The sequence below is a fragment of the Ruegeria sp. BHSA123 genome, from assembly GCF_059613425.1.
The window spans coordinates 113,347-160,367 of sequence record NZ_JBXWSL010000006.1; the positions used below are offsets into that span (position 1 = coordinate 113,347).

Genomic DNA, 47,021 nt, shown 5'->3' on the forward strand with positions numbered 1-47,021 from the left:
ATGCCCAGATGCGCGGCCTGTTCCGGGGCCAGCGAAGTGGGTGTCATGCCCGGCTGGGTGTTGGTTTCCAGCAGAAACAGCCCATCAGCACCCGCGCTGTCATCCCAGCGAAAATCGGTGCGGCTGACACCTTTGCAGCCCAAAGCATCATGCGCGCGCAGGGCATAATCCATGCAGCGATCAAAGATGTCCTGAGGGATATCGGCGGGGACCACGTGCCATGATCCACCGGGTTTGTACTTGGCGTCATAGTCATACCAGCCGCCATCGGTCATGATCTCGGTCACGGTCAGGGCGCGGTCGCCCATCACGGTCACGGTCAGCTCGCGCCCGGCCACGTATTTCTCGACCATGATCTGGTCGGGCATGTCTTCGGACAACTGAGGCGGGCCATTGGCGTTTTCGTGGACGATGTAGATACCGACGCTGGACCCTTCGTTATTGGGTTTGGCCACATAGGGCGGTTCCATCACATGGGTGCGGGTCACTTCGGCTCGCGGGACGATCACACTGGGGACAACGGGCAGACCTTCGGACCGGAACACCTCTTTGCTGCGCTGCTTATCCATGGCAAGGGCCGAGGCCAGAACGCCCGAATGCGTATAGGGAATCCGCATCCATTCCAGCATCCCCTGCACGCAGCCATCCTCGCCCCAGCGGCCATGCAGGGCGTTGAAAACCACATCCGGCTGAATATCCAACAGGCGCGCATAGAGGTCGGGACCTGCGTCCAGTTCGACCACTTCAATACCTTCTCCCACAAGGGCGGCCGCGCATTCGCGCCCAGAGCTGAGAGACACCTCGCGTTCCGCCGAGGGGCCGCCCATCAATACCGCCACTTTGGGGTTTGTCCTGCTCGACATACCCAATGTGCGCCTCAATGTCCCCGGACCTTATGTGGTGGTCCGTACTGCGTTTATGCCTTTGATCCGTCGCCTGAATTTGCCTGTTTTGGTCTGACGGTCGGGGCTTTATTCTTTTAGCGGATCACCGACCCGCATGATTTCCCACTCTAGCGTGATGCCGCTTGTTTCGTAAACCTTTTTTCGCACCTCTTCGCCCAGACCTTCGAGGTCGTCAGCGGTGGCGGTGCCGGTATTGATCAGGAAGTTCGAGTGTTTCGGGCTCATCTGCGCCCCGCCGCGAGTCGCACCGCGCATTCCCGCATCGTCGATCACTTTCCACGCCTTGAGGTCATGCACGTCATCAGCCTGCCCGGTCGAAGAAAACCCGGCCGGGTTGCGGAAGGTCGATCCGGCGCTGCGGTCCTTGGTGGGCTGGGTTTCGTCACGCTTTTTCAGTTGCGCTTCCATTCGGGCGTGAAGGTCATCGGGATCGCCGGACGGGCCTTCGAACGTGGCCGAAATCAGAACGGCGCCTTCGGGCAGGTCGGACTGGCGATAGCGAAAGTTCAGATCCTCGGGCGTCAGGTCCCGCAGGTCGCCCTGCCGGGTGACAATGGTGGCCTTGCGCAGCACGTCCGCCGTGTAGCTGCCATAACAGCCCGCATTCATCCGCACCGCGCCCCCGATCGAGCCGGGGATGGTGCGCAGAAAGGTCAGGTCCACGCCCGCATCCGCGGCCTTGCGCGCAACATGCGCGTCCAGTGCGGCAGCGCCCGCGATGACCGTATTGCCCTCAACCGAGATGTCGTTGAACCCGCGCCCCAGCCGGATCACAACGGCCCGCATGCCGCCATCGCGCACGATGAGGTTCGAGCCGACCCCCATCGGGAAGACCGGCACACCATCCGGCAGATCGCGCAGGAAGGCCTGCAAGTCTTCGATATCGGCAGGCTGGAACAGGTAATCCGCCGGTCCACCGACGCGGAGCCATGTGAGGTCTGACAGGTTACGCGCTTTGGACAGGCGGCCCCGGACGTCAGAAAGGACAGGGGGAAGCCGTGTCATGAAGTCGCGCGCACCGCCAGGCTGCGCCCACCGACCCCGCCCATGATTGCGGCGAAAAGGAAGGGGAGAACGCCGGCAGTCAACCAGACCAGCGGGCCGAACGCCTTGTCTTCTTCACCCGTTCCGACACCAGCCAGCACGACGATCAGCCCCAGACCAACCGCGGATGTCAGCCCGATCAGCCACAGAAGGCTGCGCAGGCCAAGCCAGCGGCCCGCCGTAAACCCGGCAGCGGCACCCAGAACGAAGGAAACGAGCGGTAGATAGGCAAATGTGGCGATTGTCGCCATGACAGATCTCCTGAAGTTGGCCGGTTATTCTTTGGCCGCCTTCATGCCCTGCATTTTCGCCTTTGTCCAACGGGTCAGATAAATCACCGGCCAGCGCAGCACGGACATGCCCATTGCCAGCACCAGCAAACCGATCCAGGGGCCGTTTTCATAGGTGACATAGCCGACGATGGGAATGCCCACGATGATCAGGATATAGGCGCGCGTCCAGTGGTTGTCGGTACTGGGGATCAGCGCAAGGATGTTGGCGGCAAAGCCCCACAGGGCCGCCAGAGCGATAGACCATGTCATTCCGCGACCTCGTGCCCTGTCCATTTGCGCCAGTAATACCGGATGGGGTTGCGGAACATCGACACGAACCCTGCAAATGCCGCGACCGACCAGAACCAGCCGTGGACATACCCAAGCCACACGATAAGCATTGGTGCGCAGACCAACAGGACAAACCCCGGCGGGAATTGCAGCCGCATCGGCAACATTGCCACGATGGTGGCGCAGATCACCCAAAGCGCTGCAAAGATCATCGAATAGTCCATTCGCCCCTCCGAGGACACGCGACTGCTGCGGTCAGAGTATCACACTTTTAAGTTGTGCGACAAAACAAATGACGCGTCAAACAGCTTGTTTTCTTTGCAATCTCTCGGGCAGGCCATTGGCCCAGGCGCTGATCGTACCAGCCCCGAGGCAGACGACCATATCGCCCGGACGGGCCTGTTCGCGGACGAGGCGTTCAAGGTCGTCTTCATCCAGCAGCGCGCGGGCGTGGCGGTGGCCGTGACGGATCAGGCCCTGCACCAGATCGTCGCGCGAGGCGCCTTCGATCGGGTCTTCACCAGCGGCAAAAACCTCGGCAATGGCCACGACATCGGCGTCATTGAAACAGGTGCAGAAATCGTCAAACAGGTTGGACAGGCGCGAATAGCGGTGCGGCTGATGCACAGCAATCACGCGGCCTTCGGTCGCCTGACGGGCGGCCTTGAGAACGGCGGCTATTTCGACCGGGTGGTGGCCGTAATCGTCGATGATGGTGACACCGTCGATTTCCCCGACCTTTGTAAAGCGACGGTTGACGCCGCCGAAATTGGCCAGCGCGTCGCGGATTTCCGCAGCTTTCATGCCCAGATGACGGGCGACGGCAGCGGCGGACAGCGCGTTTGAGACGTTGTGATCGCCGGGCATCGGCAGGGTACAGCCTTCGATCATCTTGTCTTCGTATTGCAGATGGATGTCGAAATGCGCCACGCCGCCCTTGTAGGTCAAGTTCACCGCCCGCACATCCGCCTGCGCGTTGAACCCATAGGTTCGCACACGGCGGTCGGTGATGCGCCCGACAAGGGCCTGAACCTCGGCATGATCGGTGCAGCAGACGGCCAGACCGTAGAATGGCAGGTTCGAGACAAATTCGTAAAAGCCGTCGCGCAGCCTGTCGAAATCACCCCAATGTTCCATATGCTCGGGGTCGATATTGGTGACAATGGCGATGGTTGCGGGCAGACGGTTAAAGGAACCGTCGCTTTCGTCGGCTTCGACCACCATCCATTCGCCCTGCCCCATCCGCGCGTTCGATCCATAGGCGTGGATGATGCCGCCATTGATCACGGTCGGATCGAAATCGCCTGCCACCATCAGTTCGGCCATCATGGTCGTCGTGGTGGTCTTGCCGTGTGTTCCGGCAATGGCAATGTTCGAGCGCAGGCGCATCAGTTCAGCCAGCATGTCGGCGCGGCGGACAACCGGCAGCCCTCGGGCGCGGGCTTGGTCCAGTTCCGGGTTGCCCGGTTTGATCGCGGTCGAGACAACCACAACGGCGGCGTTTTCAAGGTTTTCGGCGCGCTGGCCGACGAAAATCTCGGCCCCCAAACTGGCCAGCCGGTCTGTGATCTTCGAGGCTTTCAGATCGGAGCCCTGCACCTGATACCCCAGGTTCAGCAGTACCTCGGCGATGCCCGACATGCCGATCCCGCCGATGCCCACGAAGTGAATCGGCCCTACGTCCTGCGGCAGTTTGGTTGCTGGGTTCATGTGGTCTCCTTCTGCGCCAGCTGCTCGACCAGAGCGACCAGACGCTGGGTGGCATCGGGCGCCCCGACCGACAGGGCACCATGGGCCATTTTCTGTGCGGCTTCGGGGTTCGTGAGAACCGTGGTGATTTGCTGTGTCAGCGTGGGAACGTCAAGCGCATTTTCCGGGATCATGATAGCCCCGCCGGCCTGGACCAGCCCGCGCGCGTTGGCGGTCTGATGATCCCCGGCGGCAGCAGCAAACGGGATCAGGATCGAAGGGCGACCGATGACCGAGATATCGGCCACGCTGGACGCGCCCGAGCGCGAGATCACAAGCTGCGCATCCGACATGCGGCGGGGAATGTCATCGAAGAAGGGCTGAACGTCGGCGCGGATACCATGGTCTTGATAGAATGCGCTGACCCGTTCTCCATCTTCATCCCGCGCCTGATGCGAGACACGGATATGCGCGCGAAGGTCTTGGGGCAGCGCGGCAATCGCTCCGGGCACTATATCGCTGAGGATGCGCGCGCCTTGCGAGCCGCCCATCACCAGAACCGACATCGGGTAATCACCCGGCGGGATATACCCGGCGGCGGCGCGGTCCAGAACCGCGGCACGCACCGGGTTGCCGGTGTGGATGCCATGCGTGCCTTCGGGCAGATCCGTCGGCCAGACGCCGCATGCCACCTGTGCAACGCGGGTTGCAAACAGCTGATTCACGCGGCCCAGTACCCCGTTCTGTTCATGGATCATCCGCGGAACTTTCAGCAGGGTCGCTGCGCCCAGCGCCGGGATCGAGGGATAACCGCCAAAGCCTACGACAACATCGGGTTTGTCGCGCATCATCTGGAAGACCATGCTGGTGACACCACCAGCGATAATCGGGCCAACCATCGCCTTGGCCGCCAGACCGCCACGGGCGAAGGTGGCCGAGGACGCCTCGACAATTTCAGTCGAATGGGGAAAGCCGCCGGTATAGCGCGCACCGCGCGGGTCGGTGGACAGGCGCACGCGCCAGCCCTTGTGCAGCATCGCCTCGGCCAGCGCCTGAGCGGGGAACATATGGCCCCCGGTGCCGCCAGCCGCAATCAACAGGTAAGGGTTCCCCATTATCCTCGTCCGCGCAGAATATCGCCTAGTTCGCCCTGTGGGCGGTTTCGGGTGAAGGCCAGCAGCATGCCGACGGCAATACCGCCTGCAATCAGCGACGAGCCGCCATAGCTGACGAACGGCAAAGTCATGCCTTTGGCGGGCAACAGACGTACCGCAACACCCATGTTGATCATCGCCTGAACGCCAAACATGCAGGCCAGACCGGTACCGGCCAGACGAATGAACATGTCGCGTTCGCGCATCAGCCGCAGCAGCGAGCGCACGACGATCAGCGCATACAGCGCAATGATGATCATGACGAGGATCAGGCCGTATTCCTCGGCCGCGACGGCGATGATGAAATCGGTATGGGCATCGGGCAGCGACCATTTCACCTGCCCCTCCCCTACGCCGACGCCGAACAAGCCACCTTCGCGGATGGCGTTGGTGGCATAGCCAAGCTGGGTGGTCGGATCGACCTCTTGATTCAGAAAGCCGTCGATGCGGCGGGCAAAGTGTTCGGAATTCGAATAGGCCAACATCCCGCCCAGAACGACAACACCGGCCATGCCCAGCAACAGCAGCATCGGGGCCCCGGCCACGAAATACATGACGCCCCAGCCGAACAGGATCAGGCAGGCCTGACCGAAATCGGGTTGCATCACCAGCATGGCCACGATGGCCATGCAGAGCGCAAAGGACCACAACCGCCCCGGAGGGCCGTTGATTTCCTGCGAGGCGGCCAGCAGCCATGCAGCCACGACGACAAAGCCGGGTTTCAGAAACTCGGACGGTTGCAGCGAGGCAAAGCCCAGTGAATACCAGCGCACCGCGCCTTTGCCGAAATCCGTTCCAAACACCGGCAGGAAGACCAGAGCGACGAAGGCCCCCAGAAAACCCAGAACGGCCAGACGCCGCACCAAGGTTGGAGACATCATTGAGGTCAGCAGCATCGCGATCAGCGCCAATCCGCCAAAGAAGGCCTGGCGCTCGACATAATGGAAGGGATCGAACCCGTTACGACCGGCCAGCGGCGGCGAAGAGGCCAGCCCCAGCAACAGTCCGATGGTAAACAGGATCAGAACGCAGGACATCGTCCAGCGATCGATAGTACGCCACCATTTCGGTAGAATCGGTTCTCCGCGCTGGTCCTGGACCGCGCCATACACCATCTCAGTCATGAGACACCGCCACTCTCTGCCTCGTTAACGCCCCGTTTTCGGGATCTGGCTGAAAGTCTACATGCAATTTGGCGATCAGGCCAGCCTGTTCGCGGGCAAATCGGGATTTCCCGCCCAAGACCCGTGCCGCACACCCGGACCGCCGGTCAGCCGTGTTGCGACGGCCACCGGGCGGAAGGCGGCGGGCTGTCAGACTTTGGTCAGCAGCAGCGGCACATCCAGCAACCCCGCCACACCGAACAGTTCGGCCCTGGGGGGTGGCGTGTAACCGTTGATCGCGTCAACTTGCAGGGTTCCTGCGGCAGAAGACCAATACCAGTGGGTGTTGTCGAAACGCGTTGCAGATGTTTCGAGGTTCTTGAAGATGGCTTTGATCTGCACACCATTGAGAACATTGGGCGACTTTCGCTGCATCATCGCGATTGCCCCTGCAACGAGGGCCGAGGCCCCCGAAGTCCCGCCAAATTCTGTATAAAGCCCGGCAGGATCATCCACCGCCTTTTTTCGGGTTTCGACAGCCGCAGCAAGGCTGCCTTCAACATAGCCCCTCGGGCCCGGCACATCCAACGTCACCAAACGTTGAGGTGCGAAATCGACAATCGGGATCGCGTCGCCGCTGCCGTCGCGTTTCAGGTGATGTTTCGGGTTTTCCAGATGGAAGTCAGTGGCCGAGGCTGCATCACGGTCCAGACGAATTTGATAGCGGTTGTATATCTCACCGTCATCCGAAGGGGCGGATACGGTCAGATCTGCAGAGTAGTTCGAATACCCGGACCGGGTGCCATTATAGTTGACGGCCCCCACCGAGATGATCCCGTTGGTTGGATCACCAGACAGGCTGGCAGGATAAATCAACTCGCTTCGACCGTCATTGCCAGCGGCACAGACCACCGGGATTTTCGTGCTGACCCATTTGATGATCTTGTCCAGCGCCGACCATGCCATCGAGATGTCGCGCGCGTCGCCGTCGGGTTCGTCGCGCCTCGTCTCGTGCAGGCGGGTCTTTTCGTGCGAGTCCAGACCCGGATAGAACGGCTCGGTGCCAGTGGCAGGGCGAAATCTATATCCCGGCCAATGAGCAGGGTTCGCGGCATCGCGCGGAAACAGGATGACATGCGCGCCTTTGTGGAGGGCATAAAGAAACGCCGCAATCAATTCTTCCGGGCTGGGCGAGATCGACGTCGTGATCGGAATAATCCTGCTTTTGGGATCGACCCCGTAATACGCCGCGATATTGCCGGTATTGCCGAATTGATCGGCTGCAAAGCTGGTTCCGCAGGCCAGCCCGGCACAGCTGGTGCCGTGCCCGGCATAGCGATCGTCATAGGCATCGATGTAACGTTTGACGCCAAAACCCGACCTCAGCCCGGCAATCACCCGCCGTTCCTGAGAGGTCAGGCCCGGAATGCCCAAGGGGTCCTGAATGCCCGACAGATGTTGCACCTGTTCTTCGATATGCTCGGCCCCTGCCGCAACAGTCGACCGGTCGATGTATTTGACGCCGAACGGGTGGCTGGCCAGATCAAGGGCGTCGTCCCGAATGACCCTGTCCGCCGGAACCGGTCCGGTGTCCGGCGATTTCAGGTTCGGGTGATGCGGGGCCACGCCCATGTCGATCAGGGCGATTTTCGCCTCGGCCAGAGCGGGACCTGTGAAATCCCAGGTCGCGGTATCGATTTCCGGGCAGGTCTCTCCGTCGGCTGGTAGGGGCGCCTTGACGGTCAAGGCTTTGATCGCGACCAGATGCCAGAGATAGTAATAGCGTGCGTAGTCTTCGTTTCCTGCGGTCATTTCGTCACCTCGCGTTGATCCTTAGCCCAGCCATTCGTCTTGTGCTTCGTCCATCAGTTCGTCCAGAACCTCGGTCAGGTAAGCCACGGTTTTTCTGGCCAGACTTCGCCCGGCGGCTGTGTCGCTTGGATAATGCAAACCGGCCCATTCGCGGTTTTCAGCAATCCGCTGGGCGCGGTGGAACAAAGCGACAGTGCCCGGATGTTCGGGGATCAGACGCGAGAACAGTTCGGCAATCGCGAAGGATTGGTAGGAGTGGTTCGAGGGGTAAGCCGCATGATAAGGCACCGGAAGAAAGGGCCGGATCAGCGGCTGGATAATATTGGGTCTGGGCCGGCTGAAGCGGTTCTTGTAGGTCAGGCCGATTTCATTCGTCAGTTCCAGCAGGATCGTCATCAGCGCGCGGGTCGCATCAAAGCCGCCCTTCTCGTCAATGCCCAGCGGACTGAGATATTCATCGATGCCAAAGCCTGCCTGCGCCACCATTTCCTCGCGCCGTGTTGCCTGATTTGACCACTTGAGCCGCCCTTGCAGGATCAGCAGGTATTCAGTTTCCTTCATGCTTTCGTCAGGCCCCGGTGGCGGCAGAAGATCGATATTTTCCCAGACCTTGCCCAGCAATCCGGATGCGGGCAGCATACCGATCCGGCACAGATCGCGCATCTCGCGCCAGCCGAAGGAGGCATCGCTGCCGCCGACGTCAAAATCGCTGCGGTTTCTGTTACGATTGCGATTTCTGTTTCGGTTCCGGTTTCTGTTCCGATTGCGGTTTCTATTGCGGTTTCGGTTCAGTGCGAATGCCGAAGATGCGCTCATCGCGACAGACGCCGCGCCGAGGGCAGAGCGTTTCCCGATCTCTTCGTCTTTCGCACCTTTTACACGGCTGTCAGACCTGAAGGGGTCGATGAATTCTTCGTTCTGCATGAACTCGGTAAGCTCGCGCAGTTTTTCAATATCCAGCAACTCGGGATCCAGATCATGAATGGCATTGAGGTAATCGATGAAGCTTTCCCTCTGCGCGTCGTAAATGAAATTGTCCAACGCCTTTCGATTGTCCCCCGGTGAGGCACCGAGACCACCGGTTCCGGCAAGGTTCATCAGTTTCACCACTTTGCACGAGATCAGCTCACCACGTCGGACCATCATTCCGAAACCGTTGAGCGTGGACACGTAAGACATAAGTAAACCCCCTACTTTTACCCCTACTTCAAGCGTGTTGCGGCAACCCGATCCTGGACAGGCCGCTTTCCATCAGTTGCGCGCTGAACCGTGTTGGCACCGGGAACCGGTCCTGCTGGATGCAGGCCAGCGACATGTCCGGTTCCAGGCTGGTCAACCGCTGCAAGGCGAACTCGCCTCGCTGCCGGTCACCTGCGTGCCCGTAAGCCGCAGCCAGATAGCGCATGACGGTTTTGAACTGCGGCTGAACCTCCATCACGGATTCTCCGAACCTGATGGATTTCTCGAACTCGCCATTGACCAGCGCGGCGACGCAACCGGCCCCGTCGAACAGGTGCCGGTATGGGCTGTGCCGCCCGATAAGCCGCGCCTTCTGCGCGGCTTCAACCGCCAGCGCCGGACGATCCGTGTAGCAATAGAGCATGGCGGCTGAATCCCAGCTCATCGCCCGATAAGGGCTGAGCTCGAGCGCGCGGTCGACCAGATCCTGCGCCACCGAAAACTCTCGGAACACGTAGGAGTGCACGTGGGCGACAAGGCCCAGAACGGTGCCGTTATCCGGGTCAGCCTCGACCGCGCGGCGGGCCAGATCGCGCGCCTGTGCTTCCAGCGCGGCATCCCAGGTACCGTACCGTTCGCCGACCTTGAAGGTCGTGACATAGGCCAGCCACGCCAGATAGACCGGCTTGGGATCAAGCTCGTAAGCCGCCAGAATATCGGCCTCGAGCTGGTCCAGCCCCGGCCCGGTCATGGTCAGCAGGTGATGCACGGCGGCAACGGCGGTTTTCGCCGCGTGATGGGCGGCCGGGTCGCGCATGTGACGCCCGTTCAGCAAGGCCGTCAGCAAGGCGTCGGTGGCATAACTGATGAACGACGTCAGCCCAGAGCAGTTTTGACCCAGAAAGTCACCTTGATCGGCCACTACATTCTGGCTCCAGATCACTTTCCTGTCTTCCGACCGCATTGCTGTGGCGGACACTTGCAACATGCTGCCACAGGTCGAGGCGCGGCATTGCAGGAACAGGTCAGGCCCTGCCGACAAAGGTTCCTGCGGGAACGCAATCTGCGGCACCCGGTAATCCTGAACCTCAAGCGCTTCGGTTTCGGTAAGGGATTTGGACAGCTGTTCCGCAACGATGTTGGACACGAATGCCGCGGTTTCGGAACCACCCCCTACATCCGGAGACAACAGACCGATCACGAAATTCGGGCGCGGTAAGGTGAACGACAGCTGTTCTGACCGGAAAGCCGTTGGGTTGGCGGGAACAGGAACCGGCTGTTCTTTTCCGTCCTTCTCATAGGGGACGTCGATTGTCGCGCGTGCAACTTTAAACAGCTCGAGCGAGGCACCGATATTCTTGAGATTGGGCCGCCCGATCGAGTTGAACAGGAAATCCTGCCGCCCGCGCAGCGCATTGCGCACAACGCTTGAGACCAGAACCTCGCCGGATGACCCGACGCTTTCGATGCGCGCTGCCGTGTTCACGGCGTCACCGATGATCTGCTGGTCAACCTCGAACGTGTCGCCCAGATGTATCCCAATTCGATACCCTTTGGCGTACCGGTCGGGGGCATGGGTCAGGACATCCTGCACCCCCAGCGCAGTTTCGACGGCGGCACGCGCACTTGGAAAGACGGCGCATAGCCCGTCACCGGTCAGGCCGGTCACCCGGCCCCGAAAGCTGTTAACCAGATCGCTGACGCAGTTCAGATCGCGGCGGATTCTGGCCAGCGTTTCAAGCTCGGCCTCGCGGACGGCGGCAGAGTAATCACATGCATCAAGGAACAGGATCGCCCTGAGCCGCGCCTTGGGAAGGTCGCTTGGATTGTTCAAATTCAGATTAATACCCATGATCGTGTCTCGGAACTCTTTAACTTGTTGAAATGTGCCACCGCGAAAACAGGCAGGCTGGCACGCATCAAAGGCGTGTTGCGATTGCAAATGCAGCCGACGGGTGTGAATGGCGCTGCATTGCGCGGGACGGGCCACGGGCCTGAATGGAAATCACGAGGCATTAATCGGCCCGCTGATGAGATTTGGTTTCTAAAATGCGTTAAGTTCAAAATAATAAGGGTTATTGTATTGTTTTAGTGAACTTCCGTCGACATATTTTTATTTTTGCACATATTTTTCGGTGTAATTTGGCCAATTTACCCGGCATCTGTGGCGCTTGGTGCTTGGCGGGCAAGACGGGATGATGCGGCAAGACTTCCCGTTAGGAGTGCGCGAGGGCTGACCCCGGTCAAGTCCTTGGCATTGGACCTTCCTGTTGCCGCTGAACCGGGCGGACAGTACGACGCAACAGCGGCTGACAGGTACCGGAAATCGATTCTCCAAAAAGTATCCGAACGTTGCCCGGCCCTCACCGTTTCTGCCGGTCAAGCCAGTCACCACCCTGTTTGGTGGCCCCACATGTGGCGGGATCAGATGCCTTGCACAACCTGAACGGTGCCCCAATTTGATCGGACCCGAACGTAGTTTTCTGCGATCTGCACCCTTCCAGCCCAGCCCCGAAACACCCGCGCAAAATCCCGACAACCAGCCCAAACCGGCCCCCGTGCAAGGGTGTCACCGCCCGCAGGCCCCGATTTTCCGGGAATCATTCACCTGACAACTAAATCCTTTGCCTCAGGCCCGATGCGCCGGGTTTCACCCTTGTCATCGCCGAAAATCCACGCCAAGGGCGGTGCATGAGGTTCGATACGATCATATTGGGCGCCGGAGCGGCAGGCATGATGTGCGCGGCCCGTTGCGGTGGGCGGGTGCTGGTGATCGACCACGCCAAGGCGCCGGGCGAGAAAATCCGCATCTCGGGCGGAGGTCGGTGCAATTTCACCAATATGTATGCAGGCCCGGACAACTTCCTGTCGCAAAACCCGCATTTCTGCAAGTCCGCGCTGGCCCGGTTTACGCAGTGGGATTTTGTCGATCTGGTGAACCGGCACGGCATCGGATGGCATGAGAAAACGCTGGGGCAGTTGTTCTGTGATGGCTCTTCAAAGCAGATCATCCAGATGTTGCTGGACGAGATGAGCCGCGCCGGTGCCGAGCTGTGGGTGCAGACCGCGCTGCGTGATCTGCGCAAGGATGGCACCGGATTCGCGCTGGAGGTCGAGCGTGAGGGGCAGCGCCTGCATCTGACCTGTGCCAATCTGGTATTGGCCACGGGGGGCAAATCCATCCCCAAGATGGGCGCGACCGGGCTGGCCTATGACATTGCCCGGCAGTTTGGCCTGCGGGTGACCGACACCCGCGCGGCGCTGGTGCCATTCACCTTTTCGGATGGCCGGTTCAAGGACCTGTCCGGTGTTTCCCTGCCCGTGCGGCTTTCCAACAAACGCACAAGTTTTGACGAAGCGCTGTTGTTCACCCATCGCGGCCTCAGCGGGCCGTCCGTTTTGCAGCTGTCCTCTTTTTGGCGCGAAGGTGAGGAGATCGGCGTGAACCTGATCCCCGAACTGCCCCTGTTCGATCTGCTGCGTGCGCAACGGCAAAACGCCGGGCGCAAGGCGCTGACAACGGAACTGGCGCGGCATCTGCCGTCCCGGCTGGTCGAGTATCTGAGCCAAGTCATTCCGATGTCCGGCAATCTGGCCGATCAGTCGGACGCGAAGCTGTCTGAACTGGTCGCGGCCCTGTCTGACTGGCGGTTGGTACCGTCGGGAACCGAAGGGTATCGCACTGCCGAGGTCACACTGGGCGGAATAGATACCGATGATCTGTCGTCGAAAACGATGGAGGCCAAGGATGTCCCTGGCCTCTATGCGATTGGCGAAGCGGTGGATGTCACCGGGTGGCTTGGCGGCTACAACTTTCAATGGGCGTGGTCATCAGGCCATGCCGCAGGTGTTGCCATTGCCGCCAGGCATTAACCTACACTTCCGTTTGCGCGGCATTAACCTACGACGTTGTAGCCGCGACCGCGCATGCAGTTGCGCACGATCACTTCCTGGTTCTGGGTGTTGCTGATCGCACTGGCACCCACACCGACCAGAGCACCGGCCGCCGCCGCACGGCCAAGATCGCTGGCGCTGTTGTCGATAATTGCCGTGGTTGCCGCAGCACCGGCCGCGCCGATGGCGGCAGCGCCCGCGGTGTTGCTGTCCAGCGTCGGACGGGACCGCGCCAGCGCCTGACAATTGGCCAGATCGGACTGGTAGTTCGGCCCCACAGGCCCGTCGATGATAGGAACATAATTCGCCCCGCTATTGGCACAGGCCCCGGCCAGCGCAACGACGGGAAGGATGGAGAGAATTTTGCGTGCAGACATTTCCGCTTCCTCTTTATTGAACTTAAGGTGACGCAACCTCAATTCCAACAAAGTGTCAATCTGACTGAAAAATGTCCACACGTACCGGCAGGCTGTTGCAGGTGCGGTGTTAGCCCAGCCGTTTTTGCACCTGCGCTGTGAAATCGTCGCCACGCTGTTCGAAATTGTCATATTGATCGAAACTTGCTGCTGCCGGGGCCAGCAGAACGGTCTCGCCCGCCTGTGCATCCGCCATGGCCTGCGCCACTGCCGCCTCCATCGTGGTACAAACCTGTGCGTCGGACGTCAGTTGCATCGCAAAGCCCGCCGCCTCACGACCGATAACATAGGCTTTGATCACCTGATCCGCTGCTGCGTTCAGGGCTGCGACACCGCCTTCCTTTTCAAGGCCGCCACAGATCCATCGGATCTTTTTGAACGCCATAAGCGCTTTCAGGGCGCTGTCGACATTGGTCGCCTTGGAGTCGTTGACATAGGTAACCCCGTCGGCCTCGGCGATGATCTGGCTGCGGTGGGGCAGGCCCGGGAACGAGTGCAGCGCGTCTTCGATCACGCGTGGCGCAAGGCCCAGCGACCGGCAGGCCGCATACGCCGCGCAGGCGTTCTGGTGGTTATGGGCACCGGGAAGGCCCTTGATCGCGCGCAGGTCGATGGACCCGGCCTGCCGCCCCTTGCGGTATTCCGACAAAAACCCCTTGCGCGCAAAGACCTGCCATCCCGGCCCCGTCAGCTTTCGCGTTACCGAGATACGAATTACGCGGTCATCCGCTGGCCCTTCGGCCAGTTGGCCAGCAAGAAAGGCGCCTTCGGTTTCATCGATGCCGACGATCGCGCGGTCCGGGCCGCCTTCGGCAAAGAGGCGCCGTTTGGCCGCGAAATATCCCCCCATGCCGCCGTGGCGGTCCAGATGATCTGGCGAAAGGTTGGTGAACACCGCCACATCCGGGGTCAGCGCACGGGCCAGTTCCGTCTGATAGCTGGAAAGTTCCAGCACCACGACCGAACCATCGCCACCCGGATCGATATCCAGAACACCGCGCCCGATATTTCCGGCCAGCTGCGCCTCGCGCCCGGCCTCGGTCAGGATGTGATGGATCAGAGCAGCAGTGGTTGATTTCCCGTTCGAGCCGGTGACCGCGATGACCCGTGGTGGAGTGTCATAGTTGCTCCATTCCGGCCCCGCAAAAGAGCGGAAGAACAGCCCGATATCATTGTCCACAGGCACGCCTGCGTCCAAGGCTGCGGCAACCACGGGGTTGGGTTCGGGATAAAGATGCGGAATGCCCGGCGAAACGATGAGCGTGGCAATGGTGTCAAACGCCCCCTGTTTGCGCAGGTCGGCACAGGAGAATCCTTCGCCCTCGGCTATGGCGCGAGCTGTCGGGTTGTCATCCCAGCAGACCGGCTCCGCCCCGCCTGCGCGCAAGGCGCGTGCGGTTGCCAGGCCGGACCGGCCCAATCCCAGAACCGCAACTTTCTGCCCTGAAAAGCCTTTGACCGGGATCATTCTACCCACCTTCTTTGATTTGGATTTGGAGGCCACACTGCACTGAAGAAAATCACAATGACAAGGGGCGTGTCAGGCTCGCGCTGCGGCGCGAGCCGGGCCCAACAGGTGGCAGGAGGGCCGCAGGCCCTTCGAACCTGGCGGGAGCGTTACCGGACCTTCAGCGTTGCCAGACCGATCATCGCCAGGATCAGCGAGATGATCCAGAAGCGGATGACGATGGTAGGCTCGGCCCAGCCCTTTTTCTCATAATGATGATGGATCGGGGCCATCAGGAAAACCCGCTTGCCGGTGCGTTTGAAGTAGAGAACCTGAATGATCACGCTCAGCGCCTCGACCACGAACAGGCCGCCGACGACGGCCAGAACCAGCTCGTGCTTGGTGGCCACGGCAATAGCGCCCAGCGCGCCGCCCAGTGCCAGCGATCCGGTATCCCCCATGAACACCGCCGCCGGGGGGGCGTTGTACCACAGAAATCCCAGACCCGCACCAAAGAGCGCAGAGGTGAAGATAAAGATCTCACCCGTGCCCGGCACGTAATGCACGTCGAGATATTCGGTAAAGTCGACGCGGCCCACGGCATAGGCGATCACACCCAGTGTCGAGGCGGCGATCATCGCTGGCATGATGGCCAGACCGTCCAGACCGTCGGTCAGGTTAACCGCGTTGGCGGCCCCTACGATCACGACAATCGAGAACGGGATATAGAAGATACCCAGATTGACCAGCGTGTCCTTGAACACCGGCACGGCCAGTTGATTCTGCAACGCTTCGGGGTGGTGCAACGTCGCCCAGAGCGCGGCCAGCACCGCGATGATCACGCCCAAGGCAAGGCGCATCCGCCCCGGAACGCCCTTGGTGTTCTGTTTCGACACCTTGGCATAGTCATCCGCGAATCCGATGGCCGCATAAGACAGGGTCACGAAAAGCACCATCCAGACGTAAGGGTTGTCCAGACGTGCCCAGACGAGGGTCGAGGTCACAAGAGCACCGACAATCAGCAACCCGCCCATTGTTGGCGTGCCTGCCTTGGAAAAATGCCCCTCGGGGCCATCATTGCGGATCGGCTGGCCCTTGCCCTGCTTTCTGCGCAGCACGTTGATCAGGGGCTTTCCGAAGATGAACCCAAAGATCAGTGCCGTCATGAAGGCACCGCCTGCGCGGAAGGTGATATACCGGAAGAGGTTCCAGAAATCCCCGCCATCCGACAGGGCGGTCAACCAGTACAGCATGACAATACCTTTCTCACACGAGGCGCATGGGCGTGATCACCCGTCAAGCGCGCCCCCTTGCCCCATTTTGCGCAGACCGTCAACAATCGAGGCCAATCCCATGCTGAGAGAGCCCTTGGCCAGAACAGTATCGCCGTCCCTGACCAGCGACGGCAACCGTCCGGCCATCTCGGCGCTGGTTTCGGACCAGAGACCGCGTTTGGCAGGGGGCAGCGCGTGGTGCAGTGCCCGCATCAACGGGCCGATACAATGCACCTGATCGACATGTGCCATCGCTTCGGCATCGGCCATGGCGGCGTGCATCGCCACTTCCTGTGTGCCCAGCTCTTTCATGTCGCCCAGAATGGCGATGCGGCGTTTGCCTTGTGAGGCAGCGAGTACATCCAGCGCGGCCTCCATCGAGGTCGGGTTGGCGTTATAGCTGTCATCCAGCAGTTCGATCTGCCCGCCGCCGGGCAGAGGAATGCTTTCCCGTACGCCGCGCCCTTTGACCGGGGACCATGCGCGCAGACCTGCGACGGCGTCATCGAGATCAACACCCAATTCAACGCAGGCTGCCAAGGCCCCCAGCGCGTTCATGGCGAAATGCGTACCGGCAGAGTTCACCTCAAATCGGATTACCTGTTCACCAACGGCTGCCTCGGCTTTCACGGTGTTCGCCGCCTGCTGAACGTCGGTCAGCCGGTAATCCGTTGCGCCTTGGCCGAAATCCACGATTCCGGCCCCCTGCCCAAGCGCCGTTTGGCGCAGGATGTCTGCGTGGTCGATATCTGCATTGACGATTGCCGCGCCACCGGGTTCGAGCCCTTCAAAGATCGCTGCTTTTTCATGGGCGATACCAGCGACGGACTCGAAGGCTTCCAGATGCACCGCCGCTACGGTTGTAACCAGCGCCACATGCGGGCGGGCCTGCCGGGCCAGCGGGGCAATCTCGCCCGGATGGTTCATTCCGATCTCGATCACTGCGAATTCAGTGTTACACGGCATCCGTGCAAGGGTCAGCGGAACGCCCCAGTGGTTGTTGTAACTGGCCACGCTGGCATGGGTTTTGCCTTGTGTTTCGAGGATCACGGCCAGCATTTCCTTGGTCGATGTCTTGCCGACACTGCCGGTCACCCCCACCACACGCGCATTCGTTCTGGCGCGTGCCGCCTGCCCCAAAGCCTCGAGCCCCGCCTGAACATCATCGACGATCAGCAGTGGTGCGTCTGGCGATACGTTGTCGGGAATATGCGAGACCAAAGCCGCGCCCGCGCCTTTCTCAAGCGCTTGGGCCACGAATTCATGCCCGTCCCGCGCCGCTTTCAGCGCAACAAACAGATCACCGGGTTGAAGGGTTCGCGTGTCGATGGAGACACCGTCAGCGGTCCAATCGGTCGTGACCCGCCCGCCCGTTGCCTGAGCGGCCTCGGATGCTGTCCAGAGCGTCATGCGACCCTCCCGTCCAGCGCGGCGACGGAAATGCTGGCCTGTTCCACATCATCAAAGGGCAGTACCTGATCGCCGACGACCTGCCCGGTTTCGTGGCCCTTGCCCGCAATCAGCAGTGCGTCGCCGGGTTGCAGGGCATTGATGCCGCGCAGAATGGCTTCGGCGCGGTCGCCGACCTCGGTCACGCTGACGTCGCCCGCTGCCTCGAGTGCACCTGCCATGACGGCGGCGCGGATGGCGGCGGGGTCTTCGCTGCGCGGGTTGTCATCGGTGACGAAAACCATATCCGCATAGTTCGAGGCCGCCCTGCCCATCAGCGGGCGTTTCGTGGCATCGCGGTCGCCGCCCGCGCCGACAATGGCAATCAGGCGGCCCATCACATGCGGACGCAGCGCCTTGAGGGCGGTGGCCACGGCGTCGGGGGTGTGTGCGTAATCCACAAAAACTGTCGCGCCGTTGTCGCGGGTTGCGGCCAGCTGCATACGCCCGCGCACGGTGGTCAGATGCGGCAGTGTTTCAAAAACCCGTTCGGGGCTGTCGCCCGCAGCAATCACCAGACCGCAAGCCAGCAGGATGTTTTCGGCCTGGAACCCTCCGATCAGGTTCAGGCGGGTCTGGAAGGTCCGGCCCTGCCACGCAAATCGCAGGTCCTGCCCGGTGGCATCGAACCGCTGGTTGATCAGGCACAGATCGGCGTCGCCCAACCCGACGGTCAGCACCGATTGACCGCGCGCCTCGGCGATCCGGCGGACCCGAGACCCCTTGGGATCGCTCAGATTGATAACCGCGGTGCCATCCTGTGGCAGAACCCGGTCGAACAACCCGGCCTTTGCTGCGAAATACGCTTCAAAAGTCTCGTGGTAATCCAGATGGTCCTGCGTGAAGTTCGAAAACCCGGCAGCGGTCAGGTGCACGCCATCCAGGCGGCGCTGTTCGAGGCCGTGGGACGAGGCCTCCATCGCGGCATGGGTCACGCCGTTTTCGGCGGCTTCCGCCAGACAGCGATGCAGGGTGATCGGCTCGGGCGTAGTATGGGCCAGCGGTGCTGTCCATGCCCCTTCGACACCGGTTGTCCCAAGGTTGACGGCGGCATGGCCCAGTTCGGTCCAGATCTGGCGCACAAAGGTGGCAACCGAGGTTTTTCCGTTTGTTCCGGTGACCGCGACAATGGTCTGCGGCATCGCGCCGAACCACAGGGCGGCGGCCCCGGCCAGCGCCTGACGCGGGTCTTCGACAACCACCAGCGCCGCATCCGACACCGCAAGTTCAGCTGCTGCGATTCTCGCCCCTTCGGCATCGGTCAGGATGGCGGCGGCCCCCATGCGCAGGGCGTATTGGATGAACGAACCACCATGAACCCGCGTGCCGGGAAGGGCTGCAAACAGGAAACCGTCTTTCACCTCGCGGCTGTCAACGGCCAGCCCGGTGATCTCGGGGTTTACCCCGCCTCGCGCGGTCAGGGCCAGTTGGCTGAGTTTCTTTGACCTTGTGCCCATGACCCACCTCTTGCCGGACAGCCTAGTTTGAGGTCAGCGTTATAGCAGCGCCCGCCTCAGGCTCAAGCCGGGGACGCAAGCCCAGCAGAGGTGCCACGCGACCAATAAGTTCGGCAGCTACAGGCACTGCTGTCCAGCCTGCAGTTCGGCGTTTTTCGCCGTATGCCACGATCGAGGGTTCATCCAGCGTGACGATCAGAACATATTTCGGATCGTAGGCCGGGAAGATCGTTGCGAAAGTGGCGATGACCTTGTCTTCGTAGTACCCGCCGCGTGGCTTGGGCTTGTCTGCCGTGCCGGTCTTGCCAGCCACGTCATACCCTTGCACTTCGCCAAAGCTGGCAGTGCCATCCGTCACCACCTTGCGCAGCATTTTCTGCGCCTGACGCGCGGTTCCCTGCGACATCACGCGGGGGCCGTATTGCGGGCCGTTCTGGCGCAGGATGGTCGGGCTGACATAGTGCCCGCCATTGGCAATCGCCGCATATCCCGCCGCCAGATGCATCGGGCTGGTTGACAGGCCATGGCCGTAGGAGATGGTCACGGTGCTCAGCTCGCCCCATTTCTTCGGCATCAGCGGCACACCACCCTTGGCTTCGACAATCTCGAACGGAGTCGGTTCGAACATGCCGAGCGCATTCAGAAAGTCCTGCTGCCGCTGCGCACCGATCTGCAACGCCAGACGCCCGGTGCCACGGTTCGAGCTGTGGACGATCACATCCGCCACGCTGATCTTGCCGTAATTCTTGCCGTTAAATTCACCAATCGGGAAGCGCCCGATCTTCATCGGGCCGGATGTATCGATGATGGTGTTCGAGTTTACCAGCCCAAGCTCGACCGCCTGCGCGGCGGTGAAAATCTTGAAGACCGACCCCAGTTCGTACACGCCTTGCACATAGCGGTTGAACAGCGGGCTGTCTGAGGGATCAAACCCCGAGGTCGGCGGGCGCGGACGATCATTGGGATCGAATGAGGGCAGCGAGGCGGCGGATACAACCTCGCCCGTATGCGCATTCATCAGAACCGCCGACGCGCCCTTGGCATTCATGATCTTCATACCGCCATAGAGCACTTGTTCGACCGCGGCCTGAATGGTCAGGTCCAGCGACAGTTGCAGCGGCTTGTTGCCGTTGGCGGGATCGCGCAGATAGTCGTCAAACTGCTTTTCCACCCCGGCCACACCGATCACCTCGGCGGCGCTGACGCCCTCGCGGCCAAAGCCGGAGCCGCCAAGGATGTGCGCGGCCAGCTTGCCATTGGGATAGAGGCGCATTTCGCGCGGGCCAAACAGGATGCCGGGATCACCGATGTCGTGCACGGCCTGTTTCTGTTCGGGCGAGATGCGTTTCTTGATCCACAGGAACTTGCGGTTGCCGGTGAAGTCCTTGACCAGACGCTCTTTATCCAGATCGGGGAAGATCGCGACCAGCTGATCTGCTGCCGCAATCGGGTCGATCATCAGCGGTGGCTGCGCGTAGACGGAATAAGTGTCCAGATTGGTTGCCAGAATGCGCCCTTCGCGGTCGACGATATTGGCGCGCTGCATGGCAATCGCAGCCCCCGGCGCATTGGCCAGCGGCTCCTGCGCCTCGGACGTTGCCAACATACCCATGCGGACGCCAACCACCGTGAAAGCGCAAAAGAAGAACAACCCCAGCACCAGCAGACGCCCTTCGGCGCGGGCGCGGGCGCGGTCTTTCATGTCTTCGTGGCGCTTGCGGATGTTTTCACGCTCGATCGCCTTTGGGTTTTCGCCCCGAGCGCGGGCGTCAAGGATACGGGCCAGTGGGCGAAGGGGCGTGCGTGTCATGGGATCTGCACCTCGCCCAAGGCCTGAACGTCGGTGATGGCCTGCAATTCAATCGGGTCAACGATGGGCAGGTCAGGATCCTCGGCAAAGGCAATCTGATCGGCGCGCCCGAACTGTTCGGCCCGCAGAGGCAGCAGACCAAGACGTTCAAAATTCAGGTCTGCCAGCTCTCGCAGCCGGTCGGGGCGGTTCAAATAGGCCCATTCGGCGTTCAGGACCGCCAGCCGCACCTGCGCCATGCCGATCTCGCGTTGCAGGGATTGCGTTTCCTTCACCACCTGTTGGGTGCGATAATTCTCCTGATAGGCCCAAAGCGCCAATCCGAACACGGACAGGGCAGTCAACACATACAAAACACTCTTCATCTTGCCCTTCCCCCAAGTTGAGGCGTTCCAATGGCGCGGGCCTCAATTTCCCCCGCCGGAGCATCGGTACGGATCGCAACACGCAGCTTGGCCGAGCGCGCGCGCGGGTTTTCCTGCAATTCCTGTTCGTCGGGCCCCACCGCCTTGCGGGTCTTCAGCGTGAATTGCGGCTGGTCCTGTTCCATCTCGGGCGCATAGCGGTTCGCACGCCCTGTCTTGCCCGCGCGCGACTGAAAGAACCGTTTGACCATCCGGTCCTCGATGGAATGGAAGGTGACAACGGCCAGCTGCCCACCAGGTTTCAGCGCACGTTCGGCAGCCATAAGGCCCTGAAACAGCTCTTCATATTCGGCATTCACCGCGATCCGCAGGCCCTGAAAACTGCGCGTTGCGGGATGCGATTGCCCCGGTTTCGGACGCGGCAGACAGGATTCGACAATCTCGGCCAGTCGCAGGGTTGTTGTGATCGGCGCCTCGGTTCGTGCCCTGACAATCGCCTTGGCAATCCGGCGGCTGGCGCGTTCTTCGCCATAGTGGAACAGGATATCGGCCAGTTGCGCCTCGGTCGCGGTGTTTACCAGATCGGCGGCGCTTTCGCCTTGCTGGCTCATCCGCATATCCAGCGGACCGTCCTTCATGAAGGAAAACCCGCGCTCGGCCTGATCCAGCTGCATCGAGGACACGCCAAGATCCAGTACAACGCCGTCCAGGTCCTGCGCGTATTCGTCCATGCGCGAGAATACGCCGGGCTGCATCACCAGCCGGTCGCCGTAATCCTGCGCCCAATCTGCCGCCATTTCAAAGGCCAGCGGATCTCGGTCTACACCGATAACCTTGTCCGCCCCGGCCTCCAACAGCCCGCGCGTGTAGCCGCCCGCGCCAAACGTGCCGTCCAGCCAGATGCCAGTGACCGGCGCAACCGCAGCCAGCAAGGGGCGCAGCAGAACGGGAATATGTGGTTTTTCTGATGAGGACGCAGCGCCGGCCATGCCGTTACGCATCCCCGGTGCCATCTAGGAACTGCATCGGATCAAAATCGTCAGGCAGATCATCCATCCATTCTTCGGTCTTGGCCAGTTCCTCGACCTCGTAGGTCTCGGGTTTCCATATCTGAAAGGTGTCACCTGCGGCAATAAAGAACGCCTCGCCTTCCAGACCGATCTTGCTGCGCAGCTTGGCGGGCAGCACAAGACGTCCGGTTTCGTCCACGTTGGTCGGGAAGGACTGACCGTGGAACATGCGCTGCAACATCCGCCGCTGCATCGAGCCACGCGGCAGGGCATCGATCTTGGCATCAACCTCGTCAATCGCCTGCATGGTATAACATTCAAGGAACTTGCGGCGGTGGTCACCATAGACAATCACCAGTTCAGGGTTGTCACCGGGCTGCCAGTTGGGATCGGACGATTCAAGCACACGGCGAAACGAGGCCGGGATCGACACCCTGCCCTTCGTATCCACCTTGTGGTGGCTCTCACCTCTAAACCTGCGCGCCAAGACGACTGTCCCTTTCGCTTGCGCCCCACCTTGAATTCACGGCCCCCCCGGATGAAAAACGGCGGGTTGATCTGCTGCCACTGATCAACCCGCCGCATTGACCCGCTAAGCGGGATGTCCAGCTGCGCGCGCCACCTGGGGGGATGTCTGCTCGCCCGCGCGCCGGATCTCTTGGTTGATGAAAGCGAGATGCCTGTATGAAACCTGAATATTTTTGGTCGGGGTCGTTTGGTGCCCCTGCTGCCTCGTCCTCATCGGATGTATTAGGGATGACATGGGAATTCATGGAAATCAATAGGAAACTTGCGCAGCGTGTCATGAGGAACACGGCCAGAGCGGAATATCATTGAAGGATTCGAGTCCCAGGACACCAGTTTTAGCGTGTGATGAAAAACACACCCCTATATATAGAAAATTCTGCGGCCGAATTTTTTCCCGCGATTTCCCAAGAATTTTGCCTGCTTTTCTTTTGGACTGGAAATATTAGCCCCAAATGCACAATCAGCCCTTCGAATCGTTCAGAATTTCGGATCGCTTTCCGGCAATCTCCCCCACGCGACCACATCGCCCCATGATTTCCCACGAGCGATTTACCCATGCCTTGTCAACATCAGAACGGATATGTTTTGCCCATTTTCCCGCCGAGCGCGCTCAATTCAAAGGCAGGCCGCCGTGAAGAGCCAGATGTCGTCGCAAAAGCTGACCTAGGGTCGACCCCATATTTTCAAGGCGCATCGCGGCAGGAAGAAAAAACTGAGCCAATCTATGCATTTGCTGCATAGCAGCATTGATGTCGTGACCTATTGTGCAATTGCAGCATTTGCCTATCTTCAGTCTCAAGCAAGGGCCGGACGATACCGGCAAGACAAAAAGATACGGATGAAGAGCATGGCAGTCGCAAGCACGCATACAGCAGTAAAGAACGCACCGGCGTTTGGTTTTGGCGCAGTTTTGGAAAACGCAAAAACCCGGTTCGTGCGCTATCGCCTGTACCGCCAGACCGTCAATGAACTGTCCGCTCTGTCGAACCGCGAGCTGGCCGATCTTGGCCTGCACCGCTCGATGATCCGCCGCGTTGCCATGCAGGCAGCGAACGAACAATCCGCGCGATAAGCGCAACACGCATACTGAGATCAGGCCCTTCCTCCTCCCTTAGGGTCTGTAATCAGCGGCAGCGTCTTCCTCCTCCCTGACGTTGCCGCACCTTATACCGGCCTCAACCTGCCGGACACGGATACATCGGGGCTTCCTCCTCCCTGCTCTGATGTTGAAAGCGCGCGGCGATGTCTTCCTCCTCCCTGACATCGCCGCGTCTTCCTCATACCGGGTTCAAACCCGGGTTCGCATACATCAGGGCTCTCCTCCTCCCTGCTCTGATGTTGACAAGACGGCGGTTCCCTCTCCTCCTCCCTGGGAACCGCCGTTTTTTGTTTTTCAGACACTGGTGTAGGATTGCATCCTGACTTCTGATGCGGAGGACGCCATGGCCGCCTATTTCATTGCGCAGATCAACATTCACGACCCCGACGGGTACCAGGGCTATCTGGCAGGTTTCATGCCGATCTTCGACCGCCACGGCGGTCGCCTGCTGACGGTCTCATCCAAACCGGTCGAACGGATCGAAGGCGATTGGCCAGAAGGCGGGATTGTGTTGATGGAGTTTCCGGATCTTGCAGCGGCGAACGCCTGGAAGGACGACCCGGATTACATCGAACTGGCGAAGATCCGAAAGGCCACCGCAACCACCAATCTGGTTCTGGTCGACGGGATATGACGCCTCAGAACGGGACGTCATCCTTGTTGGTCAGAAAACGCGAGACCACTTTCTTGATGCCCGCCTTGTCGAAATCGACCTCGACCTTGTCACCTTCGATCCCGATCACCGCGCCGTAGCCGAATTTCTGGTGAAACACCCGTTCGCCCAGCGTGAAACTGGCCAGTGCGGTGGCGTCGATCACCGTGTTGCGGCTTTCGCGGGGTTGCGACATGCCATATTGGCCCTGCCGCGCCTGCAACCGTCTCCAACCCGGTGAGTTATAGACATTGGCTTCGGCCGCGCGGGTTTCTATGCCCGCCGTCTGATGCCCACCGCCATAAAGGCCCGGAGGTGTCAGCACCTCGACATGGTCTTCGGGCAACTCGTCAATGAAGCGCGAGGGCATCGAGTTCTGCCATTGCCCGAATACCCGCCGGTTGGCGGCGAAGGAAATCGTACAAACCTCTTCGGCACGGGTGATGCCGACATAGGCCAGACGGCGTTCTTCCTCGAGCCCTTTGAGGCCGGTTTCGTCCATCGACCGCTGCGAGGGGAACAGCCCGTCTTCCCAGCCCGGCAGGAAGACGACGGGAAACTCCAGCCCCTTGGCCGCGTGCAGGGTCATGATCGAGACTTTAGCGCCGTCACCATCCTGCTCATTGTCCATGACCAGGCTGACATGTTCCAGAAACCCTTGCAGGTTTTCGAAATTGTCCAGTTGGTTGACCAGTTCCTTGAGGTTTTCCAGACGCCCCGGCGCTTCGGGGGTCTTGTCGTTCTGCCAATGGGCCGTATAGCCGGATTCGTCGAGAATGATCTGGGCCAGTTCGATATGGGTATGCTCGGGCGCGCCATATCGGATAGGCGAAACCCCATCATCGATAACAGTGTCATCATCGACCTCAATCAGGGGACCGCGTGTCATCGCATTCCACCGGGCTAACCCGTCGATCAATTCGCGCAGCGCTTTGCCGCCCTTGCCCTTGATCAGCCCATTGTCGACTGCGATCCGGGCACCTTCGACCAGAGACACGCCGTTCTCACGCGCCACAATCTGAATGGTCTGCTGCGCCTTGTCGCCCAATCCGCGTTTCGGCGTATTCACGATCCGCTCGAACGCCAGATCATCCTCGGGGCTGGTCACCAGTCGGAAATAAGCCATGGCATCGCGGATCTCCATCCGCTCGTAGAAACGCGGGCCGCCGATCACCTTATAGGGCAGACCGATGGTCAGGAACCGGTCCTCGAAGGCGCGCATCTGGTGCGAGGCACGGACGAGAATCGCCATCTCATCAAGGTTCATCGGACGGATACCGCGCGTCCCGCCCTGCATCGCGTCGATTTCCTCACCGATCCAGCGGGCCTCTTCCTCGCCATCCCAATGGCCGATCAGGTTGACCTTGTGGCCGTCTTTGGCATCGGTCCACAGCTCTTTACCCAAACGGCTTTCGTTGCCCCGAATGACGTTGGAAGCCGCCGCCAGAATATGTGGGGTCGAGCGATAGTTTTGTTCCAGCCGCACTACGTAGGCACCGGGAAAGTCCTTTTCAAACCGCAGGATGTTACCCACCTCGGCCCCGCGCCAGCCATAGATCGACTGGTCGTCATCGCCCACGCAGCAGATGTTCTTGTGCCCCCCGGCCAGCAGGCGCAACCACAGGTACTGGGCAACGTTGGTATCCTGATACTCATCCACAAGGATGTAGCGGAACCAGCGCTGGTATTGTTCCAGAACATCTGGATGGGTCTGAAAAATCGTGACCATGTGCAACAGCAGGTCGCCGAAATCCACCGCATTCAGCTCGCGCAGGCGGGTCTGGTATTGAGCATAGAGCTCAATGCCCTTGTTGTTATAGGCCCCGGCATCCGCCACAGGCACCTTGTCGGGCGTCAGCGCACGGTTTTTCCAGTCGTCGATGATCCCCGCCAGCATCCGCGCCGGCCAGCGTTTGTCATCGATATTGGCGGCCCGAACCAATTGCTTGAGCAGGCGCAGCTGGTCGTCGCTGTCCAGAATGGTGAAGTTCGATTTCAGATCGACCAGCTCCGCGTGGCGGCGGAGCAGTTTGACGCATATGGAATGGAAGGTGCCCAGCCATGGCAATCCTTCAGCTGGCTGGCCCAGCAAGCGGCCTACTCGTTCTTTCATCTCGCGCGCGGCCTTGTTGGTGAAGGTCACCGACAGAATCTCGTTCGGGCGCGCGCGCGCCGTGTTGAGCAGATGCGCAATCCGGGCCGTCAGCGCCTTGGTCTTGCCAGTCCCCGCCCCGGCCAGCATCAGAACCGGGCCGTCCAGACGTTCGACCGCGTCACGTTGCGCCGGGTTCAGATCATCCAGATAGGGCGAAGGGCGCACGGCCATAGCCCGCGCCGACAGGGATGCGCCTTCGAAGGCGTCCATTTCGTCAAAACTGCTCATGCCCCCAAACTACGCCGGATGATCGCCAAGGGAAAGAGTTTGTTCACGGCTTGTTCGCGGGGATTTTTCACGTCTTTTTGCATTCAATTCTAAACAAAGATGCCGCTGCCCTGTAGGGCTGTTAACCCTCTGTCAAGTCCTGACCCGGATGCTGGTTCCATGGCTGCGGGAGTGGAACAGATGGAAGCGACGGAACTGGCGGGCGGGTCGTCACGGCTGAAACTTGTGGGTGTGACCTTTATTCTGATCGCGCTGACAGCGGCAGCGGGATGGGGCATCTATGCTGCCCCTGCCCCGGTTGTAGACCGCATGTTGGAATCGGACCTGCGAAAAGACGCCATGCGGCTAAGCCGTCAGGTCGAAAGCCATCTGAACAATCTGGATGCAACGTTTCGGTTCCATGAGTTAAACGAGCATGACGCGGAATTCCTGATGCTGTTGCCCGAAACCTCGGATATTTATCGGTTCAAGCTGTTTGACGCATCCGGTCAGGTGTTCTGGTCGACCCGTGCAAACGATATTGGGGCCGTGAATACAAAACCTTACTTCCAGTCGGTCGTCGCCGCCGGAAGGGTCTACTACAACCACGAAGAAAAGCCCGCGACAGAGGTTGATTCATTTGACAACGACCCCGCTAAGCGAACCGGCCCGGGCAGCCGCCATGTGGCCGAAGTCTATACGCCGATCACCGTGGATGGCGTATTCCTGGGCGCTATCGAGTTCTATTCGGACATCACCGATCTCAGGACCCTGTTCATTACCCGTGTGCGTTGGTCGTTGGTGTTTCTTAGCGGTGTCGCGCTGCTGGCACTGACCACTGTCATCCTGATTGTCCACCGCACCAACCGCCGCCAGATGCGTGATCTGCGCAAACGGGCCGTGAAAGAACGCGAACTGATGGGAGAGCAGCTTCGCCTGGCGCGCGAGGTGCGCCTGCTGGGCGAGTTGAACGAGTGGTTGCAATCAAGCCGCTCACTGGATGAGCTTTTCGACATGGTGGCCCGCTTTATGACCCATATCCTGCCCGAGGCTGAGGGCAGCGTGTACGTCTATTCCAACTCGCGCGATGTGCTGGACGGATGTGCCAGCTGGAACGGGGGAACGCATAAATCTCATATCCATCCGGAAGGATGCTGGGGTTTGAGGCGCGGCCGGACTTATGAGTTCGGTGCCTCAGAGATCGATTTTGTCTGCGAACATGCCGAACCGCATGACGGACGGCCCTATTTCTGTTTTCCCATTCTGGCCCACGGGGAAACCGTTGGTCTGTTGCATCTGCGTGCAGCTGAGGGGCGTGAAGCCTGTTTCCATAAAAGCCGCAAGCTGGCGCAGCTGTGCGCCGAACAGATCAGCATGGCAATCGCCAATGTCCGTATGCGCGATCAACTGCATGACCAGTCGGTGCGCGACCCGCTGACCGGGCTGTTCAACCGCCGCCACATGACCGAGACATTGCGCAAGGCCATCAGCCGCAGCCAGCAGACCGGCGCAGCGCTGAGCCTGATTGCCGTGGACGTGGACCACTTCAAGAAATTCAACGACACGCACGGTCATGACGCCGGAGACATGGTGTTGCGTGCCGTCGGCGCGGCGCTGGAACAGGGTTGCGACCGGGACGAGATCGCCTGCCGCATCGGCGGCGAGGAATTCATGCTGATTCTGCCCGACAACAGCCCCGAAGATGCCATGACCCGTGCCGAGCAGTTGCGCCAGTCGGTCGAGGCGGTCATTGTCCGCTATGGTGAAAAGGCCCTGCCCCGTATCACAATCTCGGTCGGGGTCGCGCATTACCCCGCCCACGGCACCATGCCGCAGGATTTGATGCGTGCCGCGGATGATGCGCTGTATGTCGCCAAGGACAAGGGGCGCAATCAGGTTCACGTCGCCGCCGGGGCGCTGGAGCAGGCAAGGCGCGTTCCTGCAACGGGTAAACGCCCATCGCCGGAAGCCGCTTGAAAACCTTGCCGAATCGCCCCGCAGGCCGGATCAATCCTTATGGGCCTGCACAGTACCTATCCCGGCATACCCGATCTGAAACGCCGCGCACGCCGTCGGCTGCCGCACTTCGTGTGGGAATATATCGACAGTGGCACCGGGATTGAAACGACGCGGCATCGCAATCGAAAGGCGCTGGATGATGTCCGTCTGAGCCCCTCGATCCTGCATGGGGACCTTGAATTCGATACGTCAGTGAAAATCTTGGGCGGCACCTGTCCTTTGCCCTTCGGTATTGCGCCGATCGGGATGTCCGGTCTGGTCTGGCCTGATGCGGAGCGGTAGCTGGCACAGGCCGCCGCCAAAGCAGGCATTCCCTATTCGCTGTCGACGGTGGCCAGTCAGAGCCCAGAAGACCTGGCCCCCTATCTGGGCGAGACCGCGTGGTTCCAGTTGTATCCGCCAAGGGACCCCGAGATTCGCGTGGACATGCTGAACCGGGCGCGCCGGGCGGGATTTCGAACCCTGGTTCTGACCGCTGACGTCCCTGTCGCCTCGCGCAGGGAGCGGCAAACACGCTCGGGCCTGCGGCAGCCGCCGAAACTGACACCGCGCCTGCTGGCGCAGATCGCTCAAAGGCCCGCCTGGGCGCTGGGCATGCTGCGCAGCGGTGTTCCACACATGCGCACACTGGACAAGTATATCGATGACCCCGGTGATCTGCCGCCGACGGCCCATGTCGGATACCTGCTGCGAACCTCTCCGGATCTGGATTACGTCAAATGGCTGCGCGATCATTGGGATGGGCCGTTTGTCGTGAAAGGCATCCTACGCCCCGAGGATGCGGACAGGCTGGAACAGGTGGGTGTGGACGCCCTGTGGGTGTCGAATCACGGGGGCCGACAGTTCGATGCAGCCCCGGCCAGCATCGAGGTTCTTCCCGCGATCCGGAACGCGACCCGCCTGCCACTGATATTCGACAGCGGTGTCGAAGGCGGGCTGGATATTTTGCGCGCGCTGTCGCTGGGCGCGAATTTCGTCATGCTGGGGCGCGCTTTTTTGTACGGTCTTGCGGCACTTGGCGCAAAAGGCCCCGCGCATGTGATCGATATCCTGAGGCAGGATCTGCACGCGAATATGGGTCAGATGGGACTGGCCGATTTATGTCAGTTTGAGACGAAACGCTAAAATATTGATGCTGCAACGCGGCATCCCTATAAGTGTGCCGAGGCCAAAGGGCGTTTGCGAGCGATAACATGCCGGTTCTACCCAGAAGAACGGATGTACCTGTGCGTATTCTCCGCCCAATAAGACGCCCAAACACCAAAGACCGGGACCTGATATGACAGACTTCAACAAGATCCTGATCGCCAATCGCGGCGAGATTGCCATCCGCGTCATGCGCGCAGCAAACGAGATGGGCAAACGCACCGTCGCTGTTTACGCTGAAGAAGACAAACTGGGCCTGCACAGGTTCAAGGCGGACGAGGCATATCAGATTGGCGAGGGCATGGGTCCGGTCGCGGCGTATCTGTCGATTGACGAGATCATCCGCGTGGCCAAACACTGCGGCGCGGATGCGATCCATCCGGGCTATGGCCTGCTGTCCGAAAACCCGGATTTCGTGGATGCCTGTGTCAAAAACGGCATCACCTTCATCGGCCCCCGGGCCGAGACCATGCGTGCACTGGGTGACAAGGCCAGCGCGCGGCGCGTGGCCATCGCGGCCGGTGTGCCTGTCATTCCGGCCACCGAAGTTCTGGGTGATGACATGGACGCGATCCGCAAGGAGGCCGCCGAGATCGGATACCCGCTGATGCTCAAGGCGTCCTGGGGCGGCGGCGGGCGCGGGATGCGCCCGATCCAGTCGGAGGATGAGCTGGAAGAAAAGGTTCTGGAAGGCCGCCGCGAGGCTGAGGCCGCCTTTGGCAATGGCGAAGGCTATCTGGAAAAGATGATCATCCGTGCCCGCCATGTCGAGGTGCAGATCCTGGGCGACAAGCATGGTGAGATTTATCACCTTTATGAACGCGACTGCTCGGTCCAGCGCCGGAACCAGAAGGTCGTCGAACGCGCCCCTGCCCCGTACCTGAGCGAAGATCAGCGCGCCGAGATTTGCGAACTGGGCCGCAAGATCTGTGCCCATGTGAATTACGAATGCGCGGGCACTGTCGAGTTTCTGATGGATATGGAGACGGGCAAGTTCTACTTCATCGAGGTAAACCCGCGCGTACAGGTCGAACACACGGTCACCGAAGAGGTCACCGGCATCGACATCGTTCAGGCGCAGATTCTGATCGCCGAAGGCAAAACGCTGGCCGAAGCCACCGGTGCCACCAGTCAGGCAGAGGTGCATCTGAACGGTCATGCGCTGCAGACACGGATCACCACAGAAGACCCGCAGAACAACTTCATCCCCGACTACGGGCGTATCACCGCCTACCGCTCGGCCACGGGCATGGGCATTCGTCTGGATGGCGGCACGGCCTATGCGGGCGGGGTGATTACGCGGTATTACGACTCGCTGCTGACAAAGGTCACTGCCTGGGCGCCGACACCCGAGAAGGCGATCAGCCGGATGGACCGCGCCCTGCGCGAGTTCCGTATTCGCGGCGTCAGCACCAATATCGATTTCGTCATCAACCTGCTGAAGCACCCGACCTTCCTGTCGAATGAATACACCACTAAGTTCATCGACACGACGCCGGATCTGTTTGCCTTCAAGCGCCGCCGCGACCGGGGCACCAAGGTTCTGACCTATATCGCCGATATCACGGTGAATGGTCATCCCGAAACCAAGGGCCGCCCCGAACCTCGTGCCGACCTGAAAGTCGCCAAGCCCCCCGCGCCGAAGGCTGAGCCGCGGATGGGCACGCGCAACCTGCTGGAGCAGAAAGGCCCGCAGGCTGTGGCCGACTGGATGAAGGCGCAGCGGCAGCTGCTGATCACCGACACCACCATGCGAGACGGACACCAGTCGCTGCTGGCGACCCGGATGAGGTCGATCGACATGATCAAGGTGGCGCCAACCTATGCCGCGAACCTGCCGCAGCTGTTTTCGGTCGAGTGCTGGGGCGGTGCGACCTTCGACGTGGCCTACCGGTTCCTGCAGGAATGCCCATGGCAGCGACTGCGCGACCTGCGTGAGGCAATGCCGAACCTGATGACGCAGATGCTGCTGCGGGGTGCGAACGGGGTTGGTTACACCAATTACCCCGACAACGTGGTGCAGGAATTCGTGCGCCAGGCATCGAAAAACATTGATGTCTTCCGCGTCTTCGACTCGCTGAACTGGGTCGAGAACATGCGTGTTGCGATGGATGCTATTATCGACAACGGCAAGATCTGCGAGGGCACCGTTTGTTATACCGGCGATATTCTGGATCCTGATCGCGCCAAATATAACCTGAAATACTATGTCGGCATGGCCAAGGAACTGCGCGACGCAGGCGCGCATATTCTGGGTCTGAAGGATATGGCGGGCCTGTTGAAACCAGCCTCGGCCAAGATTCTGATCCGGGCGCTGAAGGAAGAGGTTGGACTGCCGATCCACTTCCACACCCATGACACGGCCGGCATCGCCAGCGCCACCATCCTTGCCGCCTCTGAGGCGGGTGTGGACGCGGTGGATTGCGCAATGGACAGCTTCAGCGGCAACACCTCCCAGGCGACGCTGGGCACCGTGGTCGAGGCCCTGCGCCACACCGACCGTGACACCGGGCTGGACATCAAGGCCATCCGCGAGATCAGCGATTACTTCGAGGCCGTGCGCGGTCAATATGCGGCCTTCGAATCAAGCCTGCAGGCCCCGGCGTCCGAGGTGTATCTGCACGAGATGCCAGGCGGTCAGTTCACCAACCTCAAGGCGCAGGCGCGCAGCCTGGGTCTGGAAGAGCGCTGGCACGAGGTCGCGCAGATGTACGCCGATGTGAACCAGATGTTCGGCGATATCGTAAAGGTAACGCCGTCGTCGAAAGTTGTTGGCGACATGGCCCTGATGATGGTCAGTCAGGGCCTGACCCGCGAGCAGGTCGAGGATCCGGCGACGGATGTGGCCTTTCCCGACTCGGTCGTCGACATGATGCGCGGCAATCTGGGTCAGCCTCCGGGAGGATTCCCGAACACCATCATCAAGAAGGTGCTGAAGGACGAGGCCCCCAACACCCAGCGTCCCGGCAAGGACGTGCCTGCCGTCGATCTTGAAGCCACCCGCGCCGAGCTGTCCAAGCAGTTGGAAGGCAAAGAAGTCGATGACGAGGATCTGAACGGGTACCTGATGTATCCCAAGGTGTTTCTGGATTACATGGGCCGTCACCGGATTTACGGCCCGGTCCGTACCCTTCCCACGCGCACCTTCTTTTACGGCATGGAGCCCGGCGAAGAGATCACGGCCGAGATCGACCCCGGCAAGACGCTGGAAATCCGGTGTCAGGCCATCGGCGAGACGGATGAAAAAGGCGAGGTCAAGGTGTTCTTCGAACTCAACGGCCAGCCGCGTGTGATCCGGGTGCCGAACCGGATGGTCACATCAACCACACAGGCGCGCCCAAAGGCCGAGGTCGGCAACCCCGATCATGTCGGTGCGCCGATGCCGGGTGTTGTGGCCACGGTTACCGTCACCGCAGGCCAGCAGGTCAAGGAAGGCGACATGCTGCTGACCATCGAGGCAATGAAGATGGAAACCGGTATCCATGCCGAGCGTGATGCGACAGTCAAAGCCGTGCATATCCAGCCCGGCGGCCAGATTGACGCAAAGGACCTTCTGATCGAACTGGAATAAGACGGAAAACAACCTAATGTTCGTCAGGCCGTGTGGGAGACCGCACGGCCTTTTTCTATGATTGAGCGGAGACCCATTATGCTTGCAATCACCCCGATCTATGCGGCCCTGGTCGCACTTCTCTACGTCGCACTCAGCGTCAAAGTGATCCTGCAACGACGCAGCGATAAGATCTCGGTCGGGGATGGTGGCAGCAAGCTGATGATCAAGGCGATACGGACACACTCGAACTGCGCCGAATACGCCCCGATTTCCCTGCTGCTGATTGCCATGGTTGAGCTTCAGGGCGCGGCCGGAATATTGGTCCATCTGCTGGGGCTGATGTTGCTGGCGGGGCGTCTTTTGCATGCGTACGGATTTGGGCGAACGCCGCAGATCGTCATCCTGCGGCAGGCCGGCATGAGCCTGACGTTCCTCGCCATTCTGGGGGCGGCTTTCGCAAACCTGATTCTGGCGCTTTAGGCCGTCTGGCGGGTGTTACCCTGCCAGAACGGTTGTTTCGATCTGCGGTGCACCCAGCAGAACCGGTGTGAACTGATCATGTTCATGCAGGTCCGGCTTCAGGATGGCAGCGCCGATCAGAATCATCGCGGCAAGTGTCACGATCTTCAGGTCTGCAACGGATATCATGACGGCACCTCCTGCCTGTGTTTTACTGATTTGCATTACGGGTTGAACGGATCACGGGCCGGATTCCGTCGAAAAGATTTTTCCCGCTTTTTGTGTTTTTCCGCTTGCAGCCCCGCGTGGGAATTTATACATCCCTCCTCACTCAACGGCGCGGGCGTAGCTCAGGGGTAGAGCATAACCTTGCCAAGGTTAGGGTCGGGCGTTCGAATCGCCTCGCCCGCTCCATTGAGAGGTCTTCGGACCACATGTGTATCTGATGCGGGCGTAGCTCAGGGGTAGAGCATAACCTTGCCAAGGTTAGGGTCGGGCGTTCGAATCGCCTCGCCCGCTCCAGATACCAAACCTTCCAAACATGCTGGTTCTTCTGCCCCGGTTGCGGCATTCTGAATGCAATTCGCAACACGGGATGTTCGCATGTCTGATTATGTTATCCGCCCCTTGTCCGCTGATGAGTTGCAGGAGGCTGTGGATTGGGCCGGGCGCGAGGGGTGGAATCCGGGTCGTCACGATGCCGAGTGCTTTCGTACAACTGATCCCGATGGGTTCTTGGGAGGTTTTCTGGATGGCGAATTGATCGCGTCTCTCTCGGCGGTGAACTACGACGATGATTTTGCCTTTTTGGGTTTCTACATCGTCAAGCCAGAATACAGACACCATGGCCACGGGCTTGAGATTGCGCAGCACGCGCTGGCCCACTGTGCCGGGCGCAACATGGGTCTGGATGGCGTGGTCGAGCAGCAGGACAACTACCGGAAATCCGGGTTCACCTTTGCCTATAACAACTACCGCTTTTCAGGGCGGGTTGCAGATATCCTAGGCGCGCTGGCACCGACCGCTGGTGTTGATGTGCTGAGCACCGTTTCAGATGCGTTAAGGGACTATGATCGTCAGCTTTTCCCCGCCCGGCGCGATGCGTTCCTGCATGGTTGGCTGAGCGCAAGCGGCCATGTGTCCCGCGTGTTTACCGAAGACGGGCAGATCAAAGGCTATGCCACGCTGCGCCCCTGTCGGACCGGATACAAGGTCGGGCCGCTGTTTGCGGACCGCGCCGACATTGCCGAAGCACTGCTTGCAAGCGTATTAAAAGCTCTGCCCGAAGATCAAAGTGGGCAAGAGGTGTTCATCGACATGCCACAACCCAACAACGCCGCCTTTGCACTGGCCGACAAGCTGGGTCTTACGAAAGTGTTCGAAACCGCCCGGATGTATTCCGGCGATCAACCGGATATCGACCTGACCCGCATCTATGGCGTGACAACGTTTGAGTTGGGTTAAAACGCCTTGAACGTCATCGTCGTCAGCGAGCGTTCGATATTGGGAATCACCAGCAGGTGTTCGTTGATGAAATGGCCTACATCCTCGGTTTCGGGGATGTAGAGCTTGAGCATCAGATCAAACTCACCACTAGTGGAATAAAGCTCTGAGTGTATTTCGCGCAGCGCGATTTCCTCGGCGACCTTGTAGGTGGTGCCGGGTTTGCAGCGGATCTGGATGAATACGCAGGTGGACATGGCGTGGCCCTGTTGGTTCGTGTTGTCTGCAAGCTGACATGGTGCCGGGCCGGGTGCAATCCCTTGCAACAGTTTGTAGCGATTGCAACGCATGGTCTGGATCAACCGGCCCCACCCCGTCTATAAGCGCGCCTGTAGCAAAAGGAATTCGCCCATGCGCACCGCTTCGATCAGCCGCAAGACCGCCGAAACCGAAATTTCGGTCGAGGTCAATCTGGATGGCACCGGCACCTATGACAATCAGACCGGCGTCGGGTTCTTTGACCATATGCTGGACCAGCTGGCGCGCCACTCGTTGATTGATATGACAATCCGCGCCAAGGGTGACTATCACATCGACGATCACCACACGGTCGAGGATACCGGCATCGCCCTGGGTCAGGCTTTGACACAGGCCCTGGGCGACAAGAAGGGCATCCGGCGCTATGGCGAATGCCATCTACCGATGGATGACGCTCAGGTGCGCTGTGCGCTGGACCTGTCGGGCCGTCCGTTCCTGATGTGGACTGTCGATCTGCCGACGCAAAAGATCGGTACGTTCGACACGGAACTGGTGCGCGAGTTTTTTCAGGCGCTCAGCACCCATGGCGGCATTACCCTGCATATTGACCAGTTGCACGGCTTCAACAGCCACCACATCGCCGAGGCTGCGTTCAAGGCTGTCGCGCGCGCGTTGCGTGATGCGGTTGAGACCGATCCGCGCAAGGCGGATGCGATTCCGTCGACCAAGGGCGCGCTGTAAATGCTGACAGCCATCATCGACTATGAAAGCGGCAATCTGCATTCAGCGGAAAAGGCGTTTCAGCGCATGGCGCAAGAGGTCGGCGCTGGTGACGTTGTCGTCACCTCTGACGCGGATGTGGTTGCGCGTGCGGACCGACTGGTTCTGCCCGGAGATGGCGCTTTCCCGGCCTGTGCCGCCGAGCTGCGCGGCCATAAGGGTATTTATGACGCGATGGTCGAAGCGGTCGAACAGAAGGGCCGTCCGTTTCTGGGTATCTGTGTTGGTATGCAGCTGATGGCAACCAAAGGCCATGAATACACAGAGACCGATGGTCTGGGCTGGGTGGCAGGTGATGTTGTTCGGATCGAACCGTCAGATGCCGCGCTGAAAGTGCCGCATATGGGCTGGAACGATCTGGTTCTGGAAAGCGATCACCCGATCTTTGCCGGGGTGAAATCAGGCGATCACACCTATTTCGTCCATTCCTACCACTTCCGTGTAAGCAACCCGGCGCAGCGGTTGGCTTATGTGAAATATGGGCAGGACGTCACGGCCGTGATTGGCCGCGACACGATGGTTGGGATGCAGTTTCACCCCGAGAAAAGCCAGGATGTTGGCCTGCGCATGCTGGGCAACTTCCTGACCTGGAAGCCCTGAGGCTTACTGAACCCGCGTCCAGGTTTGCCCGCGACAGATCAGGCCGCCCGCCACGCATCCCTTGACGGTCAGCTTGTTCTGGCCGTCCAGTGACATCTTCGAGTTGTAGGTTTTGTCCCGGTCGGGGGCCCAGATTTTACCACTGTCATAGCTGCCGCCCCCTTCGGGAACCATGTCCCAGATGATCTTTTTGCCAAGGTTCTCATATTCCAGCTGCTGGTTGCCATCCGCGTCGAAAGCGCTGTCGATGGTGCCGCAGATCGCACTGCCGCATTCGGAAATCGTCACATGCAGATAGCCACCTGTATCGCCCGGCGCGGTTTTCCACAGGCCGTCAACCGGATCGTCCGCAAAAGCAGCCGTAGCAAGCAGCATCAGGCCCGCTGAAAGAGTAAAAGTTTTCATGATTTTCTCCCTGTTTTGAAGGCAGTCTGACCCGCCGGTGGGCGACGGGCAAGAATGACCCAGCGTCGCGTTGCATCCCCTGCCCTGCTTGTGCGATATCCCGCGCGTGTAACAGTGATATAGGGCCGCCCGACATGATCCTCTACCCCGCCATCGACCTCAAAGACGGCAATGCCGTACGCCTGCTGCGTGGTGAAATGGACAAGGCCACCGTGTTCAACGAAGACCCGGCCGCTCAGGCCCGTGCTTTTGTCGAGGCAGGGTGCGAATGGCTGCATCTGGTCGACCTGAACGGCGCATTCGCAGGCGAGCCGGTCAACGCAGCGCCGGTTGAGGCAATTCTGAAAGCGTGCAAGGTGCCTGCGCAACTGGGCGGCGGCATCCGTGACATGGCCACGATCGAAACCTGGATCGAGAAAGGGCTGGCGCGGGTCATTTTGGGCACTGTCGCTGTCGAAAACCCCGACCTTGTGCGCGAAGCAGCCAAAGCCTTTCCCGGCAAGGTCGCCGTCGGAATCGACGCACGCAACGGCATGGTGGCCACCAAGGGCTGGGCCGAAGAGACCGACGTTCAGGTCACCGATCTGGCCCGTAGTTTCGAAGACGCAGGCGTTGCGGCAATCATCTACACCGATATCAATCGCGACGGTGCCATGCAGGGCCCGAACATCGAAGCGACCGCTGCCCTGGCACAGGCCGTTTCCATCCCGGTGATCGCCTCAGGCGGTGTCAGTTCGCTGGACGACCTGATCGCCCTGCGCGATTGTGGCGTTGCGCTGAACGGCGCGATTTCGGGTCGGGCGCTTTATGATGGCGCGATTGACCTGGCCGAGGCCATCCGCGCCCTGTCGTGATCGGTTATTGCGCGGCTGCGGCGGTCAGCTTGGCCAGCGCACCGCGCATCTTTTCGATGACCGGTGATTTGTCGACATCGTTCAGGTCGTCCAATGTCTCTTTCGGGTCTTCATAGATCAGCCACACCTGGCCATTGGCGTCTTCGTAAGCCTGCACCTTGAGAGGCAGAAACAGCCCGGCACGCGGGTCGATCTGCATGGCTGGCGTACCCAGCGCAGGGTTGCCGAAAATCAGTACCTGATTGGCGGGAATGGGCGTGCCGATCTTTTCCGCCCCGGCCGCGTGGTCGATGCGGGCAAACACGGTTGCGCCTGCATTTCCGACGGCAGCTTCAAGCGCGTCCAGCGCCTCGGCCACGGATTTGTCGGTTTGAACCTTGATCAGATCATCTGCCATAGCGGTCAGCGCGCCTCCGAACGAAAAAACATAAGCCAGAATCAGTCTACGCATATCGATATTCCTTCTGTGAAATTCACCCCAATTCTCACAGATTTGAGACCGCTCACAATCACAAGTCTGGCATCGGCAAGGCTTTGCCGCTAGAGGTGCGCCCGTAAAGGATATCCTATGCTGAAAACCCGGATCATTCCCTGCCTTGATGTTGCTGATGGCCGTGTGGTCAAAGGCGTGAATTTCGTGGGCCTGCGCGATGCGGGCGACCCGGTGGAATCGGCCAAAGCCTATGATGCAGCCGGAGCGGACGAGATCTGCTTTCTCGACATTCACGCGACCCATGAGAATCGCGGCACCATGTTCGATGTGGTACAGCGCACGGCGGAACAGTGTTTCGTGCCGCTGACCGTGGGCGGTGGGGTGCGAACAAAAGACGATGTGCGCGCCTTGCTGCTGGCGGGGGCGGACAAGGTCAGCTTCAACTCGGCCGCGGTTGCCAACCCGGACGTGATTGCCGAAGCGGCAGATCAGTTCGGCAGTCAATGCATTGTCTGCGCCATCGACGCCAAGACCGTCAGCCCCGGCAAGTGGGAAATCTTTACCCATGGCGGGCGCAAACCCACCGGCATTGATGCGGTTGCCTTTGCAAGAGCCGTGGTCGCCAAGGGGGCCGGTGAAATCCTGCTGACCTCAATGGACCGCGACGGCACCAAATCCGGGTTCAACCTGCCGCTGACCCGCGCCATTTCCGACGCGGTAGATGTGCCCGTGATCGCCTCGGGCGGTGTTGGCACTCTGGACCATCTGGTCGAGGGCGTCACCAAGGGCGGCGCAAGCGCCGTATTGGCGGCATCGATTTTCCATTTCGGCGAATACACCATCCGCGAGGCCAAGGAACATATGGTCGCAGCTGGCATCCCCATGAGGTTGACATGAGCATCTTGCACGATCTGGCCGCCACGATCGAGGCACGCAAGGGGGCTGATCCCGACAGCAGCTGGACGGCCAAGCTACTTGCGAAAGGCCCTGAGAAATGCGCCGAGAAATTTGGTGAAGAGGCCATAGAGGCCATCATCGAAGCCGTAAAAGGGGATCAGGTTAAGCTGACCTCGGAAGCGGCGGACGTGTTGTATCACCTTCTGGTTATGCTGGCCGCGCGGGACGTGGCGCTGGATGATGTTCTGGCCGAGCTGGACCGCCGTCAGGGCACCAGTGGTATCGCCGAAAAGGCTGCCCGCCCCAAAGGGTAAGGCCCGGGTTCCGCACCGTCGCCTGTGCCGTTATAATCGGATGCCAGACTGTCAGGCTGAAGGCGCGATATGATCCGAGTTTTGATGCTTGTGGCAACCCTTGCCATCGTGGCTGGCTGCACCTCGCCGCCGCGCTCGACCGGGGATGAGGTGCAGCGGCTCGCCTCGGAGATTCAGGGCCTTGGCCCGGATATCGACCCCGAGGAGGCCCGACGCGCGGCGGGAATTGCTTACGCCTATACCGCCCAGCTGGTCGAGGAATACCAGATCACAGACCCGCCCCTGATCCATAATATGAAGGTCAACAAGGGGCTGCGCCCGCGTGGGCTGTGCTGGCATTGGGCCGAGGATATCGAGCGGCGGCTGAAACAGGAAAACTTCCGGACGCTGGATCTGCACCGTGCCATCGCAAACGCGGACAACCCGACGCGGATCGACCACAGCACCGCAATCATCAGCCGTAAAGGCGCGACGCTGTATGACGGTGTAGTATTGGACCCGTGGCGTTATGGCGGCGTGTTGTTCTGGTCTCCGCTGGTCGAGGATACCCGGTATGACTGGGTCCCGCGCGACGTGGTGCTGGAAAAGCGGCGGAAGGAACAGGTCGCCCGCCTGAAACCTTACGTCCCCGCCAAACCCTAAAGCTTGGACGAAATGATCCCGGTAGAAAATCCACCCATGCGCAATTCGCCAAACAGGCGCTGATATTCAATTTTGGGGCAGCGGTTCATCACCACATCGACCCCACGGGCCTTGGCCTTTGCCGCCGCTTCAGGGTGTTCCACACCAATCTGCATCCAGATCGTACCGAGCGACGGAAACGCATCCAGCGCCTCGTCCACAATAGGTGGCACGGCCTCGGACCGCCGAAAAATGTCCACCATGTCCACAGGCTCGGAAATTTCTGACAGGCTGCCGCAAACCGTCTGACCAAACAGGTCATTGCCCGCGTGGCCCGGATTGACGGGAATCACCTTGAACCCTTTCAGCGACAAATAGCGCGCCACGTAATAGCTGGGTCGCACCGGGTTCATGGAAACGCCGACAACGGCCACCGTCTTGGTGCGTTGCAAAATGGCCTTGAGGTACTGATCGGAATAATCTGGCATGCCCTATCCTTAACAGCGTTCCAAAAAGAAAAAAGCGCCCAAGAAAGCTTGGGCGCCAGTTGTTGGAACGAGGGACAGTGAAATGACCCGCGGCAGTTCCGTTCCGCGGTCACTGTGACATTTAAGCATGGATCTATTAAAAAAAAGAGGGGCAGCGCATTTTTGTGATGACTTTTCACAATTAGCTGAACTTTACCTATCTTCCGTAGAGAATTGCGGGCCAATTTTCTTCGGCCATCGCAATGTACCCTGTTTGATCCTGCTGCCAGATTTCCTCGACCTCGGGCGAATGCGTCAGGTAAAGACGCCCATCGACCACCTGCCACGCATTGGGATCTGTGCTTTTCAGCACGCCCATCGCCATCCCGTACGAGCAATAGCCGCCGAACTGCGGCGCAAAGGCGCGCGGATTGCCCTCGAAGAGCTCACGATTTGTCTGCGATTTGAAATGCCACCGGGCACCTTTCCACATTACCGCATTTTCGGGTACCCCTTTTGAGGGCGCATCGCTGCCAAAATATGACACGGGATCATACCCCGCCAACGCCACACCATCAGTGGCGTAATACACGGGTTTGTCCTGCGCAAATACGGCAGGGGCAAGCAGCACAGTGCTCAGCGAGCAAAGAAGAGTACGTCGGTTCAGCATCGTCACATTTGAATCTGCACATTCAAGACCATCAAGATGCAACTTTTCGCGCTTTTCGAAACCCCTGTTGACGCGGTTGTGAATGAGTGTCCGCCAATTGAAACTTAGTCAAAGACGTCTTCGATCACGTCCCATGCTTCATCGAACACGCGCGCAAGCATGGTCTTTTTCCTCTTTTTGCGCTTTGTTTTCCGAGGGGCAGTATGAGACACAGCGGCGCGCATCGGTTCGGGTTTGAGTACTTTCCGCACGGGCAACATCTTCAGGTCGTGCAGCGGTGCCCCACAGCTGGAACAGCTAAGCTCGTGCCGTTCCTTGCCTTTCAGGATCAGGGCAGCCCGGGTGCCGCAATAACAGCAGGTCGCGATTTTGGCAGGACCGGGAATGACGCTCTCCTTTATTCAGGGTCGCGATGCATATAAGGCGATTGCCGCAGCATTTGAGACGTTCAGGGAACCAAATCCCCCGGCTGCGTCAATTTTAACCAACTGATCCACGGTTTCCTTTGTCTTCTGCCGCAATCCTGGACCTTCCGCGCCCAGCACAAGCGCGACGGGACGGTTCCGGCCAGTGCCCAAAGCGCCTTCGATTGTCACGTCGGCTTCTCCGTCCAGCCCAAGAACCAGAAAGCCCATGCCCTGAAGCTCGACAATCGCGTCCGAAAGGTTGCGCACCCGCAGATAGGGCTGCCGCTCAAGCGCGCCGCTGGCGGTTTTTGCCAGTGCTCCGGTCTCGGGCGCGGAGTGGTGGCGTGTGCCGATCACAGCACTGGCCCCCAGAACTTCGGCCGAGCGCAGAATCGCCCCAACATTGTGCGGGTCGGTGACCCGGTCCAGCAGAATGACACGAGGGTTTTCACGACCGATGCAGTTATCTGCCAGACTACCCCATTCCAACGGCTTGACCTCTAGCGCTGCGCCCTGATGTACTGATCCGGCATCGATGGGGGCAGAAAACTTGCGCGGGTCGACTATCTCGGCCTCGATCCCAGCAAATTCAATAGCTTCCGCCAGTTTATCGCATGCATTCCGCGTCACCATCAGGTGTAGTTTTTGCCGTTTTGGGTTCATCAGCGCATCGCGAACCGCGTGCAGGCCAAACAGCCAGACGGTTTCTGCAGCGGCAGCTTTGCGCGCCTGTTCCTTTTCGACGACCCATTTGGGTTTCTTCATTTCAAGGGCCTCCGGGCCGGGAATTCGGTTTCCTGCGCCAAAGGGAAATTTTCCTGTTGACGCTCCTTTGGTGCGCTAGTAATCACGCCTCCACGTCAGGTGCAACGCCTGACAGTGGGCGACAGGCCGCAAGGTGTGGCAGGGGACTGTAACTCCCTCGCGGAGACGCACGCCTGGTTCGATTCCAGGGTCGCCCACCACTCAGTCTCCACAAAACCTTGGCATACGCGTCCCTCCCGCGTAGTGTTTATTTTTCCGTGGGTTACGAGGGGCGACGGCGGTAGAGACCTCGCATTTGGTCTCTGATCCGGGCCATTTCTGCGCGATATCGGCAGAAGTCTCAGCGGGGCATTCGCGCGTGAGGTCTTAGGGCAGGCCTGAATGCGCTATTGATGCGGAAAGCCCAGACTCTTCCGCTGTTCATCCCAGTCCAGCGGTAATTCCGGAAGGCTACGCAACTTCATTGCTGTGAGATGTTTTGGCTGACAACCCTCGAGAATGGCCGTTGAAATATCCGGTGCCAGCCAGGCAAGTGGCAGGATGCGACTGATCGATCCACTTCGGAGCCCTTCGCGGTCTTCGATTTCGCGAATGCTGCCGGACGTGCCGTCAAGAAGTTCGGCCCACCATCGTCTCGCATCAGCGACAAGGTTGATGAGGCCCTGATCCGGCTGAGGCGCATCGGGCGACGCAATGATGATCGGCCTCGCCCGTCCGGTCTGACGCTTTTGGAACGGGACCTCGAAGGCGGCATGGACTGGTAGTTTCGCGTTCTCAGTTGGCTGTAACGCACCTAAATCCAACCGAACACAAAACTGTTCCTTGGACAAATCAATGCGATCAACCAGGCCATTGAGGTGATGTGCATCTGTGTGTTCACCCTCATCGGCAATCTGGTTGCTCAGAGAATCCGCTGCCCGAAGGATGTCCGTGATCGACGAAGGATCCAAATCGACAGCCGATCTGATCTGCCGGGTCAGCCATGACTGATCGTCCAGGCGGGTCTTGAGCCCACTCAGAACCAGCCGCTCGACTTCTCCTGCGGGCAATCGTTCGATACTGCCTTGGTTGTCTGAGCTGGACGGCGTTGACGTGTAATACCAGTACCGCCGCGATTGGGTGGTTCCACCCTTGTGCGCAGACTTGATGGCGTAGGTCGTGCGCATTGGACGGCCCACGGTATCAAAGAGCAGCCCGTCCAGCAGGCGCCGAGCCGACCGTCGGGACGTTGCGCTCTTGTTGCCACCGTGGCTTGCAAGCAGCTCCTGCACCTGCCGCCAGGTAGCTTCGTCTATGATGGCCTTATGTAAACCATCATGGAACTCATACTTGTGACGGGTCTTGCCGATGTAGACGGGGTTGCGCAGGATGTTGTAGAGCGCGCCACGAGAGAAGGACGTACCTCCCGTCGTGCGACCGTATCGGTCGGTCCGGCGTTTGCTTACGATACCGAGGGCGTCGAGCCTGTCGGACAGTTCGCGTACCGATCCGACCGCCAGGTACTCGGCAAATAAGGTGCGGATCGCTTCGGCCTCAACCGGGTTAACAATCAACGCTTTATCGTTGACGTCGTACCCCATTGGCACCGCGCCCCCCATCCACATCCCCTTACGTTTGGAAGCTGCAACCTTGTCCCGGATACGCTCAGCCGTCACCTCACGCTCGAACTGGGCGAATGACAATAGGACGTTAAGGGTCAGGCGACCCATCGACGAGGTTGTATTGAAGGCTTGGGTGACCGACACGAACGACACCCCTGCCTCGTCGAAGAGATCGACCATCTTCGCAAAGTCCGCCAGCGACCGGGTCAGGCGGTCAACCTTGTAGACAACAATGACGTCGACTCGGCCTGCCTCAACATCGTTAAGCAATTTTGTAATTCCGGGTCGGTCCATGGATCCGCCGGAGAACCCGCCATCGTCATAGCGATCGGAGAGCTCTGCCCAGCCCTCGTGCTTCTGGCTGAGTATATAGGCCGCACAGGCCTCACGTTGCGCATCCAGCGAGTTGAAGTCCTGCTCCAGCCCCTCCTCAGTCGACTTGCGGGTGTAGATGGCACAGCGTTGGCGGATCATGGCTTTGCGACCTCGCGCAACCCGAAGAACCTGGGTCCGTTGCGGTTGGTCCCGGTCATCGCCCGCGCCACCGCCGACAGCGAGGAATAGCTCTGGCCGTTCCATGTCGCACCGCCATCCGCTGTGATCAGCACTTCATGCATCTTCCCGCCCCAGTCCTTCAAGATGCGAGTGCCATCACCAACCGTTGCTGGCACGGCGCCCCCGCGGCTTTTCAGGGAACGCGAGTCAATCCGTGCCCGGATGACCCGCTTCCAGGCACGGCGTGCAAGGGCGTTCTCGCCTCCCGCCGAAACAGCTTGTGCGTCCCATGCCAGCGACAACCGCATTAAGCGCGCGGTAAAGGTTTTGGGCGGCGCGGTGCCCCTTGTCTCCAGCCAGATCCGGCGCAGCGTTGCGGCGTCGGCTTCTGCCAGTCGGCAGATATCGGGGGCGGTCACGGTCAACGTCATTGTCCTTACCCGGGCATGATACGGTAGCGGGCCACCCTGCCCGACCGGTCAAGTTCGACAGGTACGCCTGACGACCGCAGCTGCGAGATCGCCGCGCGTATCGTATGCGGCTGCCAGCCCAACTGCTTTTGGATCTGCACAACTGTTGCCCCGGTGCGGCGCGCTAGCAGTTTGCGCAGCATCTCGGTCTTACTCTTGCCCGCTGGCTTTGCCGACGTGGACGTCGCGGGGGCGGTGGAAAGAGCCCCAGTAATTTGTTCGGTCATTATCCTCTCCTGTTGGTCGCGGGGCTTTCTCGCGCCCGTACTGACCAAAGCCCGGCGTTCCGGGCGGGAGGTTCAATTCGTTCAACAACCTCAGTGACGCTCACCCTTGCCCAGAAGTCCAGTGGAAGATCGGCATTCAAACGCCAGGAATGGCGGGCAGTTGTCGCCGCCCGCTTGGTCATCATATGTCGATCTTTTCAGCGATATTCAGCGCGTCTTCCAGCTCGACGCCTAAGTATCGAACTGTGCTGTCCACCTTGCTGTGGCCGAGTAAAAGCTGCACTGCGCGCAGGTTGCCGGTCTTGCGGTAGATCAGCGCAGCCTTGGTACGCCGTAGCGAGTGCGTGCCATACGGCTGCTTAAAGCGACTTGGACGAAGCCGCTCGCGCGGCATTGGAGCCTGTGGCAGGCGTTTTGCATTGATCTGACCCCTGTGCATTTGGGAATGGGCGCGGCTGTCTGACGATTGGGACCTCTCAATCGAAAGACAGGAGGTTCCCATGGCGGAGGAGAGAACAACGCCGCTGCGCGAGCGGATGATCGAGGACATGCGGATCAAGGGGCTGGGTGACAAGTCTCAGAAGTCGCACATCCGGGCGATCAAGGACTTCGCAGCGTTTCTGGGACGGTCGCCGGACACCGCGACGCCGGACGATCTGCGCGCCTACCAGCTTCACATGACCGACTGCGGTGTCACGCCGCCGACCTACAACGCCCGCATCATTGCGCTGAGGTTCTTCTTCGAGACGACCTGCGGGCGGGGCGAGATGAAGCGGCACATGCAGTTCCGCACCCAGCCGCGCAAGCTCCCCGTGGTGTTCAGCGCCGAGGAAGTAGCGGCACTGCTGCGGGTCGCGCCAGGACCGGGGCTGAAGTACCGGGCGGCGCTGAGCATCTCCTATGGTGCCGGGCTCAGGGCCTCGGA

46 protein-coding genes, 3 tRNA genes and 2 pseudogenes (1 of these 51 running past the window's edge) are annotated in these 47,021 nt (G+C 60.1%); 18 read left to right on the plus strand and 33 right to left on the minus strand.

The genetic code is table 11. The features are described 5' to 3' along the window. The 11 genes from AC2FNC_RS05170 to AC2FNC_RS05220 form a co-directional block, all read right to left on the minus strand. A protein-coding gene (locus AC2FNC_RS05170) for a D-alanine--D-alanine ligase (RefSeq protein WP_496714756.1) crosses the window boundary here: on the minus strand, positions 1–863 show its 5' portion. The gene continues 55 nt to the left of window position 1, outside the view; only the first 863 of its 918 coding nucleotides appear in the window; its start codon is at positions 861–863; its stop codon lies beyond the left edge, outside the window. A gap of 108 nt (positions 864–971) precedes the next feature. Next, the gene (gene murB / locus AC2FNC_RS05175; protein WP_496714757.1) at positions 972–1,910 is read right to left on the minus strand and encodes a UDP-N-acetylmuramate dehydrogenase; all 939 of its coding nucleotides are present in this window, start codon (positions 1,908–1,910) and stop codon (positions 972–974) included. Then, on the minus strand, positions 1,907–2,200 hold the full coding sequence (locus AC2FNC_RS05180) for a hypothetical protein (protein ID WP_496714758.1): 294 nt from the start codon (positions 2,198–2,200) through the stop codon (positions 1,907–1,909). The genes murB and AC2FNC_RS05180 overlap by 4 nt, the downstream gene beginning before the upstream one ends. 24 nt (positions 2,201–2,224) lie before the next feature. Next, positions 2,225–2,491 (minus strand): DUF2484 family protein, encoded by a 267-nt coding sequence (locus AC2FNC_RS05185; protein WP_480475955.1) that lies wholly within the window; start codon positions 2,489–2,491, stop codon positions 2,225–2,227. Further along, positions 2,488–2,736, minus strand: a complete 249-nt coding sequence (locus AC2FNC_RS05190) for a DUF2484 family protein (protein WP_496714759.1) — start codon at positions 2,734–2,736, stop codon at positions 2,488–2,490. The genes AC2FNC_RS05185 and AC2FNC_RS05190 overlap by 4 nt, the downstream gene beginning before the upstream one ends. A 76-nt stretch (positions 2,737–2,812) precedes the next feature. Next, a complete protein-coding gene (murC, locus tag AC2FNC_RS05195) occupies positions 2,813–4,222 on the minus strand; it encodes a UDP-N-acetylmuramate--L-alanine ligase (protein ID WP_209504522.1) in 1,410 nt (469 codons plus the stop codon). After that, entirely contained in the window at positions 4,219–5,316 is a 1,098-nt protein-coding gene (locus AC2FNC_RS05200) for a UDP-N-acetylglucosamine--N-acetylmuramyl-(pentapeptide) pyrophosphoryl-undecaprenol N-acetylglucosamine transferase (RefSeq protein WP_496714760.1), read from the minus strand. Before AC2FNC_RS05200 ends, murC begins: the two co-directional genes overlap by 4 nt. Beyond that, positions 5,316–6,479: a putative lipid II flippase FtsW gene (gene ftsW, locus AC2FNC_RS05205; RefSeq protein ID WP_480475947.1), complete on the minus strand. Its 1,164-nt coding sequence runs from the start codon at positions 6,477–6,479 to the stop codon at positions 5,316–5,318. The genes AC2FNC_RS05200 and ftsW overlap by 1 nt, the downstream gene beginning before the upstream one ends. Before the next feature lie 189 nt (positions 6,480–6,668). After that, positions 6,669–8,270, minus strand: coding sequence for a S8 family serine peptidase (locus AC2FNC_RS05210; RefSeq protein ID WP_496714761.1), 1,602 nt, complete (start codon positions 8,268–8,270; stop codon positions 6,669–6,671). A 21-nt stretch (positions 8,271–8,291) separates the two neighbouring features. Then, entirely contained in the window at positions 8,292–9,449 is a 1,158-nt protein-coding gene (locus tag AC2FNC_RS05215; RefSeq protein WP_496714762.1) for a phosphatase PAP2 family protein, read from the minus strand. A gap of 28 nt (positions 9,450–9,477) precedes the next feature. After that, a complete protein-coding gene (locus AC2FNC_RS05220; RefSeq protein WP_480554077.1) occupies positions 9,478–11,301 on the minus strand; it encodes an adenylate/guanylate cyclase domain-containing protein in 1,824 nt (607 codons plus the stop codon). An 839-nt stretch (positions 11,302–12,140) separates the two neighbouring features. Between AC2FNC_RS05220 and AC2FNC_RS05225 the strand changes: the two genes are divergently transcribed. Next, entirely contained in the window at positions 12,141–13,322 is a 1,182-nt protein-coding gene (locus AC2FNC_RS05225; protein WP_480624587.1) for a BaiN/RdsA family NAD(P)/FAD-dependent oxidoreductase, read from the plus strand. Positions 13,323–13,345: 23 nt separating this feature from the next. Here AC2FNC_RS05225 and AC2FNC_RS05230 read toward each other — a convergent pair whose 3' ends face one another. From AC2FNC_RS05230 to mraZ, 9 genes are all read right to left on the minus strand, one after another. Then, the gene (locus tag AC2FNC_RS05230) at positions 13,346–13,720 is read right to left on the minus strand and encodes a glycine zipper family protein (protein ID WP_480475937.1); all 375 of its coding nucleotides are present in this window, start codon (positions 13,718–13,720) and stop codon (positions 13,346–13,348) included. Positions 13,721–13,829: 109 nt separating this feature from the next. Next, positions 13,830–15,227, minus strand: a complete 1,398-nt coding sequence (murD, locus tag AC2FNC_RS05235; protein ID WP_480554075.1) for a UDP-N-acetylmuramoyl-L-alanine--D-glutamate ligase — start codon at positions 15,225–15,227, stop codon at positions 13,830–13,832. Positions 15,228–15,376: 149 nt separating this feature from the next. Further along, positions 15,377–16,459 (minus strand): phospho-N-acetylmuramoyl-pentapeptide-transferase, encoded by a 1,083-nt coding sequence (gene mraY, locus AC2FNC_RS05240; protein ID WP_480475931.1) that lies wholly within the window; start codon positions 16,457–16,459, stop codon positions 15,377–15,379. A gap of 36 nt (positions 16,460–16,495) precedes the next feature. Next, positions 16,496–17,890, minus strand: a complete 1,395-nt coding sequence (locus tag AC2FNC_RS05245; protein ID WP_480516286.1) for a UDP-N-acetylmuramoyl-tripeptide--D-alanyl-D-alanine ligase — start codon at positions 17,888–17,890, stop codon at positions 16,496–16,498. Then, complete coding sequence (locus tag AC2FNC_RS05250; RefSeq protein ID WP_496714763.1) at positions 17,887–19,386, minus strand: UDP-N-acetylmuramoyl-L-alanyl-D-glutamate--2,6-diaminopimelate ligase; 1,500 nt, start codon at positions 19,384–19,386, stop codon at positions 17,887–17,889. The genes AC2FNC_RS05245 and AC2FNC_RS05250 overlap by 4 nt, the downstream gene beginning before the upstream one ends. 22 nt (positions 19,387–19,408) lie before the next feature. Continuing rightward, complete coding sequence (locus tag AC2FNC_RS05255; RefSeq protein ID WP_480554073.1) at positions 19,409–21,196, minus strand: peptidoglycan D,D-transpeptidase FtsI family protein; 1,788 nt, start codon at positions 21,194–21,196, stop codon at positions 19,409–19,411. Further along, a complete protein-coding gene (gene ftsL, locus AC2FNC_RS05260) occupies positions 21,193–21,561 on the minus strand; it encodes a cell division protein FtsL (RefSeq protein WP_496714764.1) in 369 nt (122 codons plus the stop codon). The genes AC2FNC_RS05255 and ftsL overlap by 4 nt, the downstream gene beginning before the upstream one ends. Then, a complete protein-coding gene (gene rsmH, locus AC2FNC_RS05265; protein ID WP_480476928.1) occupies positions 21,558–22,550 on the minus strand; it encodes a 16S rRNA (cytosine(1402)-N(4))-methyltransferase RsmH in 993 nt (330 codons plus the stop codon). The genes ftsL and rsmH overlap by 4 nt, the downstream gene beginning before the upstream one ends. 4 nt (positions 22,551–22,554) lie before the next feature. After that, a complete protein-coding gene (gene mraZ / locus AC2FNC_RS05270) occupies positions 22,555–23,058 on the minus strand; it encodes a division/cell wall cluster transcriptional repressor MraZ (protein ID WP_209504537.1) in 504 nt (167 codons plus the stop codon). Positions 23,059–23,946: 888 nt separating this feature from the next. Here mraZ and AC2FNC_RS05275 point away from each other — a divergent pair. After that, positions 23,947–24,171, plus strand: a complete 225-nt coding sequence (locus AC2FNC_RS05275) for a DUF1127 domain-containing protein (protein ID WP_480493795.1) — start codon at positions 23,947–23,949, stop codon at positions 24,169–24,171. Between the two features lie 370 nt (positions 24,172–24,541). Next, the gene (locus AC2FNC_RS05280) at positions 24,542–24,832 is read left to right on the plus strand and encodes a DUF1330 domain-containing protein (RefSeq protein ID WP_480516272.1); all 291 of its coding nucleotides are present in this window, start codon (positions 24,542–24,544) and stop codon (positions 24,830–24,832) included. Positions 24,833–24,836: 4 nt separating this feature from the next. Here AC2FNC_RS05280 and AC2FNC_RS05285 read toward each other — a convergent pair whose 3' ends face one another. Continuing rightward, a complete protein-coding gene (locus tag AC2FNC_RS05285) occupies positions 24,837–27,233 on the minus strand; it encodes an ATP-dependent helicase (RefSeq protein WP_496714765.1) in 2,397 nt (798 codons plus the stop codon). Between the two features lie 159 nt (positions 27,234–27,392). Between AC2FNC_RS05285 and AC2FNC_RS05290 the strand changes: the two genes are divergently transcribed. The 4 genes and pseudogenes from AC2FNC_RS05290 (at position 27,393) to AC2FNC_RS05305 (ending at position 34,410) form a co-directional block, all read left to right on the plus strand. Beyond that, positions 27,393–29,189 (plus strand): sensor domain-containing diguanylate cyclase, encoded by a 1,797-nt coding sequence (locus AC2FNC_RS05290; RefSeq protein ID WP_496714766.1) that lies wholly within the window; start codon positions 27,393–27,395, stop codon positions 29,187–29,189. 39 nt (positions 29,190–29,228) lie between these two features. Beyond that, positions 29,229–30,356 (plus strand): annotated as a pseudogene (locus AC2FNC_RS05295) (alpha-hydroxy acid oxidase). A gap of 154 nt (positions 30,357–30,510) precedes the next feature. Then, positions 30,511–33,948 carry a pyruvate carboxylase gene (locus AC2FNC_RS05300; protein WP_496714767.1) on the plus strand — a complete coding sequence of 1,146 codons (3,438 nt, stop codon included), beginning with the start codon at positions 30,511–30,513 and terminating at the stop codon, positions 33,946–33,948. A 78-nt stretch (positions 33,949–34,026) separates the two neighbouring features. Further along, a complete protein-coding gene (locus AC2FNC_RS05305) occupies positions 34,027–34,410 on the plus strand; it encodes an MAPEG family protein (protein WP_480516262.1) in 384 nt (127 codons plus the stop codon). Between the two features lie 15 nt (positions 34,411–34,425). On the opposite strand, the gene AC2FNC_RS05310 is transcribed toward AC2FNC_RS05305, so the two are convergent. After that, a complete protein-coding gene (locus tag AC2FNC_RS05310) occupies positions 34,426–34,578 on the minus strand; it encodes a hypothetical protein (RefSeq protein ID WP_480475907.1) in 153 nt (50 codons plus the stop codon). A gap of 150 nt (positions 34,579–34,728) precedes the next feature. On the opposite strand from AC2FNC_RS05310, the gene AC2FNC_RS05315 reads away from it, so the two are divergent. The 3 genes from AC2FNC_RS05315 to AC2FNC_RS05325 all read left to right on the plus strand — a co-directional run bounded on the left by AC2FNC_RS05315 (position 34,729) and on the right by AC2FNC_RS05325 (position 35,853). Then, positions 34,729–34,803, plus strand: a tRNA-Gly gene (locus tag AC2FNC_RS05315). Between the two features lie 33 nt (positions 34,804–34,836). Then, positions 34,837–34,911, plus strand: a tRNA-Gly gene (locus tag AC2FNC_RS05320). An 81-nt stretch (positions 34,912–34,992) separates the two neighbouring features. Next, a complete protein-coding gene (locus AC2FNC_RS05325) occupies positions 34,993–35,853 on the plus strand; it encodes a GNAT family N-acetyltransferase (RefSeq protein WP_496714768.1) in 861 nt (286 codons plus the stop codon). Here the strand turns inward: AC2FNC_RS05325 and AC2FNC_RS05330 are convergent. Further along, the gene (locus tag AC2FNC_RS05330) at positions 35,850–36,089 is read right to left on the minus strand and encodes an Lrp/AsnC family transcriptional regulator (protein WP_480482339.1); all 240 of its coding nucleotides are present in this window, start codon (positions 36,087–36,089) and stop codon (positions 35,850–35,852) included. The two genes, AC2FNC_RS05325 and AC2FNC_RS05330, sit on opposite strands and share 4 nt — an antisense overlap. Positions 36,090–36,243: 154 nt before the next feature. On the opposite strand from AC2FNC_RS05330, the gene hisB reads away from it, so the two are divergent. Continuing rightward, positions 36,244–36,831 carry an imidazoleglycerol-phosphate dehydratase HisB gene (gene hisB, locus AC2FNC_RS05335; RefSeq protein ID WP_480554066.1) on the plus strand — a complete coding sequence of 196 codons (588 nt, stop codon included), beginning with the start codon at positions 36,244–36,246 and terminating at the stop codon, positions 36,829–36,831. Continuing rightward, positions 36,832–37,470, plus strand: coding sequence for an imidazole glycerol phosphate synthase subunit HisH (hisH, locus tag AC2FNC_RS05340; RefSeq protein WP_496714769.1), 639 nt, complete (start codon positions 36,832–36,834; stop codon positions 37,468–37,470). 3 nt (positions 37,471–37,473) lie between these two features. On the opposite strand, the gene AC2FNC_RS05345 is transcribed toward hisH, so the two are convergent. Then, positions 37,474–37,875: a DUF2147 domain-containing protein gene (locus AC2FNC_RS05345; RefSeq protein WP_209504550.1), complete on the minus strand. Its 402-nt coding sequence runs from the start codon at positions 37,873–37,875 to the stop codon at positions 37,474–37,476. Between the two features lie 134 nt (positions 37,876–38,009). Between AC2FNC_RS05345 and hisA the strand changes: the two genes are divergently transcribed. Then, positions 38,010–38,729 carry a 1-(5-phosphoribosyl)-5-[(5-phosphoribosylamino)methylideneamino]imidazole-4-carboxamide isomerase gene (gene hisA / locus AC2FNC_RS05350; protein WP_480493786.1) on the plus strand — a complete coding sequence of 240 codons (720 nt, stop codon included), beginning with the start codon at positions 38,010–38,012 and terminating at the stop codon, positions 38,727–38,729. Positions 38,730–38,733: 4 nt separating this feature from the next. On the opposite strand, the gene AC2FNC_RS05355 is transcribed toward hisA, so the two are convergent. Further along, positions 38,734–39,180: a DUF302 domain-containing protein gene (locus AC2FNC_RS05355; protein WP_480493785.1), complete on the minus strand. Its 447-nt coding sequence runs from the start codon at positions 39,178–39,180 to the stop codon at positions 38,734–38,736. Between the two features lie 117 nt (positions 39,181–39,297). Between AC2FNC_RS05355 and hisF the strand changes: the two genes are divergently transcribed. From hisF to AC2FNC_RS05370, 3 genes are all read left to right on the plus strand, one after another. After that, positions 39,298–40,059, plus strand: coding sequence for an imidazole glycerol phosphate synthase subunit HisF (hisF, locus tag AC2FNC_RS05360; protein WP_480476924.1), 762 nt, complete (start codon positions 39,298–39,300; stop codon positions 40,057–40,059). After that, a complete protein-coding gene (locus tag AC2FNC_RS05365; protein ID WP_480475891.1) occupies positions 40,056–40,373 on the plus strand; it encodes a phosphoribosyl-ATP diphosphatase in 318 nt (105 codons plus the stop codon). The genes hisF and AC2FNC_RS05365 overlap by 4 nt, the downstream gene beginning before the upstream one ends. 69 nt (positions 40,374–40,442) lie before the next feature. Then, entirely contained in the window at positions 40,443–41,015 is a 573-nt protein-coding gene (locus AC2FNC_RS05370; protein ID WP_480516255.1) for a hypothetical protein, read from the plus strand. On the opposite strand, the gene AC2FNC_RS05375 is transcribed toward AC2FNC_RS05370, so the two are convergent. The 4 genes from AC2FNC_RS05375 to rlmB all read right to left on the minus strand — a co-directional run bounded on the left by AC2FNC_RS05375 (position 41,012) and on the right by rlmB (position 43,303). Continuing rightward, on the minus strand, positions 41,012–41,482 hold the full coding sequence (locus tag AC2FNC_RS05375; protein ID WP_480475887.1) for a CoA-binding protein: 471 nt from the start codon (positions 41,480–41,482) through the stop codon (positions 41,012–41,014). The two genes, AC2FNC_RS05370 and AC2FNC_RS05375, sit on opposite strands and share 4 nt — an antisense overlap. Positions 41,483–41,678: 196 nt before the next feature. After that, positions 41,679–42,053, minus strand: a complete 375-nt coding sequence (locus AC2FNC_RS05380) for a YHS domain-containing (seleno)protein (RefSeq protein WP_480516253.1) — start codon at positions 42,051–42,053, stop codon at positions 41,679–41,681. 182 nt (positions 42,054–42,235) lie between these two features. Next, entirely contained in the window at positions 42,236–42,517 is a 282-nt protein-coding gene (locus tag AC2FNC_RS05385) for a hypothetical protein (RefSeq protein ID WP_480517718.1), read from the minus strand. 15 nt (positions 42,518–42,532) lie between these two features. Further along, positions 42,533–43,303, minus strand: coding sequence for a 23S rRNA (guanosine(2251)-2'-O)-methyltransferase RlmB (rlmB, locus tag AC2FNC_RS05390; protein ID WP_480516251.1), 771 nt, complete (start codon positions 43,301–43,303; stop codon positions 42,533–42,535). 116 nt (positions 43,304–43,419) lie between these two features. Between rlmB and AC2FNC_RS05395 the strand changes: the two genes are divergently transcribed. Then, positions 43,420–43,503 (plus strand) — tRNA-Tyr (locus AC2FNC_RS05395). 186 nt (positions 43,504–43,689) lie between these two features. Here the strand turns inward: AC2FNC_RS05395 and AC2FNC_RS05400 are convergent. From AC2FNC_RS05400 to AC2FNC_RS05415, 4 genes and pseudogenes are all read right to left on the minus strand, one after another. Next, on the minus strand, positions 43,690–45,378 hold the full coding sequence (locus AC2FNC_RS05400; RefSeq protein WP_496714770.1) for a recombinase family protein: 1,689 nt from the start codon (positions 45,376–45,378) through the stop codon (positions 43,690–43,692). Beyond that, positions 45,375–45,830: a DUF2924 domain-containing protein gene (locus tag AC2FNC_RS05405; RefSeq protein WP_496714771.1), complete on the minus strand. Its 456-nt coding sequence runs from the start codon at positions 45,828–45,830 to the stop codon at positions 45,375–45,377. Before AC2FNC_RS05405 ends, AC2FNC_RS05400 begins: the two co-directional genes overlap by 4 nt. A 5-nt stretch (positions 45,831–45,835) precedes the next feature. Further along, positions 45,836–46,096: a DUF3489 domain-containing protein gene (locus AC2FNC_RS05410; protein ID WP_496714772.1), complete on the minus strand. Its 261-nt coding sequence runs from the start codon at positions 46,094–46,096 to the stop codon at positions 45,836–45,838. A gap of 181 nt (positions 46,097–46,277) precedes the next feature. Continuing rightward, a pseudogene (locus AC2FNC_RS05415) lies at positions 46,278–46,451 on the minus strand (tyrosine-type recombinase/integrase); the annotation flags it as partial. A 145-nt stretch (positions 46,452–46,596) separates the two neighbouring features. On the opposite strand from AC2FNC_RS05415, the gene AC2FNC_RS05420 reads away from it, so the two are divergent. Beyond that, on the plus strand, positions 46,597–47,021 hold a 425-nt coding region (locus AC2FNC_RS05420), incomplete at its 3' end, for a tyrosine-type recombinase/integrase (RefSeq protein WP_496714773.1).

Coding starts and splice junctions, on each gene's coding strand:
- murB (WP_496714757.1), bottom strand. CDS start 1,910: ATGACACGGCTTCCCCCTGTCCTTTCTGACGTCCGGGGCCGCCTGTCC.
- AC2FNC_RS05180 (WP_496714758.1), bottom strand. CDS start 2,200: ATGGCGACAATCGCCACATTTGCCTATCTACCGCTCGTTTCCTTCGTT.
- AC2FNC_RS05185 (WP_480475955.1), bottom strand. CDS start 2,491: ATGACATGGTCTATCGCTCTGGCGGCCCTGTGGGGCTTTGCCGCCAAC.
- AC2FNC_RS05190 (WP_496714759.1), bottom strand. CDS start 2,736: ATGGACTATTCGATGATCTTTGCAGCGCTTTGGGTGATCTGCGCCACC.
- murC (WP_209504522.1), bottom strand. CDS start 4,222: ATGAACCCAGCAACCAAACTGCCGCAGGACGTAGGGCCGATTCACTTC.
- AC2FNC_RS05200 (WP_496714760.1), bottom strand. CDS start 5,316: ATGGGGAACCCTTACCTGTTGATTGCGGCTGGCGGCACCGGGGGCCAT.
- ftsW (WP_480475947.1), bottom strand. CDS start 6,479: ATGACTGAGATGGTGTATGGCGCGGTCCAGGACCAGCGCGGAGAACCG.
- AC2FNC_RS05210 (WP_496714761.1), bottom strand. CDS start 8,270: ATGACCGCAGGAAACGAAGACTACGCACGCTATTACTATCTCTGGCAT.
- AC2FNC_RS05215 (WP_496714762.1), bottom strand. CDS start 9,449: ATGTCTTACGTGTCCACGCTCAACGGTTTCGGAATGATGGTCCGACGT.
- AC2FNC_RS05220 (WP_480554077.1), bottom strand. CDS start 11,301: ATGGGTATTAATCTGAATTTGAACAATCCAAGCGACCTTCCCAAGGCG.
- AC2FNC_RS05225 (WP_480624587.1), top strand. CDS start 12,141: ATGAGGTTCGATACGATCATATTGGGCGCCGGAGCGGCAGGCATGATG.
- AC2FNC_RS05230 (WP_480475937.1), bottom strand. CDS start 13,720: ATGTCTGCACGCAAAATTCTCTCCATCCTTCCCGTCGTTGCGCTGGCC.
- murD (WP_480554075.1), bottom strand. CDS start 15,227: ATGATCCCGGTCAAAGGCTTTTCAGGGCAGAAAGTTGCGGTTCTGGGA.
- mraY (WP_480475931.1), bottom strand. CDS start 16,459: ATGCTGTACTGGTTGACCGCCCTGTCGGATGGCGGGGATTTCTGGAAC.
- AC2FNC_RS05245 (WP_480516286.1), bottom strand. CDS start 17,890: ATGACGCTCTGGACAGCATCCGAGGCCGCTCAGGCAACGGGCGGGCGG.
- AC2FNC_RS05250 (WP_496714763.1), bottom strand. CDS start 19,386: ATGGGCACAAGGTCAAAGAAACTCAGCCAACTGGCCCTGACCGCGCGA.
- AC2FNC_RS05255 (WP_480554073.1), bottom strand. CDS start 21,196: ATGACACGCACGCCCCTTCGCCCACTGGCCCGTATCCTTGACGCCCGC.
- ftsL (WP_496714764.1), bottom strand. CDS start 21,561: ATGAAGAGTGTTTTGTATGTGTTGACTGCCCTGTCCGTGTTCGGATTG.
- rsmH (WP_480476928.1), bottom strand. CDS start 22,550: ATGGCCGGCGCTGCGTCCTCATCAGAAAAACCACATATTCCCGTTCTG.
- AC2FNC_RS05275 (WP_480493795.1), top strand. CDS start 23,947: ATGGCAGTCGCAAGCACGCATACAGCAGTAAAGAACGCACCGGCGTTT.
- AC2FNC_RS05280 (WP_480516272.1), top strand. CDS start 24,542: ATGGCCGCCTATTTCATTGCGCAGATCAACATTCACGACCCCGACGGG.
- AC2FNC_RS05285 (WP_496714765.1), bottom strand. CDS start 27,233: ATGAGCAGTTTTGACGAAATGGACGCCTTCGAAGGCGCATCCCTGTCG.
- AC2FNC_RS05290 (WP_496714766.1), top strand. CDS start 27,393: ATGGCTGCGGGAGTGGAACAGATGGAAGCGACGGAACTGGCGGGCGGG.
- AC2FNC_RS05300 (WP_496714767.1), top strand. CDS start 30,511: ATGACAGACTTCAACAAGATCCTGATCGCCAATCGCGGCGAGATTGCC.
- AC2FNC_RS05305 (WP_480516262.1), top strand. CDS start 34,027: ATGCTTGCAATCACCCCGATCTATGCGGCCCTGGTCGCACTTCTCTAC.
- AC2FNC_RS05310 (WP_480475907.1), bottom strand. CDS start 34,578: ATGATATCCGTTGCAGACCTGAAGATCGTGACACTTGCCGCGATGATT.
- AC2FNC_RS05325 (WP_496714768.1), top strand. CDS start 34,993: ATGTCTGATTATGTTATCCGCCCCTTGTCCGCTGATGAGTTGCAGGAG.
- AC2FNC_RS05330 (WP_480482339.1), bottom strand. CDS start 36,089: ATGTCCACCTGCGTATTCATCCAGATCCGCTGCAAACCCGGCACCACC.
- hisB (WP_480554066.1), top strand. CDS start 36,244: ATGCGCACCGCTTCGATCAGCCGCAAGACCGCCGAAACCGAAATTTCG.
- hisH (WP_496714769.1), top strand. CDS start 36,832: ATGCTGACAGCCATCATCGACTATGAAAGCGGCAATCTGCATTCAGCG.
- AC2FNC_RS05345 (WP_209504550.1), bottom strand. CDS start 37,875: ATGAAAACTTTTACTCTTTCAGCGGGCCTGATGCTGCTTGCTACGGCT.
- hisA (WP_480493786.1), top strand. CDS start 38,010: ATGATCCTCTACCCCGCCATCGACCTCAAAGACGGCAATGCCGTACGC.
- AC2FNC_RS05355 (WP_480493785.1), bottom strand. CDS start 39,180: ATGCGTAGACTGATTCTGGCTTATGTTTTTTCGTTCGGAGGCGCGCTG.
- hisF (WP_480476924.1), top strand. CDS start 39,298: ATGCTGAAAACCCGGATCATTCCCTGCCTTGATGTTGCTGATGGCCGT.
- AC2FNC_RS05365 (WP_480475891.1), top strand. CDS start 40,056: ATGAGCATCTTGCACGATCTGGCCGCCACGATCGAGGCACGCAAGGGG.
- AC2FNC_RS05370 (WP_480516255.1), top strand. CDS start 40,443: ATGATCCGAGTTTTGATGCTTGTGGCAACCCTTGCCATCGTGGCTGGC.
- AC2FNC_RS05375 (WP_480475887.1), bottom strand. CDS start 41,482: ATGCCAGATTATTCCGATCAGTACCTCAAGGCCATTTTGCAACGCACC.
- rlmB (WP_480516251.1), bottom strand. CDS start 43,303: ATGAAGAAACCCAAATGGGTCGTCGAAAAGGAACAGGCGCGCAAAGCT.
- AC2FNC_RS05400 (WP_496714770.1), bottom strand. CDS start 45,378: ATGATCCGCCAACGCTGTGCCATCTACACCCGCAAGTCGACTGAGGAG.
- AC2FNC_RS05405 (WP_496714771.1), bottom strand. CDS start 45,830: ATGACGTTGACCGTGACCGCCCCCGATATCTGCCGACTGGCAGAAGCC.
- AC2FNC_RS05410 (WP_496714772.1), bottom strand. CDS start 46,096: ATGACCGAACAAATTACTGGGGCTCTTTCCACCGCCCCCGCGACGTCC.